General features: G+C 63.2%; 47 protein-coding genes and 2 pseudogenes. 19 read left to right on the plus strand and 30 right to left on the minus strand.

The features are described 5' to 3' along the window. The 4 genes and pseudogenes from HV796_RS31245 to HV796_RS31260 form a co-directional block, all read right to left on the minus strand. Positions 1 to 168: pseudogene (locus HV796_RS31245) on the minus strand (alpha-ketoglutarate permease); the annotation flags it as partial. Positions 169 to 510: 342 nt separating this feature from the next. After that, entirely contained in the window at positions 511 to 2238 is a 1728-nt protein-coding gene (locus HV796_RS31250; protein ID WP_175231626.1) for a SpoVR family protein, read from the minus strand. Beyond that, entirely contained in the window at positions 2235 to 3503 is a 1269-nt protein-coding gene (locus HV796_RS31255; RefSeq protein ID WP_175231628.1) for a YeaH/YhbH family protein, read from the minus strand. The genes HV796_RS31250 and HV796_RS31255 overlap by 4 nt, the downstream gene beginning before the upstream one ends. Positions 3504 to 3644: 141 nt before the next feature. Next, positions 3645 to 5567 carry a PrkA family serine protein kinase gene (locus HV796_RS31260; RefSeq protein WP_175115080.1) on the minus strand — a complete coding sequence of 641 codons (1923 nt, stop codon included), beginning with the start codon at positions 5565 to 5567 and terminating at the stop codon, positions 3645 to 3647. Positions 5568 to 5594: 27 nt separating this feature from the next. Here HV796_RS31260 and HV796_RS31265 point away from each other — a divergent pair, with 27 nt between their 5' ends. Next, positions 5595 to 6086 (plus strand): hypothetical protein, encoded by a 492-nt coding sequence (locus tag HV796_RS31265; RefSeq protein ID WP_175231630.1) that lies wholly within the window; start codon positions 5595 to 5597, stop codon positions 6084 to 6086. Positions 6087 to 6610: 524 nt separating this feature from the next. On the opposite strand, the gene HV796_RS31270 is transcribed toward HV796_RS31265, so the two are convergent. The 11 genes from HV796_RS31270 to HV796_RS31320 form a co-directional block, all read right to left on the minus strand. Then, on the minus strand, positions 6611 to 7372 hold the full coding sequence (locus HV796_RS31270) for a 2-keto-4-pentenoate hydratase (protein ID WP_175231632.1): 762 nt from the start codon (positions 7370 to 7372) through the stop codon (positions 6611 to 6613). Between the two features lie 450 nt (positions 7373 to 7822). Further along, positions 7823 to 9589, minus strand: a complete 1767-nt coding sequence (locus HV796_RS31275) for a methyl-accepting chemotaxis protein (protein ID WP_175231634.1) — start codon at positions 9587 to 9589, stop codon at positions 7823 to 7825. Between the two features lie 350 nt (positions 9590 to 9939). Continuing rightward, on the minus strand, positions 9940 to 10902 hold the full coding sequence (gene rbsK / locus HV796_RS31280) for a ribokinase (protein WP_175231636.1): 963 nt from the start codon (positions 10900 to 10902) through the stop codon (positions 9940 to 9942). Beyond that, positions 10899 to 11930 (minus strand): LacI family DNA-binding transcriptional regulator, encoded by a 1032-nt coding sequence (locus tag HV796_RS31285; RefSeq protein ID WP_175231638.1) that lies wholly within the window; start codon positions 11928 to 11930, stop codon positions 10899 to 10901. Before HV796_RS31285 ends, rbsK begins: the two co-directional genes overlap by 4 nt. 135 nt (positions 11931 to 12065) lie before the next feature. Next, positions 12066 to 13151: an ABC transporter permease gene (locus tag HV796_RS31290; protein ID WP_175231640.1), complete on the minus strand. Its 1086-nt coding sequence runs from the start codon at positions 13149 to 13151 to the stop codon at positions 12066 to 12068. Next, entirely contained in the window at positions 13148 to 14743 is a 1596-nt protein-coding gene (locus tag HV796_RS31295; protein ID WP_175231642.1) for a sugar ABC transporter ATP-binding protein, read from the minus strand. Before HV796_RS31295 ends, HV796_RS31290 begins: the two co-directional genes overlap by 4 nt. A gap of 337 nt (positions 14744 to 15080) precedes the next feature. Further along, positions 15081 to 16037 (minus strand): sugar ABC transporter substrate-binding protein, encoded by a 957-nt coding sequence (locus HV796_RS31300; protein ID WP_175231644.1) that lies wholly within the window; start codon positions 16035 to 16037, stop codon positions 15081 to 15083. A gap of 156 nt (positions 16038 to 16193) precedes the next feature. Beyond that, a complete protein-coding gene (corA, locus tag HV796_RS31305; RefSeq protein WP_175231646.1) occupies positions 16194 to 17171 on the minus strand; it encodes a magnesium/cobalt transporter CorA in 978 nt (325 codons plus the stop codon). 75 nt (positions 17172 to 17246) lie between these two features. Continuing rightward, complete coding sequence (locus tag HV796_RS31310; RefSeq protein WP_246356132.1) at positions 17247 to 17753, minus strand: DUF2846 domain-containing protein; 507 nt, start codon at positions 17751 to 17753, stop codon at positions 17247 to 17249. Between the two features lie 153 nt (positions 17754 to 17906). Then, entirely contained in the window at positions 17907 to 18326 is a 420-nt protein-coding gene (locus tag HV796_RS31315; RefSeq protein ID WP_175231648.1) for a type II toxin-antitoxin system VapC family toxin, read from the minus strand. After that, positions 18313 to 18555 carry a FitA-like ribbon-helix-helix domain-containing protein gene (locus HV796_RS31320; protein WP_175231650.1) on the minus strand — a complete coding sequence of 81 codons (243 nt, stop codon included), beginning with the start codon at positions 18553 to 18555 and terminating at the stop codon, positions 18313 to 18315. The genes HV796_RS31315 and HV796_RS31320 overlap by 14 nt, the downstream gene beginning before the upstream one ends. A gap of 217 nt (positions 18556 to 18772) precedes the next feature. Between HV796_RS31320 and cydX the strand changes: the two genes are divergently transcribed. Then, a complete protein-coding gene (gene cydX, locus HV796_RS31325; RefSeq protein WP_175231652.1) occupies positions 18773 to 18937 on the plus strand; it encodes a cytochrome bd-I oxidase subunit CydX in 165 nt (54 codons plus the stop codon). Positions 18938 to 18961: 24 nt separating this feature from the next. Beyond that, positions 18962 to 19381 (plus strand): annotated as a pseudogene (locus tag HV796_RS31330) (P-loop nucleotide/nucleoside kinase family protein); the annotation flags it as partial. Between the two features lie 100 nt (positions 19382 to 19481). Here the strand turns inward: HV796_RS31330 and HV796_RS31335 are convergent. From HV796_RS31335 to HV796_RS31345, 3 genes are all read right to left on the minus strand, one after another. Continuing rightward, a complete protein-coding gene (locus HV796_RS31335; protein WP_175231656.1) occupies positions 19482 to 20579 on the minus strand; it encodes a saccharopine dehydrogenase family protein in 1098 nt (365 codons plus the stop codon). Positions 20580 to 20847: 268 nt separating this feature from the next. Next, entirely contained in the window at positions 20848 to 21321 is a 474-nt protein-coding gene (locus HV796_RS31340) for an Lrp/AsnC family transcriptional regulator (RefSeq protein ID WP_175231658.1), read from the minus strand. A gap of 103 nt (positions 21322 to 21424) precedes the next feature. Continuing rightward, positions 21425 to 21958: an RNA polymerase sigma factor gene (locus HV796_RS31345; protein ID WP_175231660.1), complete on the minus strand. Its 534-nt coding sequence runs from the start codon at positions 21956 to 21958 to the stop codon at positions 21425 to 21427. A 494-nt stretch (positions 21959 to 22452) separates the two neighbouring features. Between HV796_RS31345 and HV796_RS31350 the strand changes: the two genes are divergently transcribed. From HV796_RS31350 to HV796_RS31360, 3 genes are all read left to right on the plus strand, one after another. Further along, the gene (locus HV796_RS31350) at positions 22453 to 23796 is read left to right on the plus strand and encodes a nucleobase:cation symporter-2 family protein (RefSeq protein WP_175231662.1); all 1344 of its coding nucleotides are present in this window, start codon (positions 22453 to 22455) and stop codon (positions 23794 to 23796) included. Between the two features lie 281 nt (positions 23797 to 24077). Next, on the plus strand, positions 24078 to 24569 hold the full coding sequence (locus tag HV796_RS31355; RefSeq protein WP_175231664.1) for a Spy/CpxP family protein refolding chaperone: 492 nt from the start codon (positions 24078 to 24080) through the stop codon (positions 24567 to 24569). A 214-nt stretch (positions 24570 to 24783) separates the two neighbouring features. Then, a complete protein-coding gene (locus HV796_RS31360; RefSeq protein ID WP_175231666.1) occupies positions 24784 to 25221 on the plus strand; it encodes a PGDYG domain-containing protein in 438 nt (145 codons plus the stop codon). Positions 25222 to 25305: 84 nt separating this feature from the next. Here HV796_RS31360 and HV796_RS31365 read toward each other — a convergent pair whose 3' ends face one another. From HV796_RS31365 to HV796_RS31380, 4 genes are all read right to left on the minus strand, one after another. Next, positions 25306 to 25674: a DUF3022 domain-containing protein gene (locus tag HV796_RS31365; protein ID WP_175231668.1), complete on the minus strand. Its 369-nt coding sequence runs from the start codon at positions 25672 to 25674 to the stop codon at positions 25306 to 25308. Positions 25675 to 25713: 39 nt separating this feature from the next. Continuing rightward, positions 25714 to 26544 (minus strand): YhfC family intramembrane metalloprotease, encoded by an 831-nt coding sequence (locus HV796_RS31370; protein WP_175231670.1) that lies wholly within the window; start codon positions 26542 to 26544, stop codon positions 25714 to 25716. A gap of 339 nt (positions 26545 to 26883) precedes the next feature. Continuing rightward, positions 26884 to 27852 carry an NAD(P)-dependent oxidoreductase gene (locus HV796_RS31375; protein ID WP_175231672.1) on the minus strand — a complete coding sequence of 323 codons (969 nt, stop codon included), beginning with the start codon at positions 27850 to 27852 and terminating at the stop codon, positions 26884 to 26886. Between the two features lie 88 nt (positions 27853 to 27940). Then, on the minus strand, positions 27941 to 28825 hold the full coding sequence (locus HV796_RS31380; RefSeq protein ID WP_175231674.1) for a LysR family transcriptional regulator: 885 nt from the start codon (positions 28823 to 28825) through the stop codon (positions 27941 to 27943). 121 nt (positions 28826 to 28946) lie between these two features. Here HV796_RS31380 and HV796_RS31385 point away from each other — a divergent pair, with 121 nt between their 5' ends. The 6 genes from HV796_RS31385 to HV796_RS31410 all read left to right on the plus strand — a co-directional run bounded on the left by HV796_RS31385 (position 28947) and on the right by HV796_RS31410 (position 35337). Then, complete coding sequence (locus tag HV796_RS31385; RefSeq protein WP_175231676.1) at positions 28947 to 30041, plus strand: YeiH family protein; 1095 nt, start codon at positions 28947 to 28949, stop codon at positions 30039 to 30041. Between the two features lie 229 nt (positions 30042 to 30270). Then, positions 30271 to 31014 carry a glutathione S-transferase gene (locus HV796_RS31390; protein ID WP_175231678.1) on the plus strand — a complete coding sequence of 248 codons (744 nt, stop codon included), beginning with the start codon at positions 30271 to 30273 and terminating at the stop codon, positions 31012 to 31014. Positions 31015 to 31200: 186 nt separating this feature from the next. Then, complete coding sequence (locus tag HV796_RS31395; RefSeq protein ID WP_175231721.1) at positions 31201 to 32934, plus strand: ClcB-like voltage-gated chloride channel protein; 1734 nt, start codon at positions 31201 to 31203, stop codon at positions 32932 to 32934. 139 nt (positions 32935 to 33073) lie between these two features. Beyond that, positions 33074 to 34411, plus strand: coding sequence for a C45 family autoproteolytic acyltransferase/hydrolase (locus HV796_RS31400; RefSeq protein WP_175231680.1), 1338 nt, complete (start codon positions 33074 to 33076; stop codon positions 34409 to 34411). Between the two features lie 311 nt (positions 34412 to 34722). Beyond that, entirely contained in the window at positions 34723 to 34974 is a 252-nt protein-coding gene (locus HV796_RS31405; RefSeq protein ID WP_175231682.1) for a hypothetical protein, read from the plus strand. Between the two features lie 123 nt (positions 34975 to 35097). Next, positions 35098 to 35337: a DUF2795 domain-containing protein gene (locus tag HV796_RS31410; protein WP_175231685.1), complete on the plus strand. Its 240-nt coding sequence runs from the start codon at positions 35098 to 35100 to the stop codon at positions 35335 to 35337. A 32-nt stretch (positions 35338 to 35369) separates the two neighbouring features. Here the strand turns inward: HV796_RS31410 and HV796_RS31415 are convergent, their stop codons facing one another. The 4 genes from HV796_RS31415 to HV796_RS31430 form a co-directional block, all read right to left on the minus strand. Next, entirely contained in the window at positions 35370 to 36008 is a 639-nt protein-coding gene (locus HV796_RS31415) for a hypothetical protein (protein WP_217478044.1), read from the minus strand. Between the two features lie 123 nt (positions 36009 to 36131). Continuing rightward, positions 36132 to 37634, minus strand: coding sequence for a hypothetical protein (locus HV796_RS31420; RefSeq protein WP_175231689.1), 1503 nt, complete (start codon positions 37632 to 37634; stop codon positions 36132 to 36134). Between the two features lie 130 nt (positions 37635 to 37764). After that, complete coding sequence (locus HV796_RS31425) at positions 37765 to 38391, minus strand: TetR/AcrR family transcriptional regulator (protein ID WP_175231691.1); 627 nt, start codon at positions 38389 to 38391, stop codon at positions 37765 to 37767. 10 nt (positions 38392 to 38401) lie between these two features. After that, positions 38402 to 38668: a hypothetical protein gene (locus HV796_RS31430; protein WP_175231693.1), complete on the minus strand. Its 267-nt coding sequence runs from the start codon at positions 38666 to 38668 to the stop codon at positions 38402 to 38404. A 15-nt stretch (positions 38669 to 38683) separates the two neighbouring features. On the opposite strand from HV796_RS31430, the gene HV796_RS31435 reads away from it, so the two are divergent. Genes HV796_RS31435 through HV796_RS31445 form a run of 3 tightly spaced genes read left to right on the plus strand, consistent with a single transcriptional unit; the run spans position 38684 to position 44495 of the window. Beyond that, positions 38684 to 39808: an efflux RND transporter periplasmic adaptor subunit gene (locus HV796_RS31435; RefSeq protein ID WP_175231696.1), complete on the plus strand. Its 1125-nt coding sequence runs from the start codon at positions 38684 to 38686 to the stop codon at positions 39806 to 39808. Beyond that, complete coding sequence (locus HV796_RS31440) at positions 39805 to 42930, plus strand: efflux RND transporter permease subunit (protein WP_175231698.1); 3126 nt, start codon at positions 39805 to 39807, stop codon at positions 42928 to 42930. Before HV796_RS31435 ends, HV796_RS31440 begins: the two co-directional genes overlap by 4 nt. Positions 42931 to 42932: 2 nt before the next feature. Further along, entirely contained in the window at positions 42933 to 44495 is a 1563-nt protein-coding gene (locus tag HV796_RS31445; protein WP_175231700.1) for an efflux transporter outer membrane subunit, read from the plus strand. 62 nt (positions 44496 to 44557) lie between these two features. Here the strand turns inward: HV796_RS31445 and HV796_RS31450 are convergent, their stop codons facing one another. Next, positions 44558 to 45292: a hypothetical protein gene (locus HV796_RS31450; RefSeq protein WP_175231702.1), complete on the minus strand. Its 735-nt coding sequence runs from the start codon at positions 45290 to 45292 to the stop codon at positions 44558 to 44560. A 656-nt stretch (positions 45293 to 45948) separates the two neighbouring features. Continuing rightward, positions 45949 to 48465: a penicillin-binding protein 1A gene (locus HV796_RS31455; RefSeq protein ID WP_175231705.1), complete on the minus strand. Its 2517-nt coding sequence runs from the start codon at positions 48463 to 48465 to the stop codon at positions 45949 to 45951. A gap of 546 nt (positions 48466 to 49011) precedes the next feature. On the opposite strand from HV796_RS31455, the gene HV796_RS31460 reads away from it, so the two are divergent. From HV796_RS31460 to HV796_RS31470, 3 genes are all read left to right on the plus strand, one after another. Beyond that, positions 49012 to 49596: a plasmid mobilization protein gene (locus HV796_RS31460; RefSeq protein WP_175231707.1), complete on the plus strand. Its 585-nt coding sequence runs from the start codon at positions 49012 to 49014 to the stop codon at positions 49594 to 49596. A 545-nt stretch (positions 49597 to 50141) separates the two neighbouring features. Then, complete coding sequence (locus HV796_RS31465) at positions 50142 to 50822, plus strand: PspA/IM30 family protein (RefSeq protein WP_175231709.1); 681 nt, start codon at positions 50142 to 50144, stop codon at positions 50820 to 50822. 115 nt (positions 50823 to 50937) lie between these two features. After that, entirely contained in the window at positions 50938 to 52164 is a 1227-nt protein-coding gene (locus tag HV796_RS31470) for a tetratricopeptide repeat protein (RefSeq protein ID WP_175231711.1), read from the plus strand. A gap of 102 nt (positions 52165 to 52266) precedes the next feature. On the opposite strand, the gene HV796_RS31475 is transcribed toward HV796_RS31470, so the two are convergent. Together HV796_RS31475 and HV796_RS31480 are read right to left on the minus strand one after the other, a co-directional pair. Continuing rightward, a complete protein-coding gene (locus HV796_RS31475) occupies positions 52267 to 53040 on the minus strand; it encodes a class I SAM-dependent methyltransferase (protein WP_175231713.1) in 774 nt (257 codons plus the stop codon). A 70-nt stretch (positions 53041 to 53110) separates the two neighbouring features. After that, a complete protein-coding gene (locus tag HV796_RS31480) occupies positions 53111 to 53263 on the minus strand; it encodes a hypothetical protein (protein ID WP_175231624.1) in 153 nt (50 codons plus the stop codon). 125 nt (positions 53264 to 53388) lie between these two features. On the opposite strand from HV796_RS31480, the gene HV796_RS45910 reads away from it, so the two are divergent. Beyond that, a complete protein-coding gene (locus HV796_RS45910) occupies positions 53389 to 53832 on the plus strand; it encodes a ShlB/FhaC/HecB family hemolysin secretion/activation protein (protein ID WP_377693838.1) in 444 nt (147 codons plus the stop codon). Positions 53833 to 54511: the final 679 nt, after the last annotated feature.

The raw sequence follows: 54511 nt of genomic DNA on the forward strand, positions 1-54511 counted from the left end.
GGTGGTGTCGCCCTTCGGGAAGAAGGCCGGCGCGAAGTACAGCGCGCAGAACGAGTAGACGTAGAAATCGAACCACTCGACGAGATTGCCCGACGATGCGCCGACGATGGCGAAGATGCGCCGGCGCGTGTCGTGAGCGGATGAAGTGAATACAGTCTGGTCGACCATGATGCGTGTCTGTCCTGATTGGAATGGATTGAGCGGTCATGTTGCCGCTTTCAGTTTCTCGATTGCGCCCGCACATCGTTCATCTAAATGAAAGATTGTGCAGGGTCCGTATGTTAGCGGATATCGATGTGAAAAGTGGCGAAATGACGCGACTGACGTGACAAACGGCCAACCGCGCAGCGGTTGCGCCGCAGCATCGGACCACCGCTTTGGGCCGCCATGCGGGCGCACGCGGACATGAAGCGTTTCCGGGGACAATAAAAAAAGCCAGCCTCGATGAGGCTGGCCAGGTCAAACCTTTTACCGAATGGCTATAAAAATACGGTAAGTATCGTAATGAGATTAAATTCTCACCGTCGGTGCAACGTAACGGCATTCATAGCGTTTGCGCACCGTCCCGTTCTCATCGACGCTCTCGAGAAACACGTCGAATTGCCACAGTCGCGCCATATGCTTCAACACTTCGTCGCTGTCGTTCGACAGGTGCCGGTTGTCGCTCATGAAGTGCCGCAGCGTGAGACTCCGGTCGCCGCGCGTGTTGACCGACCATACCTGGATGTTCGGTTCGCGATGATGCATGTCGTACTGCCGCGACAGTGCCTGCCGCACGTACTGATAGCCGCTGTCGTCGTGAATTGCGGAGACTTCGAGCGCGTCGCGCATATCGTCGTCGAGCACCGAGAAAAGGCGCATTTCGCGGATCAGATGCGGCGACAGATACTGCGCGATGAAACTCTCGTCCTTGAAGTTGCGCATCGCGTAGTGCAATGCCGGCAGCCACGGACTGCCCGCGAGTTCCGGAAACCAGCGACGATCTTCCTCGGTCGGGTTCTCGCAGATGCGACGAATATCGCTCATCATCGAAAAGCCGAGCGCATACGGATTAATACCGCTGTAGTACGGCTTCGTCACCGGCGGCTGATAGACGACGTTGCTGTGCGAATGCAGAAACTCCATCATGAAGCCGTCTTCGAGCTTGCCCTCGTTGTACAGCGTGTTGAGCAGCGTGTAATGCCAGAATGTCGCCCAGCCTTCGTTCATCACCTGCGTCTGGCGTTGTGGATAGAAGTACTGGCCGATCTTGCGCACGATGCGGATCACTTCGCGTTCCCACGGCTCGAGCAGCGGCGCGTTCTTCTCCGCGAAATACAGCAGGTTTTCCTGCGGTTCCGGCGGATAGCGCTCTTCCACTTCCTCGGGCAGCGGCACATGTTTGTTCGGCAACGTGCGCCACAATTCATTCACCTGTGACTGCAGGTACGCTTCGCGTTCGCGGCGCGCTTCGAGCTCTTTATGCAACGACAGCTTCTGCGGCCGCTTGTAGCGGTCGACACCGTAGTTCATCAGCGCATGGCACGAATCCAGCAGTTCTTCAACCCGATCGAGTCCATAGCGCTCTTCGCATTCGGCAATGTAGTTTTTCGCGTAGACGAGGTAATCGATGATCGCGTGCGCATCGGTCCACAAGCGGAACAGGTAGTTGCCCTTGAAGAACGAATTGTGACCGTACGCCGCGTGCGCGATGACGAGCGCTTGCATCGTCATCGTGTTCTCTTCCATCAGGTACGCGATACACGGGTTCGAGTTGATGACGATCTCGTACGCGAGACCCATTTGCCCACGCCGGTAGCTCTTCTCGGTCGACAGAAAATGCTTGCCGAACGACCAGTGACGGTAGTTGACCGGCATGCCGACCGATGCATACGCGTCCATCATCTGCTCTGAACTGATCAGTTCGAGCTGGATCGGATACACGTCGAGTTCATATTGCTCCGCAACATGCGAGATGTGCGTGTCGTATTCTTCGATCAGCTCGAAGGTCCAGTCGGACGGGCACGGCAATGGCCGTCTGTCGGCAACGTTCATACGGACTTCCCTTTGCCCATCGGTGGGCGCCCCGGTTTGTCCCTGTGCATGAGTGGCTTCGCGCGGCCCGCCTTTTCCGGCGTCGGGCTCGTACACCTTGTGTACGCCGGTGTCGGCATGCTCCGCCTTGCTGCCCGTCTGCACGCCTTTCTTTCGCTGCGGCTCGTAGCCGCGCGCTTCGTTATGCAAATGTCGCGTCGTCATACTTCAACATGCTTCTCGAACAGTTCACGGAACACCGGATAGATATCCGCAGCTGTTTCGACCTTCTTCATCGCCAGATGGGGCACCGTTTGCGCGAGTTGCGCATATTCGAGCCACAGATTCTGCTCTTCGGGTGTCACCTGAATATATGCAAAATACCGCACCTTCTCGAGTATGTCATCTGCAAGAATCTTGCGGCACTTTGGCGAATCGTCGGTCCAATTGTCGCCGTCCGACGCTTGCGCGCCGTAAATATTCCATTCAGTGGGGGAATAGCGCTCGTCGAGGATTTTCTGCATCAACTCGAGCGCACTCGATACGACCGTGCCGCCGCTTTCGGTCGAATGAAAGAACGTGTCTTCGTCGACTTCCTCGGCACGCGTGTGATGGCGGATAAATACGACCTCGATACGCTCATAATTCCGCTTCAGGAACAGATACAGCAGAATAAAGAAGCGCTTCGCAAGGTCCTTGCGCTGCTCGTCCATCGAGCCCGACACATCCATTAGACAAAACATCACCGCCTGGCTCGACGGCTGCGGCTGCTTCACGCGGTTCACGTAGCGCAGGTCGAACGGATCGATGAACGGGATGCGCCAGATCCGACCGCGCAAATGGTGAATCTCGTCTTCGAGCAGCTTGATTTCCTTGCGGCGATCGGCCGGGTCGGCCTTCAACTCGTCGAGCTGCTGCTCGAGTTCATGCAATTCATTGACGAGCGGCGCACCCAGCGCAATGCGCCGGCCCAGCGCGCTGCGCAGCGACCGTACCACGTCGATGTTATTCGGCGTGCCTTCCGCGGCCCAGCCCGCGCGAATGCTCTTCCATGTGGGCACCGCGAGCAGATGGGTTTTGACCAGCCGCGGCAGTTCGAGGTCGTCGAAGAAATACTGCATGAATTCTTCGCGCGAGAGTTCGAACACGAAATCGTCCTGCCCCTCGCCTTCGTTGCTCGCGTTGCCACCCCCACCGCTGCCGCCGCCGCCCTGCGGACGCGGGATCTTGTCGCCGCGGGTGTAATCGGAGTTGCCTGGATGAACCAGTTCGCGCCGGCCGCCCGGGCCATGCCGGAACGACGGTTCAGCGATGTCCTTGCGCGGAATCGTAATGCTTTGCGTGCTTTGAATGTCTTTGATGCTGCGGTCGCGCACCGCGTCGGACACGGCGCGCCGAATGTAACTCTTCACGCGACGCAAAAAGCGTTCGCGATTTGCGATGCTCTTGTTCTTGCCAGCCAGCCTGCGGTCGATGATTTGATGAAGCACACCCGGTCTCCCGCTTCGATGTCGAACACGCAAGACGCAAGTTGTGCATGCAACCTCAGGTCCATGCCGCTTGCGACTTGCAAGGAGCCCGCGCGGCGCAATTCGATAAACCCGCGCCGCGCGGGCCGTGCGTGCCGCGTGTCATGACGACTTGCGCACGCGCAGATACCAGTCACACAAGAGCCGTACCTGCTTCGGCGTATAGCCTTTCGTGACCATCCGGTTGACGAAGTCCTCGTGCTTGCGCTGTTCCTCCGCCGACCCTTTCGCATTGAACGAAATAACCGGCAAAAGTTCTTCCGTGTTCGAGAACATCTTCTTTTCAATAACGACGCGCAGTTTCTCGTAGCTGATCCACGCGGGATTCTTGCCTCCGTTCGCCGCACGCGCGCGTAATACGAAGTTGACGATCTCGTTGCGGAAATCTTTGGGATTGCTGATGCCCGCGGGCTTCTCGATCTTCTCCAGTTCCGCGTTCAGCGCGGCACGGTCGAAGCTCTCGCCGGTGTCATGATCGCGGAATTCCTGGTCCTGAATCCAGAAATCCGCATACGTGACATAGCGGTCAAAAATGTTTTGCCCGTACTCGGAATACGACTCCAGATACGCGGTCTGAATTTCCTTGCCGATGAACTCCGCGTAGCGCGACGCGAGCACATCCTTGATGAACGACAGATACTTCTGTTCGGTTTCCGGCGGAAACTGCTCGCGCTCGATCTGCTGTTCGAGCACGTACATCAGATGCACCGGATTGGCCGCGACTTCCGTCGTATCGAAGTTGAACACACGTGACAAGATCTTGAACGCGAAACGCGTCGAGACGCCGGTCATCCCTTCATCAACACCTGCGAAGTCGCGATATTCCTGATATGACTTCGCTTTCGGGTCCGTGTCCTTCAGATTCTCGCCGTCATAGACCTGCATCTTCGAGAAGAGACTCGAGTTCTCGGGCTCCTGCAAACGCGTCAACACCGACATCTGCGCCATCATCTTCAGCGTGCCGGGCGCACACACCGCATTCGCGAGCGACGAGTTACGCAGCAACTTCTCATAAATTTTCATTTCTTCCGAGTAGCGCAGGCAGTACGGCACCTTCACCACGAAGATCCGGTCGAGCAGCGCCTCGTTGTTGCGGTTGTTACGGAATGCCTTCCACTCGGACTCGTTCGAGTGCGCGAGGATCACGCCGTCAAACGGAATCGCACCGAACCCTTCCGTACCCTTGAAGTTACCCTCCTGGGTCGCGGTCAGCAGCGGGTGCAGCACCTTGATCGGCGCCTTGAACATTTCGACAAATTCGAGCAAGCCCTGATTCGCGAGACACAGGCCGCCGGAATAGCTATATGCGTCCGCATCGTCCTGCGCATATTGCTCGAGCTTGCGGATATCGACCTTGCCGACCAGCGATGAAATGTCCTGGTTGTTTTCATCGCCGGGCTCGGTCTTCGCAATGCCGATCTGCCGCAGAATGGACGGATAGCGGCGTACCACGCGGAACTTGCGGATATCGCCGTTGTACTCGTGCAGGCGCTTGACCGCCCACGGGCTCAGGATGCTCTTCAGGTAACGACGCGGAATACCGTATTGCTCTTCGAGAATCGGCCCGTCTTCGTCGTAGTCGAACAGACCGAGCGGTGATTCATTGACGGGTGACCCCTTGATCGAATAGAACGGCACGCGTTCCATCAACTGCTTGAGACGCTCCGCAATCGATGACTTGCCCCCGCCCACCGGCCCCAACAGATAGAGAATCTGTTTCTTTTCTTCGAGCCCCTGAGCGGCATGCCTGAAGTAGGCGACGACCTGCTCGATCACATCTTCCATTCCGTAGAACTCACGGAACGCGGGGTAAACCTTGATGACCTTGTTCGCGAAGATCCGCGACAGCCGCGGGTCGTTACGCGTATCGATCTGTTCAGGCTCGCCGATTGCCGTCAACATGCGCTCGCCAGCAGTGGCGTACGCGGCGGGGTTGTCTTTGCAGAGCGCGAGGTACTCTTCGAGTGAAAATTCCTCCTCTCTCGTTTTCTCGAAGCGGGTCGCGAAACTGCTATAGATATCCATGCTACCTCCTCGCCGAAGTCTGGAACGATGCCGTGCGCGGCGCGCCATCAGGAAGCGTCATCGTTCGAATTCATCCTAAACCCTTTTAAATTTTTTTTCACGAACTACGTTAAGAAATCGCCTCACAGCGAATGCGGGCAAGCTTCACTTGAAGACGCCGTTTCGGTCACCTACAATCTCCGGCCGCTCGCGACGATCAAAGCGCGAATCAATGCGGCAACGCCTTCCTTGCCCTCTGCAAAAAACCTCGGGAAACAAGCTCGCAACCGGATTCACCCGGCTGCGCATCCCGCTTCCGTTCACCGCGCGATTGATTGCGGCGTTGCATGCAACGTACCTCAAACCGCGCTTGCGTGCGCGATGGCGCGCAGCAAGTGCTTCCATCATCCGTTTGCGCGCGGCACACTTCGCTGCGTCGACAACCGGTTGATGCAACCTCTGTCGCATCGTCGTTTCCGGCACCTTCGCAAACTCATTCAGGACGTGCGGTGTGGTGCCACACATTGCGCCGCACCGTAAGCATGCAGTGCGGCTCGCAATGTGGCCTGGCGCTCCCACCCGCTCGCGCCGCTCCTTACGTTAACGTGCGCGACGCACCAATCGACGACATCGGAAAGCGCTGTTACACGTTTGCGCGTACCCGACTATTCGTCCCCGCATACCTGATTTCGTTCAACATTGACTGACAACGTTCCCCCTACCACGTGCACGAACACCGCGTGCGCGACACGCACGGATAACCGCGTCGTCCGCATGGTCGGCATGGTCGGCGCACGAGGTTCGCGACATCATGCAGGGGTGCGCCTCTTTGCACGCCGACCGATGCGAGCCCAACGAAACCGTCCATGGAGTCCGGTTTCAGCGGGTCTCTGGCTGTATGACGGTTCGTCGAACCCGCATCTGAATCAGTAGATACACGGTATGCGCGGCCATTGCGATGAATCGGCGTAACCGGCATGTCGCTGTGGCGCGGTGGCCGCACGTGGCACCCGATGCGCGGCGCACGACGTGCGCGTGCTCGACAGCAGGAGGCTGCGGGCGCTTCAGACGAGTTCGAGTTCGACTTCGCCCAGACCGTCGATATGACCACGCACGGTGCCCGGCCCGCCGATCATGTGCGCGCCGACATATGAACCGGTCGTAATGGTCCACGCCGGCTCGATCGTGATGCCCATCGCCGCGCAATGATTCACGAACCAGACAAGCAGTTCGCGTGGATCGCCCGCCGGATTACCCGGCGCTTCAGGCACGAGCGATGCGCCATCGAACGCCAGTTCCAGTTCGGGGGAGACGAAGTCGAAACTGCGCGCAAGGCTCGCATAGCTGACCGGATGGCCGGTCACGAGCGCACCGTTGTTCTGCGCGTCGGCAAGCTGCGCGAGCGGTGTGATGTTCGGCCATTCGGCGAAGCGGCTATCGACGATTTCGATCGTCGGCAGCACGGTGCCGACGAGCGTCAGCACTTCGTCGCGCGCGTAAGATTGCCCGCGCGGCGCAACCGGTTCGGCGAAACGGAACGCGATTTCGAGTTCGATCAGCACACGAAAGAACGACTGGCGTTCGACGCGCGCCGGCGACACGAGCGTCAACGGCGCCGGAATCGGCGCGCCCGACGCATCCCCGCCTGGCGAACGGGCACCGATTTTCCACGCCCCGGTCACGCAGCCGAGGCCTGCGATCACCGCCTGCTGGATCGCATAGGCGGTCGCCGCGTCGGGCGGCAGGCAACTGGACGGGAGCGATTCGATTGCGCGGTGCTGGCGGCGTGCCGAGATCAGGCGTTGCGCGAGGTCTTGTTGCGTCATGTCGTTCCTTCTGGCTGTCTCGTTGAACGGCGCGTTGAACGGCTACGGATGCGAAAACAACGTGCGCTACAGGGCCGACGGAGGTCGATATGCGCCGAATGCGTGCAAAGATGAAATGCCGCCGGGCCGGGCGGGATTTCAGACATTTTTCGACGCGCATTCAGACCATTCCGTACGCTTTCGGACGTAAAAGCGCCCCGATAACGGGCAACTCGCGTACGTATCGGACAGACACACCCGACAGCCTGCCCGCCAATGTACCGGAACAAAGTTACCGCGGGTCAATTCGAGTGTAGAGAATGCAAAAAGGATTGCAGCGAGGAATCGCACGCGATGCCGGCGGCCACGCAAGCGGCGGCGCGCCGGCATTCTGAACGAATGTGAACCACGGCGACACCGCGGCGGGAGGTCAGGCGGATTCAGCGGACGAAGCGGACAAAGCGTGCAGACTCAGAACGTTTCCCAATTCTGCTCAGCAACACCGGTTGACTGTGCTGCCGCAGCCGATGCAGCAGGCGTCGCCGGCGCCCCGCGGCTTTCATTGTGCACTGCGGGTTGGCCGCTCTTTGACGGGACTTTCTGCGACTGCCGCTGCGGCGCGTGCGGTGCCGCCGGCCTGCGTACGGACGCCGCGGCCACCGTCACCTTGCCGCGCGGCGCGCCCGCACTCATCCCGGCCTCGTCGACGTTAAATACAGCGACCGCGGTGCGCAGTTTTTGCGCCTGGTCCTCAAGCGATTGCGCGGCCGCCGCGGCCTCTTCGACGAGCGCCGCGTTCTGCTGGGTCGCTTCGTCCATCTGCGCGACCGCGCGTGCGACCTGGTCGATACCGCCGCTCTGTTCCGACGACGCCGCGGCAATCTCGCCCATGATGTCCGTGACCCGCTGCACTGCACCGATGATTTCGGTCATCGTGCGGCCCGCCTCATCGACCAGCGCCGATCCTGACTGCACACGCTCGACAGACGTGTCGATCAATTCCTTGATTTCCTTCGCGGCCGCCGACGAGCGCTGCGCGAGGCTGCGCACTTCGCCCGCCACCACGGCGAAGCCCCGGCCCTCCTCGCCCGCGCGCGCCGCCTCGACTGCCGCGTTCAGCGCCAGGATATTGGTCTGGAATGCGATGCCTTCGATGATCGTGATGATGTCGGCAATTTTCGCCGAGCTCTGGTTGATCTCGCCCATCGTGCCGACGACCTGTCCGACCACCGCGCTACCCTTGTTCGCGATTGCCGAAGCATTCGACGCCAGCGCGCTCGCCTGGCGCGCGTTTTCGGCGTTCTGTTTCACGGTGCCGGTGAGTTCTTCCATGCTTGCGGCCGTTTCTTGCAGCGCGGACGCCTGCTCCTCGGTCCGCGACGACAGGTCGATATTGCCGGCGGCGATTTCGCGGGTCGCGGTCGCAATCGAGTCGCTGCCGCTACGCACCGATTGCACCGTCGCGACAAGGCTGCGCTGCATCTTCGCGATGCCTTCGATGATCTGGCCCATCTCGTCGCGCGAATACGCGACAACCGGCCGGCGCAGGTCGCCCGCGGCGATCGCGTCGAAGTGGTCGAGCGCCTCGGCGAGCGGCCGCGCAATCGCGCGGCGCAGCGTCAGCCAGGAAATGAACGCCGCGACCAGGCCGGCGGCCAGCGTCACAATACTGACGATGCGAAACGTATTGAAGCTCGACTCCGACGCGTCGTAATCCTCTTTCGACGAATCGAACTGGAATTTGCGCAGTTCGGTTGCCGCGTTCGCCATCTCGTTGTACGTGACCTGCAGCCGTTTCGCGCCGTCGACCAGCTTGTCGCGCTCGTTCGCGCCGACCATTGTGCTGAATGCGTCCATCGCCTGATACAGCGCGTCGCGTTTCGCGGATACTTCCTGGGCGATGCGATCCTCGTTGGCGTCGCGCGGGATGTCGAGGTACTGCTTCCAGCCGTCCTGCGCGGTCGCGCGCATCGTGCGCGCGCGCTCGAGCGTCGCCGGCACTTCCGGTGTGCCGAGTTCCAATGCCGCGCGGTCGAGGGAAAGACGTTCGCGCGCCGCGTACATCTCCATCTTGTCGATCGCGACCGCGGCCGGCATGTTGCCATTGAACGTGTTCTGCAGTGCGCCGTTCGCCCGGCTCATCCCTACCAGTCCAAGCGCGCTTGTGGCGGCCAGAAGGATCGCCAGAAATGCCATTGCCACGCCAATCCGCGCGTTGATCGTCATGCCCTTGCCCATGTTGTCTGTCTGCCCAGTGGAGAGTAATAGCTGCGTGCGCAGTCCCGTACGTGGCGCGTGGTGACTGCTTTCCCGTGACTACCGTCGGCGTCTTGATCCGATACCGGGATGAGACGCTCTTGAGGTTGTTTACGACCGGGAGCTAAAAACCTTGAAATTTTTATATAATATGAAGATTACAAAAGAATTAATTGTATTTTTTGCAATTCAGACCTGCTCATTTGTAGTATTGGCCATGCCGGATAGGCCAAACAACGCGTCGCGTCACGCGAAGCATGGCTCCAATGGAATGAGGGAAAGGGCAAGAAGCGCGTCCAAATGAAAAGACGCGGGGCGCCGGCCGACGCTGTTCAGCTTGCGTCGACTTCGGCGCGCGACGGAATCGATGGCTGCGCGCCGGCGCGTGTCACTGACAGCGCCGCGGCGCGCTGCGCGAAGCGGATCGCAACGTCGAGCGCTGCGCGTTGCGCAAGCTGCGCCGCAAAGCCGCCGATAAACGTGTCGCCTGCTGCGGTCGTATCGACCGCGGCAACCCGCGGCGCGGCGAAATGCGCGGGCGCTGCGTCGCCGAGCGCGGCAAGCACGCCCTGCGCGCCGAGCGTGATGATCACATTGCGGGCGCCCGCGCGGCGCAGCGCCGCGGCGGCCGCCGCCGCTTCGTCCGGCGTGCGCACGGGCAGCCCTGTTAGCGTCGCGGCCTCGAGTTCGTTTGGAATCAGATAGTCGACTAGCGCAAGCCACGCCGCCGGCAGCGGCCCAACCGCGGGCGCCGGGTTCAGAACCACCGTCTTGCCGAGCCGACGCGCGGCGGCCAGCGCCGCATGCACGCTATCCGGCGGCGTTTCGAGCTGGCAGACGACAACCTCGGCCGCGGCCAGCACCGCCTCATGGCGCGCGATGGTCGCCGGCGTCACTTCACCGTTGCTGCCGGCCACGATCACGATTGAATTCTGCGAACCGTCGTCGACGATAATCAAGGCGACGCCGGTCGGTGCGCTCGTGCTGATCTCGAGCGCCGCGCAATCGATCCGCTCGGCCTCGAGTCCCGCGCGCAGTTGCGCGCCGTTCGCGTCGCCGCCGACGCAACCGATCATCGCGACCTGCGCTCCGAGACGCGCGGCCGCCACCGCCTGATTGCCCCCCTTGCCGCCCGGCACCTGCGCGAAGGTCCGTCCGGCAAGCGTCTCGCCCGGTTGCGGCAGGCGCGGCGCGCGCGCGACGAGGTCCATATTCAGGCTGCCGACAACCGCCACGCGGGCGCTCGCCTGATTCACTGGCACGTCAGCGCCCTTCGTCTGCGGTGACACGCTCATGCCGCGACGCCGCCCCGGCGCGCGCCGGCCCAGGCCGCGGTCGATTCGCGCAGCACGAGACGCGGGGCAATCACGCGGCGCCGGCCAGGCGCGCTCGCCACGCTGCCGGCGATCCGTTCGATCAGCGTTTGCGCGGCCATGTCGCCGAGCGCGCGCACCGACTGACCCACCGTCGACAGCGCCGGGTAAGTGAAGCTACCCAGCTCGATATCGTCGAAACCGATGATCGAACAATCGCGCGGCACGTCGATGCCGCGCTCGGCCGCTGCGCGCAGTGCGCCGATACCCATCATGTCGTTGCACGCGAAAATCGCCGACGGCTGCACCGTGTCGAACAGCCGGCTCGCCGCCCAATGGCCGCCCATGCCGGAGAAATCACTTTCGACGATCGCATCCGGCGCGATCTCGATGCCGCGCTCGGCCATCGCGCGAATAAAGCCATGCACGCGCATCGCGCTGACCGCGGTCTCGACCGGCCCGGTGATACAGCCAATCTTCACGTGGCCGAGCTGTAGCAGATGACGCGTCGCCAGATAGGCGCCTTTCTCGTGATCGATCTGCACAAGGTCGGCGTTCACGCCCTCGATGTTGCGATCGACAATCACGAGCGGCTCGCGCGAGTCGGCAAGCGTCTTCGCGAGCACCGCGTCGTCGCCCGCGGACGCGACGATCAGTCCGTCGATGCGCTTTTCCTGCAGAACCCGCAGATAGCTGCGCTGCTTCGACGGATCGTCGTCCGAGTTGCAGAAGAACACGCAGTAGCCGTTGCGCGCGCAACCGTCCTCGATGCCGCGCGCGAGTTCCGCGAAGTACGGATTCGTGCTGTTCGGCACCACGAGGCCGATGGTCGCGGTCGAGCGCGCCTTTAGCGAGCGCGCGACCGCCGACGGCACGTAGTTCAGCTGGAGGATTGCGCGCTCAACCTTCGCGCGCACATCCGCCGAAACGGGCCGCGAATTGTTCACGACATGCGACACCGTCGTGAACGACACGCCTGCCGCTGCCGCTACATCCTTGATCGTCGCCATAACCTGTTGCTCCCCTGCCTGTTTTCACTGCTCATCGATGCGGCCGGTCCGCCGGGCGGCGTTCCGACCCGTGGCGCCACGTGCAGCCCCCGTCGTACCCGCCGCACACGTTGTTCCATTCGCTACGTCCACGCGTCACGCGCGTTTGCGGCGGCTCCGATACGTGTCGAGAACGACCGCCACGACAATCACCGCGCCCGTAATGATGCGCTTGGTCGGCTCATTTGCGCCAATTTGCGCAAGGCCCGCCGCCAGCACCGAGATGATCAACACGCCAAAAAACGTGCTGATCACCGACCCACGCCCGCCCATCAGGCTCGTGCCGCCGATCACGACGGCCGCGATCACCTGCAGTTCGAGGCCGACACCCGCGTTCGGGTCGGCAGCCTCGAGCCGCGAGATCTGGAACAGCGCCGCAAGCCCGGACAGCGCGCCCATCAAAGCAAACACCATCACCTTGTACGGCCGCGGATTCACGCCCGCAAGCCGCACGGCCTCCTCGTTCGTGCCAATGCCGACCAGATAGCGCCCAAACACGGTGCGCGTGAGCACCAGTTGCGCGACGATCATCACCGCGACCGCGATCAGAAACGCCGGCGAGATGCCGAGCGCGATCGGGTTCGACAGGAAATCGAACGCGTCGCCGATATACGCGGTGCGCGAATTCGTCATCTGGTACGCGACGCCGCGCGCCGCTTCAAGCACGCCCAGTGACACGATAAACGACGGAATCCGCCAGCCGACCGTGACCGCGCCGGTTAGCGTACCGGTCAGCGCGGCGGCGGCCAGACCGAGCACCGCCGCAGGCAGCGCCCCGAGCCCCCATTTCAGCGTCGCGACGCTGACGACCGATGCGCCTAGCGCCAGCACCGAGCCGACCGACAGGTCGATCCCTGCGATGATCAGCACGAAGGTCATGCCGACGGCCATCACGACGAGATCGGGAATCTGGTTCGCGATCGTGCTGAACGTGTCGTAGGTCAGGAAATGCGAGCTCAACAACGAAAACAGTACGATCATCGCGGCGAGCGCGCCAGCCAGACCCAGGTAGTTCGAGAACCCGAGCCGCGTGCCCGCCGGCTTGCCGCTGGCGAGCGGCGCGGACGGGTCGGGCGCGGCGGACGACGCGGAAGGCGCCGCGCCGCTCGAGCCGCTTGCCGGTGCGCCGCTGCCGTGCACGCGGGGCTCCTCGCTCAGCGGAACGCGCGGCCGTTCGATCATGACGGTTCTCCCACGGCGGGCGCGCTGTGCGCCGCAAGCAGCGCATCGCGACTTCGATAACCGGCGAACGCCGCCGCCAGCAACGCATCCTGCGACCACGCGTCGCGCTCAAAAATTCCCGTCATCCGGCCCGCCGACATCACGCCGATCCGGTCACAGATCAACATCAGTTCGCGCAGGTCGCTCGACACAACGACCAGCGCGCGGCCCTCGCGTGCGAGCGCTCCCATCAGCCCGTAGATGTCGAACTTCGCGCCGACGTCGATGCCGCGCGTCGGCTCGTCGAACAGCAGCACCTTGCAATCGCGCGCCAGCCAGCGGCCGATCACCACCTTCTGCTGGTTGCCGCCGGACAGTTCGCCGACCGGCTGTGCGGGCCCGGACGTGCGAATCCGCAGCGTGTCGATCTGCCGGTTCGCGAGCGCGTTCTCGCGCCTTGCGTCGACGATGCCGTGCCGCGCAACACCGCTGATGTTGCCCAGCGAGATGTTCGCCGCCACCGGTTGCGGCAGCAACAATCCTTCGCCCTTGCGGTCTTCGGTGATGAGCGCGATGCCGTGTTGCACCGCGTCGGCCGGCGACGCGATCCGCACCGGCGCGGGCGGCGCGCCCGGCGCGGCGGCAAGCGAGACCGTGCCGCGCTCCTTCGCGTCGGCGCCATAGATGAGGCGCATCAATTCGGTGCGCCCCGCGCCGATCAGCCCGCTGATGCCGAAGAGCTCGCCTGCGCGCACGTCGAACGACACGTCGCGCACCACACCGGCACGGCCGAGTCCATCGACTTTCAGCAGCGGCGCGCCGATCCGGCGTTCGCCCAGATCGATCCGCTCGCCCAGTTCGCGGCCAACCATCAGCGTGACGATCTGGTCGCTCGTCAGGTTCATCATCACGTCCACGTGCACGAGCTTGCCGTCACGCAGCACCGCGACGCGTTCGGCGACCCGCGCTAGCTCCTCGAGCCGGTGCGAAATATAGACCAAAGCGACGCCGCGCGCCTTCAGCCGATCGATCTGCTCGAACAGCAGGTCGACTTCACGGGCGGTCAGCATCGCAGTCGGTTCGTCGAGAATCAGCACGCGGCAGTCGCCGATCAGATTGCGCGCAATTTCGACCATCTGCTGGTGACCCATGCCAAGCTCACCGACCAGCGTGTCCGGATCGATTGCTTCGAGTCCGACTTGCGCCATCGCACCGCGTGCGTCGTCGCGCAACCGGCGCCGATCGATCCAGCCGAGTGGAACGCCGCCCCGTTTCGGCAAACGGTTCAGAAACAGGTTCTCGGCAATCGATAACGTCGGCAGCAGGTTCAGCTCCTGCATCACCATCCGCACGCCGAGCGCTTCAGCGTCGGTACGGCTCGCCGGCGCGTACGGCACACCCGCGAGACGCATCGCGCCGGCAGTGGGCATCACCAGTCCGCCGATGATCTTGGACAGCGTGCTTTTACCCGCGCCGTTCTCGCCGGTCAACGCCAGCACTTCACCCGCGCGCAACGTGAGCGCGATATCGGACAGCACCGGTTCGGCGTAGGTCTTGCCGATTCCGGTTACGGACAGCACGGCAGTCGATGCGTCGTGGTCGGTCGAATCCATTGTGATCAAGGTTCCGGGCCGCCGCGCCGGGCAGCCACGCCTGTCATGTCGTCCACGCTGCGCGGATTTCGTACACGGACCATGCCGGACACATCGCCGCGCCCCGCTGGCCGTCATAACGCTTAACTCGATATCGGCCGCGCAGCGGATTTCTTTAGCATTTGTTGAATTGGCGCAAGGCGATGCAACCATTGCGAAAAAGTACGGCGAAAATTTCACGGTTGACGTGAGGCGCGGCGTTCGTTCGCTACGCTGCCTTGCCGTGGATTGCCCGCCTGCTTCGCTCCCGTTGCGGTTCGCTTGCGCCAGCCATGCCGTTCATGCAGCCGCTTCGCCTCTACTTCGTCACGAGTTCCACCGGCGTCTCGATCACGCCGGACAACTGCGACTGCTTCTTGTGCTCGCTCAACGCCTTCAATGCGGTATCGATGCCGAATACCGCCTGCTTCGCCGCGAACTGGTCGGCGGTCGCGAGCACACGGCCGTCTTTCAGCATCGGCCTGATCGCATTGATGTTGTCGTAGCCGACCACATACACCTTGCCCTGCCTGCCCGCTGCGCGCACCGCCGACACCGCGCCGATCGCCATATTGTCATTGCCGCACAGCAGCGCCTTCAGATCAGGGTATTCATTGAGCATCGCGGACGCAACCGCATTGCCCTTGTCGATCTCCCACTCTCCGGACTGCACCGATACGACCTTCGCACCGACCTTCTGCATCGCATCCTTGAAGCCCGCGGTGCGCTGCTGCGCGTTGGTGGTCGTCGACACGCCTTCGACAATGCCGACCTCATCGCCCGCCTTCAGCCTCTGCGCGAGATAGTCGCCGACCTTTTGCGCGCCCTTGCGGTTGTCGGGACCGACGAACGGCACGTTCAGGTCCTTCGACTTCAGCACGTCGGGATCGAGCCGGTTGTCGATATTGACAACGATGATGCCAGCATCGACCGCCTTCTTGACGACCGGCACAAGCGCCTTCGAATCGGCCGGCGCGAGCACGATCGCATCGACCTTCGACACGATCATCTGTTCGACGATGCGGATCTGGTTCGCGGTGTCCGTTTCGTCCTTGATGCCGTTCGTGATCAGGTCGAAGGTGCTCGAGTTGTGGCGTTGATAGTCCTTCGCGCCATTTTCCATCGTCAGGAAGAACTCGTTCGCGAGCGACTTCATGACCAGGGCGACTTTCGGTTTGTTCGCGGCCTGAGCATGCGCTGGCAGGGCGGGCAGCGCGGCGGCGGCGGTCAGTGCGAGCCCGGCGGCGAGGATGCGGCGGCGGATGCGTTGGGTCATGCGTGATCTCCTGTTGTTCGCAGGCTCAACCAGAAAGCCTTATTTATTCAGGTCCGCAAACGTTTGCGGAGCCTATTCTCAACGGAGCCGCACAATTGTGTCAACGACCAGAGGTGCTGCGTCGCACAGCGCAGCGCGCCGGGTTGCGATGTCCTGCTACAGCCAGCCGGCCTTCTTGAAGCGCCACCACAGCAGCACATCGATCAGCATCATCACGCCGATGCAGATCGGGTAGCCGAACCGGAAGTGGAGTTCGGGGATCCTTTCGAAGTTCATCCCGTAGATGCCGGCAATCATCGTTGGCACCGCGAACAGCGCGGCGAACGAGCCCAGACGCTTGGTGACCTCGTTCTCCGCGAGCGAGATCATGCCGAGATTCACCTGGATCGCGGTGACGATCATCTCGCGACGACCGTCGATGGTCCTGACGATCCGGTCGAGATGGTCATAGACGTCGCGAAAGTACGCCTGCATGCCTGAACAGATTACCGGGATGCGCCCGCCGGTGAACTTGCTGATCGCCTCCAGCAGCGGCGCAATGTGATGCTCAAGTGTGACCAGCCGGCGCTTGAGCGAATAAAGGTCCTGGATGATCGCGCGCGACGCGGCGAGGCTGTGCCTGTCGAAGATGCGGTCTTCGATCTGTTCGATCTCGGCGCCCAGTGCTTCGAGAATCGGGAAGTAGCGGTCAACCACGTTGTCCGCGAGCGCGTACAGCACGAACGCCGCGCCCTGCCTGAGCAGTTGCGGCTCGCGCTCGCAACGCGCGCGGACCTCCTGGAAACCGTGCCGCGTGCGATTGCGCACCGTGAGCACATAGTTGCTGCCCACGAACACGTCGACCTCGCCGATCAGGATCTCACCGTCGTCGTCCATCTCGAGCGTGTGCAGCACCGCGAACAGCGACTCGCCGTACTCCTCGATCTTCGGCCGCTGATGGCCGTTGCGCACATCTTCGATCGCCAGCTCGTGCAGCCCGAATTCTTCCTTCATCACGGCCAGTTCACCGGGCCCCGGATCTTTCAGCGCCACCCAGACGAAGCACTCGGGCTTCGCAACATAGACGCTGATGTCGTCGATTTCGATGTCGGCGAGCTTCCGGCCATCCTGGTACGCCGCACAGTTAATCAGCATGATCGGATACCTCGAGAACGAGTGTGCAAGGGCATGTCGAATGGTTGAGTGGTTGCATGGTCGGACTGCCGGCGGCTATTGCGCAACGCGCCGAAGCTCGATGCGGCGCTCGGCGTTGAACGTGACGCTCGCACGGTTCGTGTACCGGGGATCGGCGGTCACGAGAAATTGCAGCTCATGTACGGGGTCGAACTGCGTCGACACGGCCAGCCGGTGCACGCCGGGACTCAGATAGAAGACAATGTGCTCGCCGTTCATCAGGTCAGCGACACGCTCGCCGTCGACGTAGACGAGCGCGTCGCGAAATCGCACGATGACGTTGTCGGTCCGCTCTCGCCGCACATCGACCGCGACCTTACCGACACCCGGCTCCGTGTAGTCCGGTTTGACAATGCGCTCGGCGGGCACCGCCTTGAACGGCACCGGTTCCGCAGGCGTCGCCGCACATGCGGCCACACATAGCGCGGCTACCGTCAGCGCAACACGGGCGAACGCCGTCTTCACCACGCTCGTTATTGTTTGTAACGCACGCTCGGGCGCGTCGCGACTGCCGTGACGGACAGCAAGCAGCGGTAAGCGCATCAGTCGTCTCCGTTGGCTGCTTTCAGTTTGTTCGCTGATTGTTCTTTGCGCCGCTGCTGCTCGCGCCGCCTGTTCGCATTCGCCCTGAACGATTCCATCCTGCCGATTGCATCGGCGGCGCCGGAGCGCCGCCGCCCAGACCACGCGCTCACACTATGCGTCAAACGGATTCACCACCCGCGCGCCGGTGCCCACGAAGTCGTCCGTGTTACGCGTAACGACCGTGAGGTTGTATATCAGCGCCGTCGCGGCTATCAGCTTGTCGAGCGCGTGCTCCGCGTGCGGTACACGCAGGCGGCCCCACGTTTGTGCGACATCGTCCCCGACCGTCAGGATGTGATTCGCGAACGACTTGAGGAGCGTATCCAGCCACTCCTCCAGCCGTGCCGCCTGCTCGACGTCGCCGCGATGACGCATCAGGTCAACGCCGCGCCGCAATTCGCCGATCGTGATGACCGACAGATACAGCTTGATCTGCTCCTTGGCCGCATGGTTAAAGAATTCCTGTACACCGGGGTGAGCCCCGCTGCGCTTGCGAATCTCGCTAATCACATTGGTATCAATCAAATACACGTTTGCCCTCACCTTCATCATCATTGTTGACTCGCTCGAAATCGGCATCCGCGCCGACATCGGGCATGCTCATCAGCAGCTCGGCAAAGCTGAGCTTTTTCGGGTGGTGCAGCGCCTGCGCCAGAATTTCCCGATGCTCCGCTTCAACACTGCGGCCGTTCGCCGCCGCCTGCTTGCGCAGCCGTTGCACAAGGGCCTCATCGAGGCCTCGAACCAGCAGATTGGGCATGATAGATCTCTCCAGAACTTGGCATGCTATCAATGCTATCACCTCTCGACAAAATGTAAAGGGTTGGGTAGCCGGTCGCCGCCACGACGCTTGCGCCGCGTGGTCTTCCGGGTCATGATCGGCGGCGGGACGAGCCGTTTGCGCATGGGCATCAGTAAGCCATAGGTGGAGCGCGCCGCGAAAGTCGTCCGATCGGCAACTTGTACGGGGGGCTTCAATGTGGTACTTCAGCTGGATTCTCGGCATTGGCGTCGCGTTGGGCTTTGGCATCATCAACGCGATGTGGCTCGAAGCGAAAGGCAAGTTCGCGCGCGATCCTGCAGTGCCCGCCATCGGGCATGACACGCGTGAGCCCGCACCTGCAGCGGACGGGCCGCTATAACCTGCTTCCGGTCATGTACGCGCCGTGACGTATCTCGTGTTTTTCCGCGGCCACGTGGGCACCGGCAAGACGACCGTCGCGCGGCAGATGCTTAACCCGATGATGCAGGCCAGCGGCTTACCGTTCTGCCTGCTCGACAAGGACACGCTATACGGCCGCACCGCCGCGGCGACGATGCAGGCGCTCACGGGCGACCCGCACGACCGCGACAGCCCACTTTTCCTTCAGCATTTGCGCGACCCCGAGTACCGCGGTCTGGTCGATACCGCGCGGGACAATCTTGCGCTCGGCGTGAGTGTGCTGGCGGTCGCGCCGCTATCGCGCGAAGTGCGCGAGCGGCGGCGGTTCGATCGTGAGTGGCTCCGGGTGAGAAGTGACGTCGAGATTCGCGTCGTCTGGATCGCGACACACGAGGATGTCGCAAGAAAACGGCTCGCCGCACGTGATGGATGCGCCGCTGCGCGTCACGCTGACCGCGCAGCAGCTTGATGGTCAAAACTTCAGGTCAAAACTTCGGGTGAAGATTTCGGGTGAGACCGACGGTTCAGACCGTCGCCATCGCATCGAGCGGCTGGCCTTCATACAGCTGGCCGAACCGGTTGCCGAGAAAGTCGCGCAGCAACACCTGCTCCTGCCGCACGAACCCGCTTTGCGGCAAACGCCGTTCGCGGAACAGATCGAGCACCGCGCACATCGCGCCCGCAGTCGTGATCTGGATCGCGCTCATCGGCATCCCGCATACGGTCTTCGCGAAGATCTTGCGCGTGAAAACTTCCTGCACCAGTTGGCCGTCGCGCATGCCGGTCACTGTGATGAACACCAGCACGACGTCCTGCACGGTCGACGGCACCGCGCGGCGCATAATCGACTTCAGCGTGTCGCGATCGGTCGACAGGCGCAGATCTTCGAGCAGGAACTGCATCAGATCGCGATGGCCCGGATAGCGCACCGACTTGTAATCGAGCGATTCGACCCGGCCGGCCAGCGTTTCGCACAACGTGCCGAGCCCGCCCGACGTGTTGAACGCCTCATACTCGATGCCGTCCAGCGAAAAATGCTCGAGCCCTTCGAGTGGCTGAACCCATTGTGTACGGCTGTCGCGAATTGCTTCGCATGGCTGACAGTATTCATTGATGAGACCGTCGACACTCCACGTCAGGTTGTACTTCAACGCGTTGGTCGGAAACTCCGGCAGCGCGCCGACGCGCATCTTCACGTCGCGGATTTCGCTGAACCGGTTCGCAAGTTCATGCGCGGCGATGCCGATAAAGCCCGGCGCGAGACCGCATTGCGGCATGAACGCATGGTCCGCCCCGTCTGCGAGCGCGCGAATCGCGTGCGTGGCGCGCACGTCTTCGGTCAGATCGAAGTAGTGAACGCCCGCGCCCTTCGCTGCGGACGCAACATTGACGGCGAGGTAGTACGGCAATGCATTGATAAGCACATCGACGCCTTGCACGGCGGCGCGCAGCGCGGTGGCATCGACGGAATCGACGCGGCGGGTCGGAATGCCCTGGGCGGCGAGCTTGTCGAGGGCGTGCTGATCGCGGTCGAGCGCGACCACATCATAGTCGCCGGTCTCGCGCAGCATGTGAGCGATCGTGTGGCCGATCAAACCTGCACCAACGATGGCAACTTTCATGCGCTTCTCCTTTTTTGTGAGTGTCGTGGCCGGGATCGCGCGCCGCACGGTTTGCATCCCCGCGTGGCGCCCGGCGCGCAAGCCCTGACACAAAGTTTAAGGAGAAAGACGGACAGATCCTACGCACAGAACGCTGCGTATCGACCACTGTTTTCGACATTTCGACGAGACGACCGGCCGATTCGACCAAAGGCCGTAAAAGCGGCGTAAATGGCGGGGGCACGCGCGCCTTGCGCAGTGCGCTGGGGGCGACGCGCCGCCCGGCCGCCTAGCCACGCTCGTCGCCGATCATCCCGCGATCGATCTTGCGCGCGAGGATGATCGACGTGGTCGTGCGTTCGACGCCCGCCAGACCGCCGATCTGGTCGAGCAGCTCGTTGAGCCGGTCGGGCGAATCGGCACGCAGCCACGCGACATAGTCGAACTCGCCGCTCACCGCGCACAGCAGTTGCACCTCGGGCATCTTCGCGAGCCGCTTCTGCACGTCCGGTCCGTGTTTCGGCGCGATGATGAGGCCCACATACGCAAATATGCTCGCGTCGAGTACGTCCTGGCCGAGCCGCACGCCATAGCCGGCAATCACGTTGGTCTTTTCGAGCCGCGCAATGCGTGCGATCACCGTCGTGCGCGCGACGCCAAGCTGGCGCGCCAGGTTCGCGACGCTTTCGCGCGCATTGTTCTGCAGCAACGCAACGAGGTTGCGGTCGAGGTCGTCGAGTTGATCGAGGCGCGGTGGTCTCATTGAAAACGCGGGTTCAGGTTGACGGGGACGGGCCGGAGTTCGCCGATTATGCCTGTGTTCCGCACGCCGGCGCTGACCGTCGCATCAGCATGAGCCCGCGGTACTAGCGCGCAGCGGTCTTTCCATACGGTTCCGGCTGTGCCGCGAACTGCCGGCCGAGCGTCTGACGCGCCCGCACGATCCGCTTCATCACCGTGTTGACCGGCACGCCGAGCACGTGCGCCGCCTCGTCGTAACTGAGCGCTTCGACCGCGACCAGCAGCATCGCCATGCGTTGCGCATGCGGCAGTTGATCCACCGCCGCGACGATCCGCTGGCCTGGCGCGACGCAGGTGGGATCGAACGCAATCGGTTGAACGGTGCTTTGCACCTGGGGCGGCGGCTGCGCGTGCTTCCTGAGCGTGCGCGCGTTGGGCGCACGCCACTCGTCGATCCAGATCCGATAGGCAATTGCATAGATCCTGCACAGCGGCCGTATCCCGTGCAACCCGGGCCCGACACGCTGGCTGGCGCGCAAGCAGGTCTTTCGAGTGAGTTCTTCCGCATCGATCCGATCGCAGGTCATTCGACATGCGAATGTCCATAGCCTCGGCAGCAGGTCCGGAAGCATTCCGGCCAGTTCCGTCGTATTCGCCAACTTGATTCCTCAGTGGAGTGGTAGTGCGGCAACGCGCCGTGACGGGTTGCTTTCATGATGGGCACGCGGATCCGCGTCGCGATACCAGCGCAATCGCGCATCCGGCGACGCGTGGCGAAATCGCGCATCGCATTGGCAAAACGACTGTCCGTCACGCAATTTCATTAAACTTTTTCCGGACTGCGTCGCTTTCAGGTTAAACCTGCATTTCGTCCGTTCGTCGATCGACGCGAGACAGGTGTATCGGTGTCCGATGCAATCGCGCAACGAGGCCCTTTCGGTGTGCCTGCGGCCAGTCAATCGGCGTAAGCTTCTATCGCGCGCCGCGCGCGCACCGTGCGAAAGGAAAGTGCCGCCGCTCTCTGCACGGCGACGCGCACGTGCTACTTCGTAAGCCAGCAGGGAATATCCAGGTGCAGCAGGTGTTGTATCGGCGCCGTCACGCGCATTCGATGCCTGGCGTGCCGTCCCATCATCGTTGACGAGGAGCAGATATGCACGCGACCACGGTCCACCCGTGCGACGAACGGCTGCCCGCAGGCCGGCTGCTGACGCTTGGCTTGCAGCATGTGCTGGTGATGTACGCCGGCGCGATCGCGGTCCCGCTGATCGTCGGCAGCGCGCTGAAAATGCCGAAGGACCAGATCGCGTTCCTGATCAGCGCGGATCTGTTCGCATGCGGTATCGCCACGCTGATCCAGACGCTCGGCATCGGCATCTTCGGCATCCGGCTGCCGATCATCATGGGTTGCACGTTCACCGCGGTCGGCCCGATGATCGCGATCGGCTCGAATCCGAACCTCGGCATCCTTGATATCTTCGGCTCGACGATCGCCTCCGGCGTGATCGGCATCCTGCTTGCGCCGGCCATCGGCAAGCTGCTGCGGCTGTTTCCGCCGGTCGTGGTCGGCACTGTGATTGCAGTGATCGGCCTGTCGCTGATGGAAGTCGGTATCAACTGGGCAGCAGGCGGGGTTGGGAATCCTGAATACGGCAATCCGGTTTTTCTGGGTCTGGCGCTCGCCGTCCTGTTGCTGATCCTGCTCGTCAACCGCTTCGGCAAGGGCTTTATCGCGAGCATCTCCGTTCTGTTGGGCATTGTCGCCGGCTTTGCGATCGCAGCCCTCATCGGCCGCGTGAACCTCGACGGGGTCGCCAGCGCGCCATGGATCGGCGCAGTCGTGCCGTTCCGTTTCGGCGTGCCGCACTTCGACCCGGTGTCGGTCGCGACGATGACGATCGTGATGTTCGTTACATTCATCGAATCGACCGGGATGTTCCTCGCGGTCGGCGACATGGTCGGCCGCCCGGTCGATCAGAAGGCGCTCGTGCGCGGCTTGCGCGTGGACGGTCTGGGCACGCTGATCGGCGGCATCTTCAATGCGTTTCCCTACACGTCGTTCTCGCAGAATGTCGGGCTGGTCGGCGTGACCGGCGTCAGAAGCCGCTTCGTATGCGCGACGAGCGGTGCGATTCTGATCGTGCTCGGACTCGTGCCGAAACTGGCGCAGGTGGTCGCGTCGATTCCGGCGTTCGTGCTTGGCGGCGCCGGCATCGTGATGTTCGGCATGGTCGCGGCAAACGGCATCAAGGTGTTGTCGGGCGTCGACTTCGCGAAGAATCATCACAACCTGTTCATCGTCGCGGTCAGCATCGGACTCGGGCTCGTGCCGGTGGTCTCGCCGCAGTTCTTCGCCAAGCTGCCGCCGGCGCTGTCGCCGCTTCTGCATAGCGGTATTCTGCTTGCCGCGGCTTCAGCAGTCGTGCTGAATCTGATCTTCAACGGAATACGCGGAGAACGCGCGGCACTGCGCGATATTCAGCGCATGAGCCACTGACACGCAACGCGCATCGCGGGTAACGGTCGCGAGCGCAGTCTGCAAGCTGACAATTCCATTCACGCGCATTGACCGTTCGTTTCGGTTGTAAGTAGTTGTCGCAATGGCGTCGCATTGCACCGATATCGTGGTATTAATATGTATGGCAAATCGCGGGGTTGTCGCGAAACCGGGTTCAACGGCCATGGCGTTGTCGCACACATCGCATTGCGCCGCGCGATTTCGTGTTCAGATTACGTTTTCCTGCCCTACCTCGATACCAACAGACATCAGGAGTCTCGATGAAAAAAACGCTCGTTTTGCTCGTTTCAGCACTCTCGATCAGCAGCGCATTCGCGCAAACCGCGGCGCCGTCCGCTGCGCCCGCGATGTCGGCCGCATCCAGCGCGGACAAGTCCGCTCGCCGTGAGGAGCGTGTCGAACAACGCATCGCTTATCTGCATCAGGCGCTCAAGATCACGCCGCAACAGGAAACGCAATGGAATGCGTTCGCTGACGTCATGCGCGGCAACGGCCAGACGATGGCGAAGCTCTTCCAGGAGCGCCACGCAAACAAGGACATCTCCGCGCTCGACAACATGAAGCAATATGCGGAGATCACGCAAGCGCATGCGGATGATATGAAGAAGCTTGTCGATGCATTCCAGCCGCTGTACGACAGCATGCCGCCGGAGCAGAAGAAGCTCGCTGACACGACATTCCGCGAAGCGCCGCCGCAAGGTGGGCGTGGTTCGCGAAGCAGCGGCAAGAAGGCCGCACCGGCCAACGAATAAACGGTCGAACCTTAAGACGGCCGACGTGTCGCGCCGCAGCAGCGCGCGCCGGACACAAGCACGGTGCGCCGGCCAATCGAATGCCTGCCTCGAACGGCAGGCATTTTTGTTTGTCAGGCGGCCGCCGCGCGGTAATCTGGCATCATTCGGGTCCTGACGCGGCGCGATCGTCGCGACACCCCGTGCCTTTGCCCACTTCGCTGCAACGCCCGTCATGATCGAATTGAAGAACGTCGATTTACGCACCGACCCGCACGCACAACGCGTCGTAAAAGATGAAACGGTCACCGTCGAATTCGCCGGCGGCGACGGCGAACTGATGAGCCTCGAAGGCCCGAACCGCTATCGGGCCGGCGACGCGCTGATCACCGGCGCCACCGGCGAGCGCTGGGTGGTATCGCGCGATCGCTTCGATGCGAAATACGCACCGGCTGATCCCGCGACGTCGCACGGCACGCCTGGCCCCTATCGCAATCGCCCGGCAGTGGTGCTCGCAAAGCAAATGAATGACGCGTTCTCGCTCGCGCGCACGGCCGCGGGTGGCGACGTACTGCATGGAACAGCCGGCGACTGGGTGATGCAATACGCGCCCGGCGATTACGGCGTCGTGCAGGCCGCGCGCTTTGCGAAGGTCTATCGCCGCGCGCTTTAAACCCCGTGCGTTAAACCCCAAGCGGTAATCCCCACGCGTTAAACCCTCTGCCCGCGCACACCCGGTGCGACACGAGCGTGCACGTCAGGCAAACTCGTCGCCAAGTTCGACCGTGACTTCACGCGGCACGGCTTCGCCGTTCGCATACTGCTCTTCGAGCGAGCCAAGCGACGCTTCGACAAACGCACACAGCACCGCAAAGCTGCGTGCGCGCGCACGCGGCGGCAACGCGCGGTAACGGGCGAAGGCGGCCGGTGCAATCACCACGCTCATTGTCATCCGGCGCGCGGTTGCGCCGAAGCGCATCGCAACCCACTGAACCGCCAGAACCGGCGCGCCGTGCTCTTGCGCGGGCTGTTCGACAAAGCGCGTCTGCTCAGGAAACAGATCGCTGATGACGCGCGCCAGCTCTTCGATTTCCGCGCTGGTGCACTCGTATTGGTAGGCTTCCATGTCGTAACAGAATGAATGTGAAACGGCGTGACGCGGCGCTCAGTCCGCACGCACCGGATGCATCGTCTGCGCGTCACGGCGAAACAGCCGGACAAGGCCGATTGCGATCGGCACCGCGATCAGCACATAGATCGTATCGACGACCACCAGCGGCAGCGCCTGCGTCTGCGATAACGCGGCCGGCACTTCGATCAGTGCGTGCGCCGCGATCGCGAGCGGCAGCACCGCAACCGAACCGGCGCGCACGCCGCGCCACATGAGCACCGACAGGCCGATCTGAAACACCAGTGCCGCGCCGCGCTCGAGGATAAACACGCCCGCAGCGGCCGGCGTCAGGCTCACGACAAGCAGATGAATGCGCATCAACGTATCGATCGACAACCCCGACAGCGCGCTGCCGAGCCTGCCGGCATTCTCGAGCCATGCAAACACAATCCACTGCACCTGCACGAGCACGCCGGTGAACCAGAGCTCGGCGCCGCCGTGGCCCAGTCCGTACGCGAGCGCGAGCGACTCGCGCGGCGACTCGGCCGCGGCGCTCTCCTTTGCTCGATGGCGTTTGAACAGCCAACGCATCGCGAGAAAACGCCCGACCTCCTGGCAGATGCCGATCGACAATACGCCGACAATCACGAACACCGTCGGATTGGTCAGCCACCCGGCAAGCGTCGGATTCACCCTCAGCAGAAAGTCGTTCAACGCACGCTCGATCAACATCGCAAACAGCGCGAACACGCCGATCCCGAGGATCGCGGGGCGCCGGTTGAGCCCGAGCGGCTCGCGCACCCGGAAATAGAGGACGAACGGCAACGCGGCCATCAACAACGTCGCGGCAATCAGGCAGGCGAGCGTAAACGGTGCAACGGGCATGAGCTTCCTTATGAGAGTCGGGAGAGTCGGGGTTGGGCGGCCTGGCCACGCATGATGGCAGGCTGAGCGGAGCGCTTCGGTCGCGCGCCGCAGCCCGAATGATCGCAGATCAGCGCGAAGTCGACGCGGGTTCGATCCATTCCCCGCGCAGCAGGCAGTCGCGCGGCCCTCGTGCCGCCCGCCATTCGTTCATGCAGAAACCCCGACCGTACACGAGCCGAGCTCGCAGGTCAGCGGGTGGATCGTTGTGATGCCGGCGGGCTCGGACCATTCCGGATCATCGATCGCCAACGGATGCCACCCGCGACGGCAAACCGGACGCGCAACCCGACGGCAAGCTCATCGCGCGAGCGCCTCGCGGTTGACGATATTGCGTGTGAGCGTGCCCTGCAATGCGCTGATCAGGTTCTCTGCCGCGCAGCGCGCCATCGCGTGCCGTGTTTCGTGGGTCGCCGAGCCGATATGCGGCAGAGCGACCACATTGCGCATCGTGAGCAGCGGCGAATCGGCGGCAAGCGGCTCCTGTTCGAACACGTCGAGACCGGCTGCGAGGATCGTGCCCGATCGCAATGCATCGATCAGCGCCGCTTCGTCGACGACCGGGCCACGCGCTGCATTGATCAGAATTGCGCTTTTCTTCATTGCGTTGAATTGCGGTGCGCCGATCATATGACGCGTCTCGTCCGAGAGCGGCATTTGCAGGCAGACGAAATCCGACTCTTCGAGCAGCGCGCGCAGCTCGACACGACGCGCGCCGTATTGCCGCTCCGCGTCCGGGTTCGGCGAGCGATTCGTGTACAACACCTTCATGCTGAAGCCGAGCGCCGCACGGCGCGCAACCGCGCCGCCGATGCGCCCCAGACCGACGATGCCCAGCGTCTTGCGCTGCACCTCGACGCCGAACTGCGCAGGCCCGACGCTATGCGTCCACTGCCCCGCCTTGACCCAGTCGGCCAGTTCGACGACGCGCCGCGCAGTCGCGAGAATCAGCGCGAATACGGTGTCCGCGGTCGACTCGGTCAACACGTCCGGTGTGTGCGTCAGCACGATGCGACGCCGCGTCAGATCCGCGACGTCGAACGCGTCGTAGCCGACCGAAATGGTCGACAGCGCCTTGAGCCGCGACGCGCCGTCGAGCATCGCGGGCGTGATCCGCACGGTCGAACCGATCGCGCCGTCCGCGTCTTTCAGCGCAGCGACGAATGGGTCGTGCTGAGTTCCGTCCACTTCGACGACTTCCGCGTGTTCGCGCAGATACGCGAGCACATCGTCCGGCACCGGCTTGTATACGACGATTCTGCTTTTCATCGATTCATTTTCCTTACAGTGGAGTGAGTGGCGAGCGCGCGACGTTCATGCGCTTGCGGTTTGACCGCGCGCCCGGCAGCGGCGCCCGTCAGTCTTCCGCAAGGCACAGCGCGAGAAATCCGCCGACCAGCCGGGACGGCGCGCTCGCGTGCGGCACGAGAATCGAAAAGCGACGCGCGAGCTGCGGGATGAACGAGCAGCAGCACAGCGCGTCGTCCTCATGACGCATCGACATCGCCGACACAAAGCCGATGCCCATCCCGGCGCGCACCGCTTCCTTCACGCCCTCGACGCCCGCGATTTCGAGCACCACGCGCATCGGCGCACCGGCCTGCGCAAACGCGCGTTCGACCAGTTGCCGCACGCCGGAGCCCGCCTCGCGCAACACCAGCGGCTCGGCACTGAGCTGCGCGAGCGACACGCCGCGTGCGCACCCTTGTGCCGCGAGCGGATGGGTGCGCGGCATGATCGCGACGATCTCGTCTTGGCGCCACGGATGGACTGCCGTATCCGGCGGCAGTTCCGGGCCGGCAACGCCTTCGATCAGCGCGATATCGAGCGAACCGAGCCCACCGACGATTTCCGACGTATTGCCCCCCGCCGTATGCACCGTCACCTCCGGGTAGCGCCGCTGGAACCCGGCGATCAGATACGGCAGCAGATAGCTCGCCGGCGTCGTGCTTGCGCCGATGCGCAACATGCCGCACTCCATGCCGCGCAACGCATCGCGGTACGCGTGCGCCTGGCGCCACGTATCGCGCAGCCGGGCCGCGTAGCTGGCGAGCTGCTCGCCAGCGGGCGTCAGGCGCACGCCGCGCCCGTCGCGCAGATACAGCGGCTCGCCGAATTCATCCTGCAACTGCCGCAGCTGGCCGGACACGGCCGGCTGCGACAGATGAAGCGCCACCGACGCGCGGCTGATATTCCGGTGCTCGGCGACGGCGGCGAAAGTTATAAGCTGATCGGGGGTCATGGAAGAAAAATATCGGATCAGCCTATATTTTACGTCACAAATCATGATTTTTCATATCGATATACTCAAATTAGGATTAGGCCATTGCTGAGAAACAGCTGACACCCTCCCCGAGCCTGATATGTCCACCGTCCCTCTTCAAGCCGTACCGGCCGCCGCGGCGTCTTCGCCGCGCGGACAGCTGAACGGCATTCTGTTCGTCGCCCTCTTTGCCGGCGCGGTCACGAGCATCGCGTCACTGCCGACGATTGCCGCGCTCGGCCTCAGTCCGCTGATTGTCGGCATCGTCGCGGGCGCGATCTACGGCAATGTGCTGCGCGACGGTATGCCGGCGAGCTGGGCGGCGGGTGTCAATTTTTCGGCGCGCAAGCTGCTGCGTATCGCGGTTGCCTTCTTCGGTCTGCGCGTCAGCCTGCAGGAAATCGCGCAAGTCGGTCTGCCGGGACTGGCCGAATCGGTGCTGATCGTCGTCAGTACGCTCGCGGTCGGCACGTGGGCCGGCATCAAGCTGATGAAGCTCGATCGCGACACGGCGCTGCTTACCGCCGCTGGCAGCGCGATCTGCGGCGCCGCCGCGGTGCTCGCCTTCGAATCGACGCTGCAGTCCAGGCCGCACAAGAGTGCAATGGCGGTCGGCAGCGTCGTGCTGTTCGGCACGCTGTCGATGTTCCTCTACCCGGCGCTGGTGCGCGCGGGCTGGCTGCACCTCGACACGGTCGGCGCGGGCCTGTTCTTCGGCGGCACGATTCATGAAGTCGCGCAGGTGGTCGGCGCGGCCAGCAACGTGAGCCCCGAAGCGACGCATATCGCGACGATCGTCAAGATGACGCGCGTGATGCTGCTCGTGCCGGTGCTGCTCGCGGTCGGCCTTTGGGTCAACCGTCCGGCGCGCCACGCCGCCGCGCAGCGTGATGATGCCGGCGTTGGACCTCACGCTGCGCCGCGCAGGCTCGCCGTGCCGTGGTTCGCACTGGGCTTTCTGCTGTGCGTCGGCCTGAACTCGGTGCACGTGCTGCCGGATGCCGCGACGCATACGCTGAACCTGCTCGACACGTTCGCGCTGACGATGGCGATGACCGCGCTCGGCATGGAAACACGCATTGCGCAAATTCGCGAAGCCGGTCCGCGTGCGCTGATGACAGGTCTCATTCTGTATGTGTGGCTGTTCGCCGGCGGTCTGGGCATCACATGGGCCGTGCAGCGTCTGTTCGGGTAAGCCGGCCGCGCGGCCGCGAACGCAAGCGCAGTCGCGCAGTTGTTCCGCATCGTTGCGTCACCGAGCCTCGCGCCACGCGAGGCTTTCGGCGTGAATGGCGACACGGCCTGCGCAAGCGCCACGCAGCCCTTCAGGTTCGCCACATGCGGGGGTCGTCGCGGCATACTCGACCTGTGCGCGCCGCATCCGCGACGCGCGGCCCGAGGAACCCCTGAACGAGGACCGATCGATGACTTACGAGCTCTACTACTGGGACGGATTGCAAGGACGCGGCGAATTCGTGCGGCTCGCACTCGAGGAAGCCGGCGCGGACTACATCGAAGTGGCGCGCGGCGATGAACACGACGGACTCGGCACCGGCGCGATGATGGCCGTGATGGACAGCAAGTCCGAGCCCTACCCGCCCTTCGCGCCGCCGTTCCTGAAGGACGGCGACCTGCTGATCGCGCAGACCGCGAACATCCTGTTCTATCTCGGGCCGCGGCATGGTCTTGCGCCGGGCGTCGACAGCTTGCGCTACGTGGTGAACGGCTTGCAGCTGACCATCGCGGACATGGTGACCGAAGCGCACGACACGCACCACCCGCTGTCGGGCAGCCTGTACTACGAGGAGCAGAAAGACGCGGCGAAAGTGCGCGCGGCCGACTTTATCGACCATCGGATCCCCAAGTTCATGGGCTATTTCGAGCGCGTGCTGAAGCAGAACCCGGCTGGCGATCGCGACCCCTACCTGGTCGGCGACTCGCTGACTTACGTCGACCTGTCGATGTTCCAGTTGATCGATGGCCTGTACTACGCGTTCCCGCGCGCGATGAAGTCGTTCCCGAAGCGCTATCCGCGACTTGCCGCGCTGCACGACGCGGTGCTCGAACGGCCGCGGATCGCCGCCTATCTCGACTCCGACCGGCGCATTACGCATAACGAATCCTGTGTGTTCCGGCACTACCCGGAACTCGACAAGGACACCCGCTGACGCTCACGACCGATGACGAAAGCCTCGCAGCACGACACAACCGACCACGACATGGCGCACGGCGCGGCGCACGGCGTCAATGCGCCGCGCAAGAGCACGCCGCTGCCAGCGCCCGCGCAGGATGCCGCACCAGCGGCGCACGATGCTATCCTTGCGCGCGATACCCACGAACCCACCACGTACTCCGTGCTCTCCTTCCTGCTGAGGCTGCGCACCCGCGCCGCGCGACTTTTCCGGCTGTCCGACGCGCATACCATGCTCGTCTGGTCGGTGATCGTCGGCGTTACGGGCGCGCTCGCGACGGCCGCGTTTCGCGAAGGCATCGCGCTGCTGCAGCGCTTGTTTACCGGCACCGAAGGCAGCCTCGTCGAAATGGCGCGCGGCCTGCCGTGGACCACGCGCATCTGGCTGCCGGCCGTGGGCGGCCTGATCGCCGGTGTGATGCTGGTGCTTGCGCGGCGCGGTCAGGACAAGAAGGCCAGCACCGACTACATGGAAGCCGTCGCGATCGGCGACGGCGTCGTGCCGGTGCAGGCGAGCCTGTGGCGCACGGTGTCGTCGCTGTTCACGATTTCGACCGGCGGCTCGATCGGCCGCGAAGGGCCGATGGTGCAACTCGCCGCGCTATGCGGATCGCTGATCGGGCGCGTAGTGAACTTCGATCCGCCACGGCTGCGCCTGCTGGTCGCGTGCGGCGCGGCAGCCGGCATTACCTCCGCATACAGCGCGCCGATCGCCGGCGCGTTCTTCGTCACGGAAATCGTGCTGGGTTCGATCGCGATGGAAAGCTTCGGGCCGGTGGTCGTCGCGTCGGTGGTCGCGAACATCACGATGCGCGAGTTCGCGGGCTATCACGCGCCGTACGAAATGCCCCCTTTCCCGGCCATCACCGGCCTCGAGGTGCTGCTGTTCGTTGGGCTCGGCCTGCTGTGCGGCGCGGCCGCGCCGCAATTTCTGCGGCTCATCAATCTGTCGAAGACGACCTTCCGGCACATCAAGTTGCCGTTGCCATTCAGGCTCGCGCTCGGCGGTCTGGTGGTCGGCATCCTGTCGGTCTGGACGCCGGAGGTGTGGGGCAACGGCTATAGCGTGGTCAACTCGATCCTGCACTCGCCGTGGACCTGGACCGCGCTCGTGATGGTGCTCGTGTTCAAGATCATCGCCACCGCGGCGACCGTCGGCTCAGGCGCGATCGGCGGCGTGTTCACGCCGACTCTGTTCGTCGGCGCGGTGCTCGGCTCGCTGTACGGCCTCGGCATGCACGTGCTGTGGCCGACCGGCATCTCAGGCGCCTTTGCGTATGCGATGGTCGGCATGGGCGCGTTCCTCGCCGGCGCAACCCAGGCGCCGCTGATGGCGATCATGCTGATCTTCGAAATGACGCTAAGCTACCAGGTCGTGCTGCCGCTGATGCTGTCGTGCGTGGTCGCGTATTTCGTCGCGCGCGCGATCGGCACGGCGTCGATGTACGACATCACGCTGCATCGCAACCGTGAGGAACAGGACCGGATGCGCGCGCGCTCGACGCAGATGCGCGAGCTGATCCGCCCGCCGCAGACCGTCGTGCCGCCCACCGCGACGGTGCAGGACATGACGCGGGTGTTCCTCGAGTATCCGGTCAAATACCTGTACGTGACCGATGAAGCCGGCTGCTTCCTCGGCGTCGTCGCGCTGAAGGACATCACGTCGGATCTGATCGACCGGCGCGACACGTCGACTCGCACCGCCGCCGACTACCTTCAGCCGCACTTCGACGTGCTGACACCCGATATGTCGCTTGGCGTCGCACTGCAGCACTTTCTTGCGCACCAGGGCGAGCGGCTACCGGTCATCGAAAGCCTCGCGAAGCCGAAACTGACCGGTGTTGTCTACAAGTCGTCGCTGCTCGATGCGTACTTCCGCATGAACCCTACCCGCTGATACGAACGGTCACAACCTGTCGCGTGCAAAGCGCAGCAATTTCTCTAAAATGAATTGACCAGAAAGCGACCCGCCGGCGCGCGCCCGATGCGCAGCGTTTCGTCCGGAACAGCGCGGTGCCCTTCGACCGGGAGCGAAGATGAGCGAACCGTCCATCGATGCCGTGCGCCGCGACCACGCGGGCTGGATCTTCGTGCATATCGAAGGCGAACCGTACGACCGCGGCGAGCAGCACGGCCAGCTGCTCGCCGCCGAAATCCGCAATGCCATCCAGACCGCCCGCTACCTTGCGAAATGGGATACCGGCGAAGACTTCGACACCTTCGTCAACGCCGCGGTCTCCCAGTTCGCGCCACGCCTCGATACCGAATTCGCCGACGAGATTCAAGGCATTGCCGATGGCGCGAAGCTGCCGTTCGCCGAAGTGCTCGCGTGGAACGGCTACATGGACCTGCTGCAAAGCTGGTGGCCGAATTTCGCCGCGACGCAGCATCCGCGCCTCGGTTTGAAGCCGTGGCGCGGCAGGCGCGGCCATCACTGCAGCGCTTTCATCGCGACCGGCAGCGCGACGCGCGACGGCCGCATCGTGATGGCGCACAACTCGTGGGACCGCTATGCGGCCGGCGACGCGTTCAACGTCGTGTTCGACATCGTGCCGGACGCCGGGCACCGCATTCTGATGCAAGGCCTGCCTGGCTGTATCTCGAGTCTCACCGACTTCTGGGTCACCTCCGCGGGCCTGATGATCACCGAAACCACGATCTCGAACTTCGCCGGTTACCAACCGGCGGGCGCACCCGAGTTCTACCGGTCGCGGCACGCGACGCAGTACGCGAGCAGCATTCGTGAGTGGTGCGATATGTTCGCGGTCGCGAACAACGGCGGCTATGCGAATAGCTGGTTACTCGGCGATACCAAGACCGGCGAGATTGCGCGCTACGAGCTCGGGCTGCGCTACTCCGGCTTCGAAAGCACGAAGAACGGCTTCTATAGCGGCTACAACACCGCGTCGGATCTGAAAATCCGCAATCAGGAATGCGTCGGCGAAGGCGAGGACTATACGGATGTGCGCAAGAACGGGGCGCGGCGGCTGCGCTTCATGCAGCTCGAAGAAACGCATCGCGGCAAGATCGATATCGAGCTCGCGAAGCAGATGATCGCCGATCACCACGACGTCTATCTCGATCGCGACGACAACCCGTGCTCGCGCACGATTTGCGGGCATCTCGAACTCGATGACGCACGCTTTGGCGGCTCCGATCATGGGCCGTTCAATCCATGGGGCGCGAACGACGGCAAGGTCGTCGATAGCGAAATGGCTCGCGACATGGCGTTCTACGCGCGCTGGGGCCATCCGTGCGGCCGACCGTTCGATGCGCAGGCATTCATGAAGCGGCATCCACAGTGGAACTGGCTGAACGGCTACATGCGCGACCGGCCGTCGTGGCCATGGACGCGTTTCGAAGTGCTGCGCTAGACACGGTGCTGCACCACAGCATCCGGCCGATGAGCCCGACCGCCGTTCGGCACACATCGCGCAACGCGCCGCGATAGCGGCGACGGGTCGGGCGCTTCACCTTTCCTTTGGCCTGCAGCGGCGTCGGCTCACTGAACGCCGACGCGGGTCAGCGGCTCATCAAGGCGCTTGAAAAAATTACCGTCTAAGATGGGAATATCGGCGTGGTGCTGACAAGGCGCGGTGGCGCTTCGCGAGTGCCGGTTTGCGGCTCGCGAATGGCATGGCGTTTGCGAGGGTTCCTGCGCTGGCTTAGCAAAGGAGGTCGGGCGATGAAAACCTCGACACTGTTGACCATGGTAACGTTGTCGGCCTCATGCTTTGCCGCGCCGGTTCACACCGCGCGCGACGGCCTTTCCGACATCGCCGCGCAACGCACCAACGCCGCGCCGGTCGCACCGCCCGCGCCGGATGTCGCGGCGCAGTCGGACATCCGCCCCGACCGCTGGCAGCACATCACCCTACCGAAATCGCGGCATCTCGAACGCGGTTTCGCGGCACGCAACGAGCATCTGCAGACGTGACAGCGCTTCGCTTTTTCAGGTGCAATTGATTCGCCGCAGTTGATTCGCCGCAGTTGATACGCTATTGCCGCTCCTGCCGCACCGTGTTACCTGACCCAACACTTCACCGCGAGGAATAGGCTCATGACCCGACCGGCGTCACGCGACGTGCCGAGCGAATCGATCGACCTGCAAATCGCCGACGTATTGCAGGCGGCGACATACCCGGCCAACAAGGATGCGCTGGTCGACGTCGCGCGCGAAGCCGGCGCGAGCAACGAGGTGCTGGCGATGCTCGACGGCTTGCCCGAGCAGGATTACACGGACATCGCCGCGGTCACGAAGCTGATCGGCAGCAATTTCGGGCCGGGGCTTGGACTCTAGCGACACCCACTCTAGCGACACCTTAGCGCGCTTCAGGTCCACCGAAGCTTGTCGAGCTTGCGTTCGAGGCCACGGCATGCGTCGTAGGCTGTTCTTACCGCCGCCCGGCATTGCGCGACCTCACCGGTCTTTTTCCAGAAGTCATCGCTTGCCGCGCGCTGCTGCCTCGCGATCGCGTCTCGCTGCGCCGCATCCAGACCGCTTTGCTGTGCCTTATCGTCAAGGCGTTTTACAGCGTCAGAGGTTCGCTCTAACGCCGCGACCGCACCATCGTACTTCCGGCGGGCACCGTCCAGCTCGCGTTTTGCCTGGTCGAGCCTGTTGCGCAAGTCGTTACGTTTGGCGTCGTTTGCGGCGCGTTGCGCTTCAGCGCTGCTACGGGTTCCGTGATACAGGCGTTGGCTGCTCGAACCCGCTTCCTCCTGCATCAGACGCTCGTGGTCCTCCTGCTTCCCACCTGACGGATGCCGGTTCCCGCCACCCCGCAGTCGCAAGACGGGCTCGCCCGTCGAAGCGGCGAGCCCTCCACCGGCGTGTCGCAACGGATCGAAACCACCTGAACCCGCCGGTGACGACCCAGCGGGCGCAGGATCGGCGTGAAACTCATGAGGCGCGGCTTCCGACGGATGGGACGTACTATGAAACGATCCACCAATGTGCATGCCAGGCATTTGCGCTCCCTCCAGTGAAACGATGCGCGCATTTGGCGCGCGCGGGCTTTCATTACAGCGGGGCGGTTCGACAGGAGGTCATGTCAGGAAACGACGCCGCAGTCGAGCGTGCGTCACGCTGCGTCATATCACGTGGTCCGGCGCCCATCCGAAGTACAACGCGTTGGCCGGCTCCAGCGTATAGCCCTCCGCGGTGTATGCCGAGCGCAGGTAGTCAAGTAAGGTGCGGTCGAATTCCGCCGTGCCGGCAATGACGAATGCGCCATTATTCGGATCGAACACGGTGTACTTTTCGGCTCCACGCGTGGCACGGGTGAACTCGAGCAGAATCGCATGGCCCGCCGGTCCATTGGGCTGCGGTGCGCCGTTCCTGTGTAAGTCCAATCGCAGATAGGCGGCCGAACGCTTGCCCATCCGCTCGAACCGCGCATGCAAGTCCCGTAGAAAGTCGCTGCGGATCTGCTCGCTTGTCAGCGCGCGCTGCGAATTACCGTTGGCCGCATAGTTGACGCGCCCGATCGGCTCGTAACCCAGCGGCCTGAATGGCGTGCGCCATTGCGACTGAAAATCGGCGACTGAGGTAATGATGCGGTCACGATCTCCTTTGCCCCCCTTGAGCGCGGTCCTGATCTGCTTCACTGCGGCGGCGAGGCTCGGATGATCCGTTCCACCCATGCGCCGCATCGCATCGCGAACCAGCCCTTCGCAAACGCCGTTGGGATCGTCGGGGAAGCTACGCCGGTACTTGTATTGATCGAAGCGGACAACGGACCCCGCGCGCTCGGCCAGCGCATCGCCGCCACGATCGCTGCGAAAGCGTGGGGCCGGCCGCGACGCAGCCGGTCCGCCACCGCGCAAGCGAAGCACCGGCGGCTGCGGCTCCCAATAGCCGTCCGCGCGTTGTCGGACCGGAAACGGCGGCAGTTTCGATGCGCCCACGCCGACCACTTCCCATGTAGCGGCCACTTCGTTCTTGCGCATCGGATAGAGGCTGCCGTCCAGCGAGAGCATATAAAGGTCCGTGCCGAGCACTTTTCCCACCTTGCCATCTGGTACTCCCTGACCGATCGACGCGGAAGGCGTGAGTGGCTGCAAGCGGTAAGGACTGAGCGACTCCTTGAAGCGTGTGAAGGCGGGAGATTCCAGCAAGGCGCTGATCGCCGCACCCTTTGCGGGCGCCGCAGGCAACGCCTCGCGCCGTCCGGTCTGCGATGAGGGCTTCTTTTGAGGTGGCAGGCGCGATGCGGATCCGTCGGCCGACGTCCCGCGCGTAGCGTAAGTTCGCGCTGCAGCGTCCGGCAGCAGCGCTTGCGCGCGGCCTACTGCAGGCGGCGGCGCATCTCCGGCACCCGCTTTCACCGGTGATTTTTTCAAGGTCGTACCCGATATCGGGACGGGCACCGCGACACGCGTCAACGGCGGACGCACATTTAGCGCCGGTGGTGGTTTGATCCGTGGCAGCGTGACGGGTATTCGAACACGGATGCTGCGCTCAGAGCGCCAGCGCAAGTCGTCGGCGGCCCCGTACGGATCGTTCGCGAGCACGCCATTGCGCAAAGTGGGCGATGGGTTCAGCACCTCCGGTATCTGCGCGTCTGCCGTCTGCGCGCGTTGAGTGGCGGACATGCACGCACCGGCATGCAGGGGATGGGTAGTCATGTGCGTCATGGGCAAACACCTCGGTCAAGGGTAGACGTCGACCTACGTTACCCTCACCCAACAGCACTGACGTGTTACATAGCCATCCGGCCCTGCGCTAGGCCGCCCCCGGTTCGCGCCCGAACACAACCCTCGCAAAGAACCCGGCGAGCACCGACTCGGCCACTTCGGCCGTCACGTGCTGTGGGTCGGTCGTGTACAGGAACTGCACGCCATCCACCAACCCGATGAATCCCATCGCCAGCGTCGCGGCCGGCAGCGCCAACGGCGTGCCGACGCGTGCTGAAAACTCGGCGATGTACGCGGTCAGCTCTTCGCGCTTTTCATGCATGAATGCGTTAAAGCGCACGCGAAAGCGCGCGTCGCGCGCCGCGAGCAATTTCGCTTCGGCCCACAACAGAAAGCATTCGTTGCGAAACGGCAGGCGGCTGTAATACTGCAGCACGCTCGTTTCCATCTCCTCGCGCGTCGCGCCGTCGACGAAGATGCCGTGCAGGTCCGCCTGCATCGCCTCATGGTCGCGCCGCAGCAGTTCAAGGAACAGTTCCGGCTTGCTGCGGAAGTTCGAATAGAACGCGCCGCGCGTGTATCCGGCCGCCTCGGCGATGTCCTCGACGCTCGCGCCGACGAATCCTTTCTTCATGAAAATGACCTGTGCCGCGTCCAGCAGGCGCTGGCGCGTCTGGTCCTTGCTCTGTTCCCGTGTCAACCGTTTGCGTTTCATGGGCGGCAGTCTAGCATCGAATATTTAGATTCATCTTTGCATTCAGATACAACCATGTATTAGAATTCACATCACCATCCCAAGCAATGGTGATCTGCCCTGGTGGTGCGTCCTGAAGGGCGCCGATTTCCGGGCCGCTAGCGCGCCGTGCTTCCGCCTTTTCGAGCCTGGGGTCATCGTGAATCGTCCGGTTTGTCGCGTGCCGCTTGAGGGGCGCAAGCAGTTCTGTTTCCGTCATGTCGGGTTCGCGGGTTCCGCTGCCGGTTCCGTCGTTCATCAACCCGTTCGCACCATGGCTGCAAGCGCGCATCGCGCAGCCTGCGCGCTAGCGCTCGCGAGCATGGTTGCGCTGGCCGGCTGTCACCGGCCGGAGGCCGCTGCGCCCACGCCGAGGCCGGTCGTCGCGCGCGCGGTGCGCGCCAACGGTCAGCCGCTTACCGCGACGCTGCCTGGCGAAGTGCAGGCGCGGTACACCACCCCACTGTCGTTTCGCATTGGTGGGAAGATCATCGAGCGCCGCGTACGGCTCGGCGATACCGTGCAAAACGGCCAGATCGTCGCGCGGCTCGACCCTGCGGACGCGCAGAAAAACGCGGCCAGCGCGGTCGCGCAACTCGATGCCGCGCAGCATCGGCTCGTCTACGCAAAACAGCAGTTGGATCGCGACCACGCGCAAGCACGCGAGAACCTGATCGCGCAGGCGCAACTCGAGCAAACCGAAGATGCCTACGCGACCGCCGCCGCGCAGCGCGAACAGGCCGCGCAGCAGGCGGCGCTTGCGAATAACCAGTTGCAGTACACCACGCTCGTTGCCAATCACGCGGGCGTGGTTACCGCCGAGCAGGCGGACACCGGGCAAAACGTGTCGGCCGGGCAGGCGGTTTATAGCCTCGCGTGGAGCGGCGACGTCGACGTGGTCTGTGATATTCCGGAAAACAATCTGGCTGGGCTGCGCATCGGGCAAATCGCGCGCGTGACGCTTGCCGCGCTGCCCGGCCGCTCATTCAGCGCGCGCGTGCGCGAACTGTCGCCGGCCGCGGACCCGCAAAGCCGCACATGGCGCGCGCGGCTCACGCTCGAACAAGCCGGCCCTGATGTGCGCCTGGGCATGACCGCCAATGTTTCGATCACCCGTGACAGCGTGGCCGCTCGAACCGGAGAGGCCGTTTCATTCACCTTGCCGGCCACGGCCCTGTTCCATGACGGCAACGTGCCGGCGGTATGGGTCGTGAAAAGCGGCAGCGACGTGCTCGAGTTGCGCCGGGTGCAAGTTGCGCGCTACGACGAGCGCACGATCGAAGTGTCGGAAGGACTGAAAGACGGCGAGCGCGTCGTGCTGCAAGGCGTGCATACGGTGACGGCCGGCGAGCGGGTGCGGCCGGTCGCCCCGCTGCACCCCGAGGACTTCGCTTCATGAGCGGGTCGCGCGACGCAAGCGAAGGCCGCTTCAATCTGTCCGCATGGGCGCTGCGCCATCAGGCGCTGGTCGTTTTCATCATCACGCTTGCGACGCTGTTCGGCATCCTCGCCTACACCCGCCTTGCGCAATCCGAAGACCCGCCGTTCACGTTTCGCGTGATGGTCATCCGCACGTTCTGGCGTGGTGCGACCGCACGTCAGGTGCAGGAGCAGGTCACCGACCGCATCGGCCGGAAGCTGCAGGACACGCCATCGATTGATTTTCTGCGCAGCTACTCGCGGCCCGGCGAATCGCTGATCTTCTTCAACATGAAGGATTCGGCCCCCGCGTCCCGTGTGCCCGACACGTGGTACCAGGTGCGCAAGAAAGTCGGTGACATCGCCGGTACGTTGCCGCACGGAATACAAGGCCCGTACTTCAACGACGAGTTCGGCGATGTCTACACGAACATCTACACGCTCGAGGGCGACGGTTTTTCGGCGGCTCAGCTGCACGATTACGCGGACGAATTGCGCACGGTTCTGTTGCGCGTGCCGGGCGTCGCGAAGGTCGACTACTTCGGCGACCCGGATCAGCATATCTATGTCGAAATCTCCAATACGCAGCTCACGCGCCTGAACATTTCGCCACAGCAGATTGCGCAGGCGATCGATGCGCAGAACAGCGTTTCGCCATCGGGCACGCTGACCACGTACGACGACCGCGTGTTCGTGCGGCCGAGCGGCCAGTTCACCGACGTTGCCGCGCTCGCCGACACGCTGATCCGCGTGAACGGCCGGTCGTTTCGCCTTGGCGATATCGCGACGATCAAACGGGGCTACGACGATCCGCCGCTCACGCAGATGCGCTACGGCGGCCAGGCGGTGCTCGGCATCGGCGTCACGATGCAGCCGGACGGCGATGTGATTCGCCTTGGCAAGGCGCTCGATGCAAGGACCGCCGAACTGCGCGCGCATCTGCCGGCGGGCCTGAAGCTCGTCGAAGTGTCGAGCATGCCGCAGGCGGTAGCGCGCTCTGTCGACGACTTTCTCGAAGCGGTCGCCGAAGCCGTGGCGATCGTGCTGATCGTGAGTCTGACGTCGCTCGGTCTGCGTACCGGGATGGTGGTGGTCATCTCGATTCCAGTCGTGCTCGCGGTCACTGCCCTTTGCATGTACCTGTTCGGCATCGGCCTGCACAAGGTGTCGCTCGGCACCCTGGTGCTCGCGCTCGGGCTACTGGTCGACGACGCGATCATTGCCGTCGAGATGATGGCGGTCAAACTCGAACAGGGCTGGAACCGCACACGCGCCGCGGCATTCGCCTACACCAGCACCGCGTTTCCCATGCTCACCGGTACGCTCGTCACGGTATCCGGCTTTTTACCCATCGCACTCGCGAAGTCGAGCACGGGCGAATACACGCGCTCGATCTTCGAGGTATCGGCGATCGCACTGATCGCGTCGTGGTTCGCCGCGGTCGTGCTGATTCCACTACTCGGCTACCACCTGCTGCCCGAACGAAAGCGCGCCGCGCACGAGCCCGACGATCACGAGCATGAGATCTACGACACGCGCTTCTATCGGCGGCTGCGCGGGTGGGTCGGCTGGTGCATCGAGCGGCGCTTCGTCGTGCTTGCGATGACCGTCGTGCTGTTCGTCGTATCGCTGGCCGGTTTTGCGCTTGTGCCGCAGCAATTCTTCCCGAGCTCCGACCGGCCCGAGTTGCTGGTCGACGTGCGGCTGCCCGAAGGGGCATCGTTCCAGGCGACGCTGCGGCAAGCGCAGCAGCTCGAAAAGGCGCTCGAGGGCCGGCCGGAAATCGATCACCTGATCAACTTCGTCGGCACCGGCGCGCCGCGCTTTTATCTGCCGCTCGATCAGCAACTGCAGCAGCCCAACTTCGCGCAGTTCGTGATCACCGCGAGGAGCGTGAAGGACCGCGAGCAGCTCGCGCGCTGGCTCGAACCGATGCTGCGCGACCATTTTCCCGCGATCCGCACGCGGCTGTCCCGGCTCGAGAACGGACCGCCGGTCGGCTATCCGGTGCAATTCCGCGTGAGCGGCGACGACATCGCGACCGTGCGTTCAATCGCCGAGCGCATCGCCGCGACGATGCGCGCCGACCCGCGTACCGCGAACGTGCATTTCGACTGGGACGAGCCCGCCGAGCGTTCGATGCGCTTTGAAGTCAACCAGAAAAGGGCGCGCGAACTGGGCGTATCGTCGGCGGACATCTCGAGCTTTCTGGCGATGACCTTGTCCGGCTACACGATCACGCAATACCGCGAGCGCGACAAGCTGATCGACGTCGACCTGCGCGCGCCGCGGGACGAACGCGTCGATCCCGCACACCTGCTGTCACTCGCGATGCCGACGCCGAACGGCCCGGTGCCGCTCGGCACGCTCGGGCGGATGCGCAACGATCTCGAGTACGGCGTGATCTGGCAACGCGACCGGCAACCGACGATCACCGTGCAGTCCGACGTGCGTGCGAACGCACAAGGCATCGACGTCACGAACAGCGTCGACAGGACGCTCGCGAACGTGCGTGCCTCGCTGCCGGTCGGTTATCGGATCGAGATCGGTGGCGCGGTCGAGGAAAGCGCGAAGGGACAAACGTCGATCGTCGCGCAGATGCCGGTGATGGTCATCGCCGTGCTCACGCTGCTGATGATCCAGTTGCAAAGCGTGTCGCGTGTGCTGCTGGTCGTGCTGACGGCGCCGCTCGGACTGATCGGCGTGGTTGTGACGCTGCTGATGTTCGGCAAGCCGTTCGGCTTCGTCGCGATGCTCGGCGTGATCGCGATGTTCGGCATCATCATGCGCAACTCGGTCATTCTGGTCGATCAGATCGAGCAGGACATCGCGGCCGGACACAAGCGTGTCGATGCGATTATCGGCGCGACCGTGCGGCGTTTCCGGCCGATCACGCTGACCGCGGCCGCCGCGGTGCTCGCGCTGATTCCGCTGTTGCGCTCGAACTTTTTCGGGCCGATGGCCACCGCGCTGATGGGTGGCATCACGAGCGCAACGGTGCTCACGCTGTTTTATGTGCCTGCGCTGTACTCGATCTGGTTCCGGGTGCGGCGCGACGAGCGCGACCCGCAGACCGATGCTTCCGCTCATACGGGGAATTGATCATGAACGCGCGCCGGCTCGCTTTCTCTCTTTCGCTGGGCGGCAGCACCGCTACCCTGCTGCTTGCTGCCTGCTCGTTCGGACCGAACGGCGCGCCGCCCGCGATGCCTGAACCCGCACACTACGGCGCACAGCCACAGCCCGACCAGACGGTGGCCGCGCAAGGTGTCACGCAACGATTTGTGGTCGGTGCGCCACCGGTGCCGCAATGGTGGCGTCTCTACCAGTCCGACGCGCTCAACGCGCTGGTCGACGAGGGTTTGCGCGATAGCCCGACGCTCGAAGCCGCGGATAAGAATCTCGCGGCCGCGCGCGAACAACTGCGCGCACAGATCGGCAGTTCGCTGTTGCCGACGATCGATGCCGGCGGGCAGGTATCGCGGCAACGCGGGCTCGCGATTCCCGAGATCGGACCGAACACGTTTCTGTATAACGTGTTTGTCGGACAAGTGCAGGTGCAGTACACGTTCGATCTGTTTGGCGCGGTGCGCTATGCGAATGCGTCGCTGGCGAAACGCGTCGACCTGCAGGCGTATCAGTTCGATGCCGCGCGCCGCGCGCTCGCGGCGAATATCGTGTCGGCCGCGATCCATGCAGCGATGCTCGACGCGCAGGTCGCCACCACGGAGCGGCTTGTCGCACTCGCGAACGAGCAGGCAAGCGACACGCAACGGCGTTATGCACTCGGCGCGGTCTCGCACGGCGACATGTTGAGTGCGCAACAATCGGCGGCGAGCCTCGCCGCCGGGTTGCCTGCGCTGCGTCAGCAGGCGCTTGCGACACGTCATGCGCTCGCGGTGCTGCTGGGCCGTACACCGGATGCGGCGCCACCCGCGCTCGATCTCGCGCAGTTGCATCTGCCGGACGAAGTGCCGGTGGTCGTGCCATCCGCCCTGCTGCGCGCGCGCCCTGATATCCAGGCGGCCGACGCGGCGCTGAAGGCCGCCGCCGCGGATGTCGGCGTTGCCACGGCGCAGATGTTCCCGAGTCTGACGCTGAATGCATCGATGGGACAAGGCGGTTTTAACTGGCCGGCTGCGGTGTCCGGCGCGGGCGCGCTATGGAGCATTGCGGGCTCGTTATCCCAGCCGATCTTTCATGGCGGTGCGCTCGTCGCGCAGCGGCGTGCCGCGCTCGATACCTACGATGCCACCGCCGCACAGTACAAGCAGACCGTGCTGACCGCATTTCAGAACGTTGCCGATACGCTGGCGGTGCTCGAGCACGACGCGCAGTCGCTTGGCGCCGCCGGTACGGCCGCCGTCGCCGCGCAGCGCGGCTTCGAGGAGACGTCGGCGCGCTACCGGCTGGGCGCGGTGCCGGCAGCGACCGCGCGGGCAAGCGAACAGCAGTACCGTAATGCGCGGCTCGACGAGATCCGCTATACAGGTGCACGGCTGGCGGATACGGCCGCGCTCTTCCAGGCGATGGGGAATCCGCCGGACAGCCCGGTCAGTTCCGCCAACCCGCAAGTTGCGGCATCGACCCACCGCGAACCGGCTCCAGCTCGGGGCGACTGCGTTTCATCGGCATCGGCACCCGACGGCTGTCCGCCTGGCCGATAATCGCGGTTGCCGGATACGCCGGCCATCGTGTCATTGGCTCAGCAGTCTGCACACGACATCGGCTAGTCGAGCTTCGCTCGCTCGCGTTCCAGGTCCGCGAGTTGCCGCTCCAGATTCAACCGATCGCTCTCGAGCGTGGCGGAATCGAGCTCGAGTGTGGATTGGTTGTCTTCGGCATGCACTTTGTCGCGCCAGGCCTCGTTGAGATGGGCGTCGATTCGCGACAGTTCGCTTTCGGCGTCGCGCCTTTTGCCTTCCCATTCGCGGTGCGAGTCCTGATATTTGCGTTGCTGCCACTGAGCGGCGTCCATCGTCGATTCGTCAGCGAATACCGATGTCATCCTGGACGCCGTGTTGTGCAACACGATGGCCCGTATTCCCGGAGGCAAGTCGGCGCGCTGCGTGGAACTCCTCGGTTGGCTTGACTCGTAGCGGCGCTTCGCGTCCTCGTAGTCGCGCGTTGCCTGCTCCGCCTGGCGCCGATAGAGGCTCGCCTGTGCGGATGCTTCATGCAGGCGTCGGGTCGCGTCATACTTTTTGCTGTCCAGATCGGCAATACGGTTCTCGGCACCGGCTCTCGCACGACATGCGCTATCCAGCTCGGCCTTCTTTGTGGTCCCCTCTGCCTGCTTCGTTTGCAGCTCCGTCTTCTTCGCGTGGACTGCCGCTTCAGCACGCGCCTTGTCTGCCTCTGACCCGCCGCCTCCTCGCAAGCCGACGACATTATCTGTATGCCACTGCCCATTGGCATTTCGTTCGATGGCTATACCAGGCTTGACCGGATCGTCCTGCTGCACGACACGCCATGCGCCGTTTGCATTGTCTCTGGAAGCCCGATACCAGTTTCCGTCGTGTTGCAGGTATCGCTGTCCTTTGCCGTCAACGAAAATACCCGGATTGGCCGAATCGGATTGCAGTTCACCGTCAGGCTTCGCGATATAGCGGGCGGGCACCGCAGCACCGTTCGCTCCGGTGCCTTGTGCCGGATTGCGTGTCCCATCGGATGGCCTTCGCGTCGCGCTAGCCGCGGGACGTAGCAAGGTGCCAACGGTGTTTGTGCCACTTTCCCCGCCGGTCTGCGACGCGCCAGGCCGAGCCGGTGAGTCTGTGTGGCCGGGGTTCGCCTCTGAAGCGCCGGGTTCCGCCCGGTAGGTATTTGTCTCGTGATAACCATGACCGATATCACCGATATGCATGCCCATTCGCGCACTCCCTGATGTAAACGGATCAGATTTCGCACGTCGCTGTGATTCCGGGTGGACATGCTGATGACCATTACACCAATGAAGGCCCGCGTGATGTGGTATTCACGCATGATCGAATTTAAAAATCAGGGATACCGAGCATCCGCACGAAACCAGGTCATACCGTATGCCATGCACGCCAATAAAAAACGCGTTCGGGCACTATGCCGCGAACGCGTTCGTTTGAAGCAGGCCTGACTACGTGTGCGTCATGGCTTGTTCGATTCGAACAGGTCCATGATCTGCTTTTTCTCCGTCGACGACACGGTGGGCTGCGGCTGAGCTTGCTGTTGAGGTGTCATCGACGCCGGGCCCACGCCGCCCTGCACATCGCTTGCGGCCGCAAGCGGATTCGCACCATCCATGCCGATGCTCGCAATAAAGCCGCTGCCCGGCTCTCTATCCGTGTAGAACAGTTCGCCGTCGACCGGCGCGACGCCAGCAGGCATCTCCGGCTCCGCCTGCGGCACGCCACGCAGCGCGCGGCCCATGTAATCAATCCAGATCGGCAACGCGAGCTGCGCACCGAATTCACGGCTGCCGAGGCTCTTCGGCTGGTCATAGCCCATCCATGCCACCGCGACGAGCGATTGCTGGTAGCCGGCGAACCAGCCGTCCTTCGCGTCGTTGGTCGTGCCGGTCTTGCCCTGCAGGTCCGAGCGATGCAGCGCGTTGGACGCGGCGCCGGTACCGGCCGTCGCAACCGAATGCAGCAGGCTGTTCATGATGTACGCGTTACGCGGATCGATCGTGCGCGGCGCGTCGCGGCCCGCGACGAGCGGCTGCGCGCGTGACAGCACGACACCGCGCGAGTCGGTCACTTCTGAAATCAGATACGGATTGACCCGGTAACCGCCATTGGCGAACACCGAATACGCGCTCGCCGATTGCAGCGGCGTGACGAGCCCCGCGCCCAGCGCCATCGGCAGATACGGCGGGGTCTTGTCGGCGTCGAAACCAAAGCGCTGCGTCACATAGTCTTGCGCGTACTTCGTGCCGATATACGACAGGATACGGATCGACACGAGGTTCTTCGACTTCTCCAGCGCCACGCGCATCGACATCGGACCATCGGGTTGATCATCGTCATGCGGCTCCCACGCGTCGCCGCCCGGCGTAGACGGCGGGAAGTACAGCGGCGCGTCGTTGATGATGGTCGCCGGTCCAAGCCCCTTTTCGAGCGACGCCGAATAGATGAACGGCTTGAAGCTCGAGCCCGGCTGCCGCCACGCCTGTGTCACGTGGTTGAACTTGTTCTTGTTGAAATCGAAGCCGCCGATTAACGCGCGAATCGCGCCGTCCTGCGGCGTCAACGACACGAGCGCCCCTTCCACTTGCGGCAGCTGCGTGATCTGCCAGTTACCGTTCGCATCCACGACGATGCGCACGATCGACCCCGGACGAATGCGCTGCGCCTGCGACGCACGCGGCGACAGCGCCACAGCCGCAAACCGGAGACCATCGGCCTTCACCGTCGCGACCGTGCCGTCCTGCATCTGTACGGTCACTTCCTTCGGGCTGGCCGCGGTGACCACCGCGGACATGATCTCGCCGTTGTCCGGATGCTCGGAAAGGGCGTCTTCAATGGTTTCCTCGCGCTCGTCGGCGTCGGCCGGCAGTTCGATGAAGCCCTCCGGACCGCGATAGCCGTGCCGCCGCTCGTAGTCCATCACGCCCTTGCGCACCGCGTTGTACGCGGCATCCTGATCGGCCGAATCGATGGTCGTCACAACGTTCAGGCCGCGCGTATAGGCTTCGTCCTTGTACTGCGCGTACATCATCTGCCGGACCATTTCGGCAATGTATTCCGCGTGCACGCTGTACTCGTTGCCCGTGAGCTTCGCGTGAATGTCTTCCTTCAACGCCTGATCGTATTGATCCTGCGTGATATAGCGCAAATCGAGCATCCGCTTCAGGATGTATTCCTGACGGATCTTCGCGCGTTTCGGATTGACGACCGGGTTGTACGCGGACGGCGCCTTCGGCAGGCCCGCGAGCATCGCGTCTTCGGCCAGTGTGAGGTCTTTCAGATCCTTGCCGAAATACACGCGTGCGGCGGCGGCGAAACCGTATGCGCGCTCGCCCAGGTAGATCTGATTCATGTACAGCTCGAGAATCTGGTCTTTCGATAGCGCACGCTCGATCTTGTACGCAAGCAGCATCTCGTAGACCTTGCGCGTATAGGTTTTCTCGCTCGACAGGAAGAAATTGCGCGCGACCTGCATCGTGATCGTGCTCGCGCCCTGCGACGCACCACCATGCGACAGGTCGGCGAAACCGGCGCGCAGGATACCGACGAAATCGACGCCGCCGTGCTCGTAGAAGCGATAGTCTTCGATCGCGAGCACCGCCTTTTTCATCTGATCCGGGATGTCCTGAAAGCGCACGAGACTGCGCCGTTCCTCGCCGAATTCGCCGATCAGCACGTGGTCCGCTGTGTAGACGCGCAGCGGCACTTTCGGCCGATAGTCGGTCAGCGCTTCGAGCGACGGCAGCTGCGGATTCATCACGACGAGCGCATAGCCGACGATCAGCGCGCCGACCACGCCAAGCGCAACGATCAGCCCGAAGAACCACAGCACGAGACGCGTCGCGAGCGACGCGCGGCGCGCAGGCGGTTTTTCTTCATGGCGGTGGTACGGATTGTCGGCCCTCTCCGGATCGCGGCCCCGATCGCCGGGATGGTCAGAAGAGTTCGAGGAAGGCGGTCGTTTGATGATAGGCATGACTGGTATGTCGGCGCGTCGCTCCGCGCCGTCTATACGCGTGCTTTCGTACGCGGATGAATCGTGTCTGGGTGCGCCGCCAGGCTGCAAGGCCCCCGGCCGACCTCAACGCATGCAATGAAGACATGCCATTCAGGTAGGGAATAGCGGCACGTCAAGGCGGCATGCCAAAGCAGCGTGTGGCGCAACGTAATAGCGCATTTTAAAGAAGTCCAGCCGCATACTAGCGGATTTTTTTGTAAGAATTCCCTCACGATTAAGCGCCAACGAGCAAAAAGAACGGAAAAACGGCATGGAAACCCGAAGCGCCCACCAAGGCGCCACCTGAGCGCCAATCGTATACAGCCGTGCGGTTATCAACAGAACTTGTTGAAAGACCTGTGGACAATGCCCGTCTAAACCATACAAATCATTGATGTCACAGCAGATTCATCGGGCGCCCGGTTTCACATCCGGGCCAGTCGTTTTATGATGGACCGCATGCGCCATGCCGGCGCGTGCCCGCTCGGGACAACCCGCTGTTCCAACAACTACACGAGCCGCCTCATGAACAAGCCTAGCGAACGCATTGTCGTCTTCGTGTCGCCCGCTCAGAAGCGCGCGATCACCGCAACGGCCGAAGAACTCGGGATCAGCATCAGCGAACTGATGCGGCGCGCCGTGCTCAATTTCGGCGCGACCAGCGAACAGGTCAGAGCGGCTAGCATCGTCGACCGGCTGCGCGCGCCGCGCGAACCCGACGCGCTGAACGAAGCACTGCAGCGTGTCGCGCGTTCGACGAAGCATGGCCGCGCCGCACTGCCAGCGGCGCTTGCGCCGAAAGATGCATCCGTTCAGCGCGCGAACGGAACGACACTCGATGCGGGTCGCGACAACGCCGCGCAGAACGCAGCCGATCTTGCGCCTGTGCCCATCGCCCCGCCGCAAGCATGGTCCGACGTGGCTGCCGCCGACGATACACCCCAGCACGCGCAGGCAGCCGATGCGCAAGCGGCCGCCGAGGCCGCGGCGCGTGTGGCGGCTGCGAAAGCCATGGCGCTGAAGGCGAAGGCAAAAAGCACGGCGGGTGCCGCTGGGTGCGACGACAGTGCGTTCATCGATCCGGCAGAAGGCACGGGCCGTTTTGCGTGAATCTGATGTAACGATCATCCCGCGCGCAGGTATAGGACGCGTCCCGCTCGTGCGTCAGCGATACGAAAGAATCGATCCCTGACGCACGGGCGCACGTTCGGCGCAACGCATCTTACCGAACATGCATCGCGGTTCGCGCGAAAGAGTCCGTACTCCGGGCTCCGACTCTCTATTCATAACGGCGTTTCCGACGCACGAAGCGTCGACGCCCTCCTCGTGTCTCATCTGTCGCATGCATCGACCCGCACGTCAAAGCGTCATCGCGCGTCGCTCCGCGCATGTTTGGCGCGATGATGTTTAAGCCCTTTTTAAGAGACCCGGTGGTGTAATATCCGCCGGCTATCGAGCATGTTGCCGCGCATCGGTTGAGCGTCGCATCAGGTGGTTGACATGATCGATGCGCACAGCGCTCTTGCAATGCGCAGGTGCGCCCCGATGTTCGGTCGCGCCGGATGCGCAGTATGCAACGCAGCGGCATAAACTAGCAGATACACGGGTCAGCGCGCCGGAAATTCAGCGCCGGTTTCAATCAACGGAGGACTTTCATGTCGCTTTTTGACAGCATCTCGCGGACACTTAAAGGTCTGCTGAACGACGCAGCCGATTCAGTGCAGGACCCGTCGCGTGATGCACGCCAGATCGTGCGCGAACTCGACGAGAGCATCGCCAAAGCGGAGAACTCGCTGATCGAGATAGAGGCGCAGGTCGCCATGCAACAAAGCAAACGCGACGTGGCTGCGGACAAGGCGAAGAAGTACGAAGACGGCGCGAAGCGCGCGTTGCAAGGCGGCGACGAAGGCCTCGCGCGTGAAGCGCTGGCCGCGCAAGCCAACGCCGAAACCGAACGCGACGCACTGACACGCGAGTTGGCAACGCTCGAGCCGTCGGTCGATCAATTGAAGAAACAGATCGGCGACATGCGTCAACGCCGCAACGATCTGTCCGCCCGCTCGAACATCCTGCAAGCGAAGCAGCAGATCGCACAGGCGAAGGATACGGCGGCAACCGCGCTCGGCGGTATCGGCGGCAAGAACCTGTCGGAAGATTTCCAGAAGCTCGAGGACAAGGTCACCTTGTCGAACGCGCGCTCCGATGCACGACTGAACTCGGCCGACGTGAAAAGCGGCAAGGCGCTCGACGACAAGCTTGCGGAACTCGATCGTGGCCCGTCGGTCGACGACCGTCTTGCTGCATTGAAGAAGCAGTTGAACACGCCCGCCGAGTAAGCGCCGAAGTCACGATGGTCACGGCGGGCCAAAGGCGCCGCGCGGCGTTTTGTCACTGCGCGGCGCGGCAAACCGATCGACATGGAGGCGGGTGTCAAAACGCCCGGCTTGCATCATGAAGAAACCTTTCACCGCTATTCTCGCGGCCGCGTTTGTTTCGCTGATGCTCGCATCGACCGGCGCATGGGCGGTCCCGAGCGCGACGCAGGTCGAAACGGCCATTCAGCAGCAGGACTGGCAGAAGGCCAGCACCGAACTGCAGGAAGTGTTGCAGGCGCATCCGGACAATGCGCGCGCGCACTACCTGTATGGACAGGTACTCGATCAGCAAGGCCGCTACACCGACGCGCTCAGGCAGATCCAGCAGGCGAAAACGCTCGACCCTCAGGTGCGCTTTACCGACCCGGGCCGCTTTGCGCAAACCGAGGCGCGCGTTCGCAGCGATGCGGCGCGCGCGGGTACGAGCGCGACACAGACCAATACGACGCACAATCCGTTCGTGCAGCAATCGTCGGGGGGGGATCAACAAGCCGCGTTAGCATCTGAAACACCTCAACGAAAGGGGCCTGCCATGGGCATGTGGATCGGTATAGCAGTCGTGATCGGCGCGATTGCGCTGGTGCTGCGCTGGACGTTGCGCCGCGCGCGTTCGCAAAGCGATACGAATGCGGATGAAGAACGGCGCGTGCAGTTAAAGCGCGCGACCGAATTGCTGAATACGGTGCGCTCGCTAAAGCTCGATGTACGGCTGTCTACCGTGCCGGGCCATGAGCAGCTTGAAAAGGACGTCGAAGGCGCGGAAGCGCAGCTGCGTGAACTGGTCGAAGGCTTGTCGGATCGCAAGAGTCCGGTGCCGCCGTATCAACTCGACGAACTCGAACGGCAGGTTGCGAGTTTGAGGGCGCGTGCGGAAGGCCGTCCTGACCCGAATGTCGCCGCCGCACCGGCCACGCAGAACGCGTCGAGCGATTCGGCGTATGCGCGTGAGGCTGATGCGAATTTTGGCCGGCAGGTGCCGCCGGGGCAACAGCCCTACCCGTATCCGCCGCAACAGCAACCTCCTGTGATCATTCAGCAAGGTGGCGGCGGGTTCGGCACTGGAATGGGCGGTTTGTTGACCGGCGTGTTGCTGGGCGAAGCGCTGAATTCCGGGCGTGACCGTGTGATTGAGCGTGACGTGATTGTCGATGACGATGAGCGGCGCCGCAGTGGCGGTGGTGGCGACAATGCTCCGGTCGACTTTGGTCAGGGTTCGAATGACTGGGACGACGGCAGCGGTGGCGGCGGCGGTGGCGATGTCGACATGGGTAGCGATGATTCAGGTGGCTGGAACGATACCTGAACGACACACGGGTCACGGTTTATTCGGCTTGTGAACAACCAGAAGTGAAACGCCCCATCGATCAATCGATGGGGATTTTTTCATGCACGAGACGTTTTTACATTACGCCGTCGCGTGGCCGACATAGACGCGTGTCTGATACGTGAACTCGACCATACCGTCGTGGGCCGTACGATCGAACAGTTCGCGCAGTGCGACCAGCATGGGCTCGTGGTTTGGGTGACCCGCCTTCGGCGCATAGGACGACGACATCAAACGCCCTCTGAGGCCATCGAAATCGAGTAACTGCGCGTTCGGGAAGTGGCCTTTGTGCACGAACGCATCGCCGAACCACGCGGCCATCGATGCGTCGTCGCCATAACGTTCGGCAACGGCCTGATAGTCGGTGCCGTAGCGTTGCAACAGCGCTTCATAGCCGGACAGAAACGGCGAGCCTTCGAGCAGGCGGCTATTCCACATCAACATGACGAGACCACGCGGCTTCAGGATACGTGCGAACTCGCGGCGCGCGTTGACCGGGTCGAACCAGTGGAAGGCCTGTGCGGCGATCACGAGATCCACGCTTGCGTCGTCGAGCGTGGTTGCTTCAGCGGTGCCGGCGACGCTGGAATACCCGTCGTAAGGCCGAAGCCACGCGTCGGCTGACGCGCGCATCGCATCGTTCGGTTCGACCGCAACGACCGGATGGCCCTCGTCGAGAAAGAGCTTCGACGAGATACCGGTGCCGGCTCCGATGTCCGCGACACGCGCACCCTGATCGAGCCCGCATCCGTCGCGCAGAAACGCGACGACCTCGCGCGGATACGTCGGGCGAAACTTCACGTAATCGGCCACACGGTCGGAAAAGCGCTGCGTGGAATGGGCGAAGGTCGGCATCGTTCTGGGCGGTTCGTTACGGGGTTCTCACGTTACCCGAGTTCGTCGAACACTGCACGACGCCGTGCTTTCACAGCCCGCCCAGCAGGCGCAGCAGACCCCAGAGGAACTTGCAAACCAGCACGATCAATTCCCATAGCCGGACCAGTTGATCCCAGCCCGATACTTCCATTGTGCCCCCGATGCGAAAGCCCCACTTGCGCGCACTGCTTATCAACGGCATCGACCTGCGATACCCACAACCCGATCTTTACAGAAATGCCGTTCACACAATCAGAAACGGTGTTTCCGGTCACATTTCCCGGCTCGCCATTGCTCACCGCCACTACTTTGGCAACGTGCAGGTAGATGGCTCGGTCGGCTGGCGCATCGCTGCCTGGCATTTCGCGGAACACAAGGCTACGCAGTCAGCGACTAGCCGTTCGACGGTCACACACCGAGGTCGAAACCGCAAGCCTCGCGGTGCTCGCGCCCTTTCGTATCGGCAACCAGCCGTTCTCATACCAAATCGGCTGGTCAATGCAGAACGCCCGCCCACCATTGTGGGCGCCGGACTATTTCATGATCGGTACACGGCATGCGGTGTGCGGGTTCGACCAGCAGTCGAGCATTAGCCGAAGGCGATATGCCCAACGGCGACACGCGCACACGTGGAGCGGGTCGGATGAGCGCTGTGTCACTCGCTCAGGTGGCGCCACAAAACGGATGGTCCGCGGCGCACCACGCTCATTGCGGCGGAGCCCGCTTAGCACCCCGAGCGGCTCTTTTGCCTACTTTCTAAAAGCCGCCTGATATGCCCCGATACATCAACCAAGACACATCGTTCTGACTTGTCCGATTCTTCAGTGCACACGATGAGGCAGCTTCGCACCCACTACTCATCGGAGAATCGCTGGCGTGACGAACAATGCCGACCGCGGACGGCTTGCTACCGTTGAGACAGAAGAGCAAATCGTACTGTATCAGAGACGGATAAGGCGGGCCGTTGACTTTCCGGCGGGGCGGATTCGGGGTTTGCGCTTCGGTGTGCCGCAAATCGTGAGGCCGCTGCGTGAGTGAGATGAACTGACTGCGCACTGTCTGTCAGCGGTATGACGGCTTGACGATAAATGACAGATTTTCAGACTCTGTCGCCTTGAATCGAGATGGATCGCAGGGTATAAGCCTTCAGGGGTTAAATCGGCCCCACATCGCAGCCTTCCCACCTATGCAGTCCTGATGCACCAGGCCGCTTCTCTCATCACTACCCGCTCGGGCGGAATATCGCGGCAGCTACAACACATTGCCTGATCACGAGGAGGACGCCTACGCATGACACAACAACCCATTGTCGTCCCCATCGCGCTGTCCTACAGGCGAGGCGCCACGCTTACTCTGCCGTGGTTCGTGCAGAGAGCGGAATACCGCCCCGCTGAAGCGACGTTCAAGCCGCTCGTCAATGGTGAGGAGGCGTTTGGCGCGATCCATGACG

It is taken from the genome of Paraburkholderia humisilvae (assembly GCF_902859855.1).
In the GTDB taxonomy this organism is placed as follows: Bacteria; Pseudomonadota; Gammaproteobacteria; order Burkholderiales; family Burkholderiaceae; genus Paraburkholderia; species Paraburkholderia humisilvae.

Excerpts from the sequence above, each read along its gene's own strand:
- HV796_RS31250 (WP_175231626.1), bottom strand. The coding sequence starts at position 2,238 with ATGACGACGCGACATTTGCATAACGAAGCGCGCGGCTACGAGCCGCAG.
- HV796_RS31260 (WP_175115080.1), bottom strand. The coding sequence starts at position 5,567 with ATGGATATCTATAGCAGTTTCGCGACCCGCTTCGAGAAAACGAGAGAG.
- HV796_RS31265 (WP_175231630.1), top strand. The coding sequence starts at position 5,595 with ATGCCGTGCGCGGCGCGCCATCAGGAAGCGTCATCGTTCGAATTCATC.
- HV796_RS31270 (WP_175231632.1), bottom strand. The coding sequence starts at position 7,372 with ATGACGCAACAAGACCTCGCGCAACGCCTGATCTCGGCACGCCGCCAG.
- HV796_RS31275 (WP_175231634.1), bottom strand. The coding sequence starts at position 9,589 with ATGGGCAAGGGCATGACGATCAACGCGCGGATTGGCGTGGCAATGGCA.
- rbsK (WP_175231636.1), bottom strand. The coding sequence starts at position 10,902 with ATGAGCGTGTCACCGCAGACGAAGGGCGCTGACGTGCCAGTGAATCAG.
- HV796_RS31285 (WP_175231638.1), bottom strand. The coding sequence starts at position 11,930 with ATGGCGACGATCAAGGATGTAGCGGCAGCGGCAGGCGTGTCGTTCACG.
- HV796_RS31290 (WP_175231640.1), bottom strand. The coding sequence starts at position 13,151 with ATGATCGAACGGCCGCGCGTTCCGCTGAGCGAGGAGCCCCGCGTGCAC.
- HV796_RS31295 (WP_175231642.1), bottom strand. The coding sequence starts at position 14,743 with ATGGATTCGACCGACCACGACGCATCGACTGCCGTGCTGTCCGTAACC.
- HV796_RS31300 (WP_175231644.1), bottom strand. The coding sequence starts at position 16,037 with ATGACCCAACGCATCCGCCGCCGCATCCTCGCCGCCGGGCTCGCACTG.
- corA (WP_175231646.1), bottom strand. The coding sequence starts at position 17,171 with ATGCTGATTAACTGTGCGGCGTACCAGGATGGCCGGAAGCTCGCCGAC.
- HV796_RS31310 (WP_246356132.1), bottom strand. The coding sequence starts at position 17,753 with ATGCGCTTACCGCTGCTTGCTGTCCGTCACGGCAGTCGCGACGCGCCC.
- HV796_RS31320 (WP_175231650.1), bottom strand. The coding sequence starts at position 18,555 with ATGCCCAATCTGCTGGTTCGAGGCCTCGATGAGGCCCTTGTGCAACGG.
- cydX (WP_175231652.1), top strand. The coding sequence starts at position 18,773 with ATGTGGTACTTCAGCTGGATTCTCGGCATTGGCGTCGCGTTGGGCTTT.
- HV796_RS31335 (WP_175231656.1), bottom strand. The coding sequence starts at position 20,579 with ATGAAAGTTGCCATCGTTGGTGCAGGTTTGATCGGCCACACGATCGCT.
- HV796_RS31340 (WP_175231658.1), bottom strand. The coding sequence starts at position 21,321 with ATGAGACCACCGCGCCTCGATCAACTCGACGACCTCGACCGCAACCTC.
- HV796_RS31350 (WP_175231662.1), top strand. The coding sequence starts at position 22,453 with ATGCACGCGACCACGGTCCACCCGTGCGACGAACGGCTGCCCGCAGGC.
- HV796_RS31355 (WP_175231664.1), top strand. The coding sequence starts at position 24,078 with ATGAAAAAAACGCTCGTTTTGCTCGTTTCAGCACTCTCGATCAGCAGC.
- HV796_RS31360 (WP_175231666.1), top strand. The coding sequence starts at position 24,784 with ATGATCGAATTGAAGAACGTCGATTTACGCACCGACCCGCACGCACAA.
- HV796_RS31365 (WP_175231668.1), bottom strand. The coding sequence starts at position 25,674 with ATGGAAGCCTACCAATACGAGTGCACCAGCGCGGAAATCGAAGAGCTG.
- HV796_RS31370 (WP_175231670.1), bottom strand. The coding sequence starts at position 26,544 with ATGCCCGTTGCACCGTTTACGCTCGCCTGCCTGATTGCCGCGACGTTG.
- HV796_RS31375 (WP_175231672.1), bottom strand. The coding sequence starts at position 27,852 with ATGAAAAGCAGAATCGTCGTATACAAGCCGGTGCCGGACGATGTGCTC.
- HV796_RS31380 (WP_175231674.1), bottom strand. The coding sequence starts at position 28,825 with ATGACCCCCGATCAGCTTATAACTTTCGCCGCCGTCGCCGAGCACCGG.
- HV796_RS31385 (WP_175231676.1), top strand. The coding sequence starts at position 28,947 with ATGTCCACCGTCCCTCTTCAAGCCGTACCGGCCGCCGCGGCGTCTTCG.
- HV796_RS31390 (WP_175231678.1), top strand. The coding sequence starts at position 30,271 with ATGACTTACGAGCTCTACTACTGGGACGGATTGCAAGGACGCGGCGAA.
- HV796_RS31400 (WP_175231680.1), top strand. The coding sequence starts at position 33,074 with ATGAGCGAACCGTCCATCGATGCCGTGCGCCGCGACCACGCGGGCTGG.
- HV796_RS31405 (WP_175231682.1), top strand. The coding sequence starts at position 34,723 with ATGAAAACCTCGACACTGTTGACCATGGTAACGTTGTCGGCCTCATGC.
- HV796_RS31410 (WP_175231685.1), top strand. The coding sequence starts at position 35,098 with ATGACCCGACCGGCGTCACGCGACGTGCCGAGCGAATCGATCGACCTG.
- HV796_RS31415 (WP_217478044.1), bottom strand. The coding sequence starts at position 36,008 with ATGCCTGGCATGCACATTGGTGGATCGTTTCATAGTACGTCCCATCCG.
- HV796_RS31420 (WP_175231689.1), bottom strand. The coding sequence starts at position 37,634 with ATGTCCGCCACTCAACGCGCGCAGACGGCAGACGCGCAGATACCGGAG.
- HV796_RS31425 (WP_175231691.1), bottom strand. The coding sequence starts at position 38,391 with ATGAAACGCAAACGGTTGACACGGGAACAGAGCAAGGACCAGACGCGC.
- HV796_RS31430 (WP_175231693.1), bottom strand. The coding sequence starts at position 38,668 with ATGAACGACGGAACCGGCAGCGGAACCCGCGAACCCGACATGACGGAA.
- HV796_RS31435 (WP_175231696.1), top strand. The coding sequence starts at position 38,684 with ATGGCTGCAAGCGCGCATCGCGCAGCCTGCGCGCTAGCGCTCGCGAGC.
- HV796_RS31440 (WP_175231698.1), top strand. The coding sequence starts at position 39,805 with ATGAGCGGGTCGCGCGACGCAAGCGAAGGCCGCTTCAATCTGTCCGCA.
- HV796_RS31445 (WP_175231700.1), top strand. The coding sequence starts at position 42,933 with ATGAACGCGCGCCGGCTCGCTTTCTCTCTTTCGCTGGGCGGCAGCACC.
- HV796_RS31455 (WP_175231705.1), bottom strand. The coding sequence starts at position 48,465 with ATGCCTATCATCAAACGACCGCCTTCCTCGAACTCTTCTGACCATCCC.
- HV796_RS31460 (WP_175231707.1), top strand. The coding sequence starts at position 49,012 with ATGAACAAGCCTAGCGAACGCATTGTCGTCTTCGTGTCGCCCGCTCAG.
- HV796_RS31465 (WP_175231709.1), top strand. The coding sequence starts at position 50,142 with ATGTCGCTTTTTGACAGCATCTCGCGGACACTTAAAGGTCTGCTGAAC.
- HV796_RS31470 (WP_175231711.1), top strand. The coding sequence starts at position 50,938 with ATGAAGAAACCTTTCACCGCTATTCTCGCGGCCGCGTTTGTTTCGCTG.
- HV796_RS31475 (WP_175231713.1), bottom strand. The coding sequence starts at position 53,040 with ATGCCGACCTTCGCCCATTCCACGCAGCGCTTTTCCGACCGTGTGGCC.
- HV796_RS31480 (WP_175231624.1), bottom strand. The coding sequence starts at position 53,263 with ATGCCGTTGATAAGCAGTGCGCGCAAGTGGGGCTTTCGCATCGGGGGC.
- HV796_RS45910 (WP_377693838.1), top strand. The coding sequence starts at position 53,389 with ATGGCTCGGTCGGCTGGCGCATCGCTGCCTGGCATTTCGCGGAACACA.